This window comes from Cohnella thailandensis, from assembly GCF_014212135.1.
In the GTDB taxonomy this organism is placed as follows: domain Bacteria; phylum Bacillota; class Bacilli; order Paenibacillales; family Paenibacillaceae; genus Cohnella; species Cohnella thailandensis.
Map to the genome: position 1 here is coordinate 1 of NZ_JACJVQ010000018.1, position 54,365 is coordinate 54,365.

The following is a 54,365-nucleotide window of genomic DNA, read 5'->3' on the forward strand; positions in this document are numbered from 1 at the left end:
CTTCTTAAGTAGCAAGCTACTTAAGAAGATCCGCTCGACTTGCATGTATTAGGCACGCCGCCAGCGTTCGTCCTGAGCCAGGATCAAACTCTCCATAAAGGGTAAACCTTTAGAAGAACCTTGAAGGCTCGTTCTGTACTGCTGGTTTGTCTCGCAAGAACCGAAGCTCTTGCTCGACTTTATTTCATTACGCTCGATGTTCAGTTTTCAAGGAACAAGTTTGTTTCGTTTCTTGTCGTTCGCTTTTCAGCGGCGACTTTTATAATATACCACAGTGCGTTAGGCGTTTGCAACAGGTAATTTCTACCTCGTCGCTATCGCCTCATTGGCGACTCGCTTTACGCTTGCTCCCTCTCGGAGGGGCGGAAATTAATTTACCACATAGGCACAAGCATAGTCAAGGCTTTATTTTATTTTTCTCGGCGCTTTCCGGCAAGACGGCGGCAACCCTGAATTATACGCAGCGAAAAGCATCAAAAAAAGCGCTCTTCCCGCTTCCGTGCAAGCGAGTCGAGCGCCTTAAACAAATTCATTCGACTTTAACGGGTCTTCTTAAGGCCCAATGAATACCTGGACAGCTCACGCGGCGGCGCGATGCGGGCATACATCCGAAAAATCGTCTTATACCGTTTAGAGATCGCTTCTTTGACGGGACCGTCCAAACGGCGATCGCTCATATCCAGCAGCATCTCATCCATCTCTTTGCGAAGCAGGTAGTCGAATTCCTTGCATTCTTTATCGGTAAACATCATCCCCAGCATAGCCATATGCTGCCGACCTCCATTCGATTCAGAGCATAACCGGCGACGAATGGAACGCTTGCGCCGGATGTGTCTACTGTTATGCTCATAATCTGTCAGCTTTATGACGCCCGGAAGAGACTTTTCCGCTTTAAGCGGAAACTAACCAATAAGTAAGGGTGCTTTCGATCGCAGCCGCTCCCAACAGAAGAACGACGATCAACAAAACCGCCGGTATAACGCCGCGAATGGACACTTTGAATTTGCCCCACGGGTCCGTCCTGCCGATCAGGGAACCGAAAATCCCCCTTAGAAGGGTGATGCCCAGCTGCACTCCGTATGCGCAAGCAATGAGAATCGCGGGAATCTCCAGAACGCCATGCGGCAGAATCCCTTTTACGATGGAAGGCCAGATGTTGACACCTTGATCCGCCACGTTGCCGAACAGATACCCCATGATCATCCCGTTCAACACAAGGGTAGCTATTGGCATAATCCCGGCCATTAACCCCATGAACATAGACATCAGCGAGGCGTAAATATTATTCGACAGGATGGTCGTGAACATGGTCTGCTGCGGGTTGCTCGATTCGCTGGCCTCCCTGGCCATATCCTGCAATTGAAGCAACTGCTTATCCAACCAGTCGACCGGGGCTTGAGCCGCCGCTCCGACGATAATGCTGGCGAAGAAAATCATCGTCGCAAAAATCACGTAAGGCTTTACTTGTCTCCAATTCTGCTTCAAGCCTTGCTTGGTGAACATTATTTTCGAATACCCCCGTTCTTCAGGTGTCGCGAATATCGGGCCTATGGTCAAGCATACATTGTATGGACCAAGCCTGGATCTTGTCCGGCTATGTTCGTCTAAACCTGAACCGAATGATGAAAGGGGCGGATTTCACCCATGAACCACTTCTTCGTATTCAATGGCAAGCGCATTAAGAGATTCTTCTTCCTCTTGCTGGCGACGGCGTTCTCCGCGGGAGTGATCTGGGCCGAGAAAGACAATATCAGCGTCTTCGCCCCGCATCCTCCCGCAGCCATCTACAGCGTTCCGACGGATCGCAAGGTTATCGCCCTCACCTTCGACATCAGCTGGGGGGACAAGCGTACCGAGCCTATTCTAGAGATTCTTAAGAACAAAGGCGTGGCCAATGCCACCTTCTTTCTCTCCTCCCCCTGGAGCAAGACGCATCCGGAGATCGTAAAGAAGATCGTCGACGGAGGCTTCGAAATCGGCAGCCACGGTCACAAGCACGACAATTACAGCCAACTCAGCGACGAAGAGATTCGCAAGCAAATTACCGCCGCCCATGGCATTTTATCCGAGATGACGGGCCGTACCCCGAACCTGATCCGCATGCCGAACGGCGACTTCGATAAGCGCGTGCTGCGGATCGCGGAAGAGTTGAATTATAAAGTCATTCAATGGGATACGGATTCCATGGATTGGACGAATCCCGGAGTCGACACGATCGTCAACCGCGTGGTAACCAAAGCCCATCCGGGAGACATCGTCCTCCTCCACGCCAGCGACTCCTGCAAGGAGACCCACGAAGCCCTGCCGGCCATTATCGACCAATTGCGCTCTCAAGGGTACGAGTTCGTGACGGTGTCCCAGCTGATCTCTCAGACGAATAACAGCGGCAAGACGGTCGAGGATCCCTCCGTCTGGAATCGGTTCGCCTAAGTTAATACGTTCAATGAGCCTCTGCGGTTACCGCGGGGGCGTCTTTTTTCTTATTCCTGGAGCTGTCTAGAATGTGATGGAGGCGAAGAATGTGATAAGCGTTGCATACGAACAAAGGTACGATGGTAAAAACGAGCGAGGACGCATTGCCCGACTGGAAGCCCGGAAGAGCTTCGATGGCGGTGCCAGCGATCATGAAGAACAAGGTTGGAATCCAGGCTCCCGACGAAGTTTCGAACGATTTGCGCCACGCCACCGCCGCTGAAGCAACCGCCAGGACAAGGGGAACCGACCAGAAGATGTGCCCCTGAAACTCGCTATCGTAGGTCCAGTAGGCAATCTCGATCAAGACGAATACGGCAAGGAAGCCTTGAAGCGCTACCCATAAATAAGGACGTTTGAAAATGCTTCTAGCGATATAGTTCACCATCATATAAGCGAAGAACCCCATGTGGGCGAATGCCCCCAAGCTGAGTCCCGCCATGAACATCATGACGATATTAAATAGCCAATCTCCCGTCTTGACCACGCGGAACGACGAATCCCCAAGAAGCATGATCAAACCCGTCGCAAGGGATACCGCTCCCCCAAGAAGTATGGACACCCCGAATAGTGTCATCCATTTGCGCAAATTCAACTCGAATTCCTCCTCTGTCAGATAACACTTATTTTACCACGATCCTTACAAAAAGCCATTTAAGACCCGTTATATTCGTTCCTCCCCTGTCGCATACTAACCCCACAAAGCCCCATGAAGGGAGTAGGTCGGTATGCGTCAACGCGCGCCGTGGATATTGGCCTTGTTCGGAATTGTCATCAGCCTGAGCGGCTGCGGTCCGGAGACCAGCAGCGGCGGCGGCGAGCAGATGAGCTATAAGGACGTCAAGTCCATGGTCATCGATATTCTTGGTTCCAGCGAGGCCCAAGAAGCCTTGCAGAAAGCCTCGACCGCCAAGTACGGCGCCAGCGGTCTTCACATGCAGTCGCTGACTCCCCAGGATCAGGAGGAGGTTCGCACGGCCGTTAAAGATGTTCTCACCTCCCCCGAATACGACAAAATTCTTCAAGGCATTATGACGGACACGAAATTCGCGGGAGAATTCGCCAAGGCGGTTAGCAAGGATAACAAGCAGTTGCAGAAGGACCTGTTGAAGGATCCTGCTTACCAGAAGGAACTCACTAACATCCTTAAAGGCAAGGAAATGCAGACGGTCATGTTCGAAGCGATGAAGTCGACGGAATACCGCACTCAGATGATGAGCGCCGTTCAGGAAGCGGTGCAGAATCCGATTTTTAAGCTTGAGTTGATGAAGATCCTTCAGGACGTCGTTAAACAGGAGCTGAATCCGCAGACCAAGGACCAAGCCAAGAAAGGCGGGGACAGCGGCGGAGAAGGCGGCGGCGATAGCGGCGGCGGAGGCGAAGGCGGCGAAGGCGGCGAGGGCGGCGGTTAACAAAAAAGAAGAGGCTGAACGCGGGGCGTAAATGCCAGCGTTCAGCCTCTTTTTTCATAGCGCTAATGTTCAATGGAATTAAGCTTCCGTACGGCGAATCACTTGGGCAGCCAGTTCCAGATACTCCCGTCCCGTAGGCGACTCCGCTTTATAGACGGAAGGCGAGAAATCGGGCTCCGACGGATGATTATCCGGAGCGCCCAGAGGGAATTGGGCGAGAAGATCGGTATGCAGCGTCTCCGCCAGCATGCCGCCGCCTCCTCTCCCGAAGACGTAATCGCGCTTCCCGCAGGAGCTGCATTCGTAATAGGACATGTTCTCTACGACGCCAATGATCTCATGATTCGTCTTGATCGCCATCGATCCCGCCCGCGCGGCGACGAAAGCCGCCGTCGCGTGCGGGGTCGTCACGATAATTTCCCTGCTATGCGGAATAATCTGGTGGACGTCCAGCGCGACGTCGCCCGTGCCCGGCGGCAGATCCAGCAGGACATAATCCAAATCGCCCCAGTCGATCTCCGCGAAGAAGTTGCGGAGCATCCGGCCCAGCATAGGGCCGCGCCAGACGACCGGGCTGTTGTCCTCGACGAAGAAGCCCATCGAAATCACTTTGACACCGAATCGTTCGACCGGCATGATTTTGTTGCCCACCTGCTGCGGCCTTTCCTCGATTCCCATCATGTCCGGAACGCTGAAGCCGTAAATATCGCAGTCCATGAGTCCTACTCGCTTGCCGCTGCGGGCCAGCGCAACCGCCAAATTAACGGTTACGGTCGATTTGCCTACGCCGCCCTTGCCGCTGGCGATGGCGATGAACTGTACCTTGCTGTCGGGACTTAGCAGCGGGCTCGATTCGAGTCCGGTACCGTGGCCCTTAACCGGAGCCGCGCCTTTATCGGCGGAGCCTGCGGCAGCGGTTGGGGCTGCCTGCTCGGACGAAGCTTGCCTTCCTTCCGCGGCATTGGCGCTTGCTTTATGGCTCGCATCGGCTTGCTCATGTTCGGTCATGACCCGCACGCGGAATTTAGCCAGCTCCGCGCCCAGCTTCACGATCGCCGCGCGTACTTCCAACTCTAATTTGGCCGATTGTTCTACGCTGTTCGGGTGAAGCACCGCCGTCAGCGATACTTTCCCTTCCTTAACGACGATATCCCGGACCAGGTTAAGCTCGATCAGGGATACGTGAAGCGTAGGCTCGTCAATCGACTTCAATGTTTCCAATATCGATTCTCTTGTAATCATCTTTCGCGCCCTCGCTTCTTTTTTTGCACAATTGCCCTTATTATAGCACATTCGAATCGCCTGATGCCTAAGGCTTCACGGCGCCGTCCTCTCCGGAGGCATACCGCAGAACGCCGCGATAGAGGGCAGCCGCGACCTTCTTCTGATATTCTTCGTCCGCCAGCAGCCTTGCTTCGCGCGGATGGGACAGAAAGCCGATCTCGATAAGCGCCGTCGGCATCGTCAGAGTCTTGAGGAGATACACTTTGTCGTTCTTGATGGCGGTGCGGTTCGTGTTGCCCAGCGACTCTCGGATCTCCCTCTGGATGACGGCCGCGAGCCGGATGCTCTCTTCCCTGCCGGAGAAATAGAAGGATTGAGCGCCGGACCAGTTCGGCGACGGCACGCTGTTCATGTGAATGCTAAGCGCAAGGTCCGCCTTGCGGCTTTGGATCAATTCCACCCGGGAGATTAAATCCTCCGTCTTGCGCTTGGAATAACCCTTCACGTCCTTGCCGGCCAGGTCGTAGTCTCCTTCCCTTGTCAGGATGACAAGCGCTCCGGCCTGCTGCAGATAGTCCCTCAAGTATTGCACGATCGCCATATTGATATCCTTCTCGATAATGCCGCTGCGACTCTCCGCCCCGCCGTCCGCCCCGCCATGGCCGGCATCCAAGGCGATGATCTTGCCGGTAAGCGGAGTTGTCCAGAACGTCCATGTCTTGGTGGACGGGATCTCGGCAAAGAGGACCGTCATGGCAAGAACGAGAAGACCCGCCACCGCCGCAAGCCTCAGCCAGCCTCGCTTGGTTACCCAGACGACGAATCGAGGCAGGGCGATCCGGTATCTCCTGCTGCCGTTCGGATTGTTCGATTGCTTGGACATAACAAAACCACCTCGTCCCAACGATGTAACGGTACATCTTATGGGACAAGGCGGTTATTTATTCTTATTATGATCAATGCCATGATCGATGCCATGATGAATGCAGCTTTGGGATCTACTAGGCCCCGCCCGCCTGCGCCATGCCCTCGATCAAGATCTTGGCGACTTCCGGACGGGAGAATTCCGGAGGAGGGGAGGTGCCCTCGCGCAGCAAAGCGCGAACCTTCGTTCCGGACAGCGTCAGGTGGTCTTCCTTGCCGTGCGGGCAAGTCTTGCTGGAAGCCATATTGCCGCACCTCGTGCAGTAGAAGCTATGCTCGAAGAATAGCGGCGTGATGCCCAGTTCTTCCGCATCGAACGTGCGGAGCAGGTCCTGAGCCTCATACGTGCCGTAATAATCGCCAACGCCCGCGTGATCTCGGCCGACGATAAAATGCGTACAGCCGTAATTCCTTCGAACCAAGGCATGGAAGATGGCTTCGCGCGGGCCCGCATAACGCATCGCGGCCGGGAAAACGCCGAGGAACACGCGATCCTTCGGGTAATAGTTCTCCAACAGCGCAAGGTAACTCTTCATTCGGACGTTCGCCGGCACGTCGTCCGACTTCGTCTCGCCGACAAGAGGGTTCAGGAAGAGGCCGTCGACGATCTCCATCGCGGACTTCTGAATGTACTCGTGAGCGCGGTGGACCGGGTTGCGGGTCTGGAAGCCGACGATCGTTCTCCAGCCCTTCTCCGCGAAGATGCGGCGCGTCTCGGCCGGATCGTAATAGTACTCGTTGAACTTCTTCGGCTTCGGACGGTTCAACACGCGAATCGCCCCGCCGACATAGGTATCGGGACGATCGAACAGCTTCGCGACGCCCGGGTGTTCCAAGTCGTCCGTCTTGAACACTTGAACGGCTTCATGCTTCTTATCGGCCTTGTAGATACTTTCTACGTCGATGACGCCATAAACCGCGCCGTCTTGCTCTCCGACAAGCGCGGCACGTTCGCCGACCTTAAGCGTTGCCGCCCGATCGCTCGTAACGGCCAGCGTAATCGGAAGGCTCCAAACGATGCCGTTCGCCAATCTCATCGTGTTCACGACGGACAGATAATCTTCTTCGTTCATAAAGCCGGTAAGAGGGCTGAACGCTCCGACGCCGATAAGATCGAGGTCGGAGATCGTCCAAGCGTTTACGGGAATGGAGGCCAGCTTCGCCGTCGCGTCGAGCAATTCTTGTCGCTCATGTCCTTCAACAATACGATTGATCAAGGTATCGCGATGAGGCAAACTTGCAGTCATTCGCATTCCTCTCTTCGCTCGTCTTATTTGTGCAGGCCGCACTCCGTCTTCTCGGAACCGGACCAACGTCCGGCGCGAGGATCTTCGCCCGGCATGACCGGACGAGTGCAATGCTCGCAGCCGATGCTCGGATAATTCCGATCGTGCAGAGGGTTATATATAATGTTATTCTCGCGGATATAGTTCCATACGTCTTCGGAGGTCCACGCCGCAAGCGGGTTGAATTTGACTAGACCGAACTTCGTATCGTATTCGACCTTCTTCGCGTTGGCGCGAGTCGGAGCCTGATCTCGGCGAATTCCGGTGATCCACGCCTCGTATTGTCCGAGAATGCGGGTCAGCGGCTCAACCTTGCGGATGTTGCAGCAGCCGTTCGGATCGCTTTTCCACAGCTCTGCGCCATGCTCGGCGGCTTGCTCTTCGGGAGTCAACTTCGGCTTGACTTGGATAAACTTCAAACCGTACTTCTCCGCCATGCGGTCGCGCGTCTCATACGTCTCCTTGAAGTGAAAGTCCGTGTCCAGATAGAAGATGTCCGTAGAGGGACTGATCTTCTGAAGCATATCGACAAGCACGACGTCCTCCGCGCCGAAGCTGCATGCAAACGTGATCTTCGGGAATGTCTCGACCGCGAACTTAATGACGGCTTCAGGCGATGCGTTCTCGAACTCTTCCGCCTTCTCGCGAATTAGAGCTTCTTTCTCCAACAGGTTCATCCGTATATCCCCCCGTACACAAGTAGGCTTACTTTATTACCTGAATTATACGTTATCTGATCGGATTATACAATGAATCGCAAGCACTTTCTTTCGTTTTGGTAAAAAGTTTTCGATGTCAGGATATGCAAAAAAGCCCTCTCGGCTGCCATAAACAGCGAGAAGGCTTTGAGGGATCGATTAGCGCTTCGAGAATTGAGGAGCGCGACGAGCCGCTTTGAGGCCGTACTTCTTACGTTCCTTCATACGAGGATCGCGAGTCAGGAATCCGGCTCTCTTCAGAGTGGAGCGCAGCTCCGGATCTGCCTTCAGCAGAGCGCGGGAGATGCCGTGACGGATAGCGCCCGCTTGGCCGGACATGCCGCCGCCGTTAGCAAGAACGATGATGTCGTACTTGCCGTTGGTTTCGGTCAGAACGAGCGGTTGCTTAACGATCAGCTTCAGCGTCTCCAGACCGAAATATTCGTCGATGTTGCGCTTGTTGATAATGATTTGGCCTTCACCCGGTACGAGACGAACGCGCGCAACCGAATGCTTCCGGCGGCCTGTTCCAATATAATTCGCTTGAGCCATTGGTAGGTCCTCCCTTTCGATTAACCGCGAAGTTCGTAAACTTCAGGTTGTTGGGCTTGGTGCGGATGCTCCGAACCAGCGTATACTTTGAGCTTCGTTTGCAGTTGGTGACCCAGCTTGTTCTTAGGAAGCATGCCGTATACGGCAAGCTCGACGATGCGAGCAGGCTTCTTGGCGATCATTTCCGCAGCCGTCGTCGTCTTAAGACCGCCCGGATAGTGCGAGTGGGTGTAGTACTTCTTTTGTTGCAGCTTCTTGCCCGTCAGGACAATCTTCTCGGCGTTGATGATGACGACGAAGTCGCCCGTATCAACATGAGGAGTAAATTCTGGTTTGTGCTTGCCGCGGATCAGGGAAGCCGCTTCGGTAGCCAGACGGCCGAGGGTCTTGCCTGCGGCGTCGATGACATACCATTTGCGCTCGACTTCGTTCGGCTTCGCGATATAAGTGGTACGCATTGGAGTTCCTCCTTCTGGATTAGCTAGGTTACGCGTTTGTATGTCTAAAGACACGTTCATTCATCATTGTTGGTTAGAAGAAAAATGACGGCCAATATTCTAGAACCGACGGTATCTTCGGGAAACCGCGATTTATTGGGCGTTATTTTCAGAAGCGCGATCTTCATCGGGGGCCGTGGGTAGCCATGAAGAACACACAATGATTATTGTACATCATTATGCCTACTATCGCAAGAACAATATTATCTATTAGTGCCTGCGATTGATGGCTTCCCGCCAATCGATTCCCCATTCGGGTCCGTATTCGACGCTCATGAGCGTCAAGCCGTGCGGCACCGCCGTAGGACCGGCTTTGGAGCGATCCTTGGCCGCCAGAATGATCCCCATATCCTCCGGCTTGCGCTTGCCCACGCCGACTTGCAACAGCGTGCCCGCGATGATTCTCACCATGTTATAGAGGAATCCGTTGCCGGATACGATCAAGCTTGCCTTGGCTCTCCCCTGTTCGATCTCTCCGTCGCCTCCCGGCTCCACCAACAGCTTCGCTTCGTACAAAGTACGAACATGATGAGGCTTCGTCGAGAGCGGAGACGTAAAGGACGAGAAGTCGTGCTCTCCCAGAAGGTAAGCGAGCCCTTCCTGCATGGCCGAGAAGCGCAGAGGCGCGGGGTGGTGAAAAACATACTTCCGGTCGAAGACGTCCGGGAAGCGGCAGCTCGTGATCGCGTACTTGTACGTTTTGCGTATGGCCGACCTTCTCGAATGGAATTCGAGCGGCACCTCGACGGCCGCGCGCACGACGATATCGTCGGGAAGTCTGGTGTTCAGGGCAAGAGCCCAACGCTCCGCCGGGATCTTCGATTCCGTGTGGAAGTGTACCACTTGCCCTAACGCATGAACGCCGGCGTCCGTACGGCCGGAACCATGGATCTTGAGCTTCTCGCCGGTTAACGCCTTTATGGCCTCCTCGAGATGATCCTGGACGGTGTTGCCGCCCGGCTGACTCTGATACCCGTAATATCCGGTACCGTCGTAGCTGACGAGCATGCAAATGTTGCGCAAATACTTCACCTCCGCAATAGATCCCCAAAGCGAAGCGACCAACAAAAAAAGGATGACCCGAAGACGAAGTTCGGCCCATCCTTTCTTGTTCCGGTCTTACGCGCGATCTACGAGCTCGAGGTATACCATCGGCGCGGAGTCTCCGCGACGAGGTCCAAGCTTCAAGATGCGAGTGTATCCGCCCGGACGTTCCGCATAGCGCGGCGCCAAATCGGAGAACAACTTCTGGATGGCGTCTTGATCGCCGTTCAGGGTTTCCCGACGTACGAATGCAGCTACTTGGCGACGAGCGTGCAGATCACCGCGCTTCGCGAGCGTGATCAGCTTCTCGGCGATCGAACGAACTTCCTTGGCCTTAGCCTCGGTCGTTTGGATGCGTTCGTACAGGAACAGGTCGGTTACCAGATCGCGGAAGAGAGCCTTCCGAGCGCTGGAATCGCGACTCAGTTTTTGGTAAGCCATCGTTTTCCCTCCTTGCTGTATATTCCATTGCGCTTATTCTTCAATACGTAATCCGAGTCCGAGCTCCTCGAGCTTCTCTTGAACTTCTTCCAAGGACTTGCGGCCCAGGTTGCGGACCTTCATCATGTCCTCTTCGGACTTCGTGATCAGCTCTTGCACGGTATTGATACCGGCGCGCTTGAGGCAGTTGTAGGAACGGACGGAGAGATCGAGCTCTTCGATGGTCATCTCGAGCACCTTCTCCTTCTTGTCCTCTTCCTTCTCCTTCATCGTCTCGGTGTCTTTGGCTTCGTCCGTTAGTCCGACGAACAACGACAAGTGATCCGTGAGGATCTTCGCGCCCAGACTGACCGCTTCTTCCGGTCGAATACTTCCGTCGGTCCACACTTCGAGCGTGAGCTTGTCATAGTTGGTAACTTGGCCGACGCGGGTGTTTTCGACTTTATAGTTGACGCGGGTAATAGGCGTGTAGATCGAGTCGACTGGAATGACGCCAATCGGCTGATCTTCCTTCTTGTTGCGATCCGCCGGGACATAACCGCGTCCCTGTCTGGCAAAAATGCGCATGTGAAGGCGCGCACCGGAAGCCAGAGTTGCGATGTGCAGATCCGGATTCAGGATCTCCACGTCGCTATCCGCCCTAATGTCGCCGGCCGTTACGATACCTTCGCCTTCGGCATCAATCTCGAGCACTTTCTCCTCGTCCGAATGAATCTTCAGCGAAAGCCGTTTCAGGTTGAGGATAATTTCCGTTACATCCTCAATAACGCCGGGAACGGTAGAGAATTCATGAAGAACACCGTCAATCTGAACCGAGATGACGGCGGCGCCCGGAAGGGACGACAGCAGAATACGACGGAGGGAATTACCCAGAGTCATGCCATAGCCGCGCTCCAGCGGCTCAACGACAAAACGACCGTACCTCTTATCTTCTTGAATCTCCACGGACTCGATTTTCGGCTTCTCGATCACAATCACAACCATAACCCTCCTTCAAAACGTCGCTTGCTGCGCTGACGTTGCCGATTGTTTACCCTGTAAAGCCGACGGTCCCAAGGTACCTTGTTAATCGATCTTACGGGTCGTGCCGCTAGGGTAAACCATGTAGTATGTCTAAGCAATACAACCATTATTCACAAGTTGCTGTTGTTTGATACCACACGGGCACGCGTTATACGCGGCGGCGCTTCGGAGGACGGCAGCCGTTGTGAGGGATCGGCGTAACGTCTTTGATCATGCTGACTTCAAGGCCTGCGGCTTGAAGGGAACGGATAGCCGCTTCACGGCCAGCGCCAGGACCCTTAACCATGACTTCAACGACGCGCATGCCGTGCTCCATCGCCGCGCGAGCCGCAGACTCGGCTGCCATCTGCGCTGCGAACGGAGTGCTCTTACGCGAGCCTTTGAACCCAAGGTTGCCGGAGCTCGCCCAGGAGATCGCGTTTCCGTGAGGATCCGTGATCGTGACGATCGTGTTGTTGAACGTCGAACGGATGTGTGCTACGCCCGAATCGATATTCTTCCGGTCACGACGCTTGGTGCGAACGACTTTCTTTCCTTTTGGTGCCATGCTTGTTATCCCCCCTTATTACTTCTTCTTGTTAGCTACCGTACGGCGCGGACCTTTGCGCGTGCGGGCATTCGTTTTCGTACGTTGACCGCGAACCGGGAGGCCGCGACGGTGACGGACACCGCGATAGCAGCCGATTTCGATCAGACGCTTGATGTTCAGAGCGATATCGCGACGCAGGTCGCCTTCAACCTTAAGGGACTTGTCGATACCTTCGCGGATGCGAGCGAGCTCGTCTTCCGTCAGGTCGCGAACGCGAGTGTTAGGGTTGATTTCAGCCGTTGCGAGCAGCTTCTGGGAAGTGGTTTTGCCGATCCCGAAGATGTACGTCAGGGCGATTTCCACGCGCTTGTCGCGCGGAAGGTCAACACCAGCAATACGTGCCATGCTTTAAAGCACCTCCTCTTAGCCTTGTTTTTGTTTGTGTTTCGGATTCTCGCAGATAACCATCACGTTGCCTTTGCGGCGAATGACTTTGCATTTCTCGCAAATCGGCTTGACCGAAGGTCTCACCTTCATGATAATAACCTCCTTCATGTGCCATCGTAGTAGTGTGCGCCCGCGGCGCCGCGTTCGATCGGCACGAATGGTACGGCAGATCGGACGAACTATTTGCGGTAGGTAATCCGGCCTCGCGTCAAATCGTAAGGCGACAATTGGATAACCACTTTATCTCCCGTCAGAATACGGATGAAATGCATCCGCAGCTTGCCGGAGACGTGAGCCAGAATTTGGTGTCCATTCTCGAGTTCCACGCGGAACATCGCGTTCGGCAGCGGTTCGATGACCGTTCCTTCCACCTCAATGACGTCCTCTTTGGCCACGGTCATTCTCCTTTCTCTTCAGCATGCGCTTCGATCGATCTTCGGGCATTCGCGATTGCGAACCGGAGCTTGCCGTTGGTGACGCGTCCGGTTTCTTGAAGACTTCTTACGACTTCTTCGCTTGCCACCCCGATCGGTTCGAGATGCAGCACATTTTTGCGTTTGGGCCGATCGAAGCGACGTTTGTCGCCGTCGGCCACGAGCGCGAATCGCTCGTCTTCGAGAGCGATGACGACCGACCACTCGCCCTCGTCTTTACCACGCCGGATTCTCACGATATCTCCGGGCGACAACCTTGCTTGTTCCGTCACTTCGAATCACCTAAGCTTCCGTACGGGTAAGGATCTCGTACCCGGACTCCGTAACGGCAACCGTATGTTCGAAGTGAGCGCATAGAGAGCCGTCCACCGTCACGACCGTCCAGTTATCGGAGAGGGTCCGGACATAGCGTTCGCCGATGTTCACCATCGGCTCGATCGCAAGCACCATTCCCGGCTTAAGCCGTGGTCCGCGGTCGGGTACGCCATAATTCGGAATTTGCGGTTCCTCGTGCAGCTCGGTTCCAACGCCGTGACCGACGTATTCGCGAACGACCGAGAAGCCTGCCTCTTCGATGACTTTCTGGATGGCGTGAGAGATCGTGAACAAGCGAACGTCAGGCCGAACGAGCTCCAAGCCGGCATACAGCGACGCTTCTGTCACGTCGAGCAGCCTCTGCGCTTCTTCGCTTATCGTCCCGACGCCATAGGTCCACGCGGAATCGCCGTGATAACCCTTGTACTGAGCGCCGATGTCGATACTGATGATATCGCCCTCTACGAGCTTCCGCTTGCCGGGGAACCCATGGACGAGTTCTTCGTTCACGGAAGCGCATATGCTGGAGGGGAACCCGTTGTAGCCTTTGAAGGAAGGGGTTGCGCCTTGGCTACGAATGTAGTCCTCGGCGATCCGATCCAACTCCCCCGTCGTTATGCCGGGAACGACCGCCTGCTTCATCAGGCGATGCGTCTCGGCTACGATTCGGCCGGCTTCTCGCATCAAGATCAATTCCGATTCGGATTTGCACACGATCATGGCTGGTTACCCTCTAAGGAGAGAACCGATTTCGGCCGTAACCGCGTCGATATCCTTCTCCCCGTCCACTTCCCGGAGCAAGCCTTTGTTGCCGTAGTACTCGAGCAGCGGTGCTGTTTTGCTTGTATACTCGTCAAGCCTGGTTCCGACCTTCTCTTCCGTATCGTCGGAGCGCTGGTACAGCTCTCCTCCGCACTTGTCGCAAATCCCTTCTTGCTTCGGCGGGTTGAACAACACGTGATAAGTCGATCCGCAGGATTTGCAGATCCGTCTGCCCGTCAGGCGAGCCAGCAGCAAGCTGCGGTCCACCTTCAGGTTGATAACGTGATCGATCTTGCGTCCCATATCGGCGAGCATCTGATCGAGGGCTTCGGCTTGAGCAAGCGTGCGGGGGAATCCGTCGAGCAGGAACCCTTGCTTGCAGTCGTCCAAAGTCAGACGATCACGAACGATTCCATTCGTAACTTCGTCCGGAACGAGAAGGCCTTGGTCGATATACCCCTTGGCTTCAAGTCCGATCGGAGTGCCTTCTTTCATCGCCAAGCGGAAAGCGTCGCCGGTCGAGATGTGCGGCACGCCGAACTCTTCGACGATTCGTTCGGCCTGCGTGCCTTTCCCGGCGCCAGGAGGCCCCATAAACAGGATGTTCATTGCGATTCCTCCTAAGGCATGTTACTTATTGATGAACCCTTTGTAATGTCTCTTGATCAGTTGGCTCTCGATTTGCTTCATCGTCTCAAGGGCGACGCCCACGAGGATGAGCAGCGAGGTACCGCCCAATTGCACCGTTCTCGGAAGGCCGAAGGCCGAACCGAAGATAACCGGCAGAATCGAGATCACTGCAAGGAACACTGCGCCTGCCAAGGTGATGCGGGTAATGACCTTCATCAGGTAGCCGGAGGTCGGCTTGCCCGGGCGAATGCCTGGGATGTAACCGCCGTTCTTCTTCATGTTGTCGGCCAACTGTTGAGGGTTGAACTGAACGAACGTGTAGAAGAACGTAAATCCGACGATCAGCAGGATGTACAGGACCATACCGAGCGGTTTGTCATAGTACAGGTGGTTGATGATCCAGTTCGCCCAGTCATGACCTGCCCAGAACTGAGCGATCGTGATCGGGAACATCAGCAGCGAGGAAGCGAAGATGACCGGGATAACGCCGGCGCCATTCACCTTGAGAGGAATGTGCGTCGATTGTCCGCCGTACATCTTCTGTCCGACAACGCGCTTCGCGTATTGAACCGGAATCTTGCGAACCCCTTGCTGAATGAAGATGACGCCAACGATGATGAAGAGAACGATGACCGCGATGATCACGACTTTGATGATCGCCCAGAAGAGCTCTCCGTCGTTGTTCGCGAACTGGTCTCTGTAGATGTCCTGCGCGTATTGCGGAACTCGCGATACGATGGCGGCGAACATCAGGATCGAGATCCCGTTGCCAATCCCCTTCTCGTTGATCTGCTCACCTAGCCACATCAGGAATGAGGTACCTGCCGTCAACACGATCGCAATCATGATATAGGTAGCCCAAGACGGATCGAGGACCATATCGTTATTGTAGATTCGGTTGAATCCGATCGCTGTTGCGAAAGCCTGGATAAGACCCAGGATGACCGTCCCGTAGCGTGTGACCTGCGCCAGCTTGCGCTTGCCGTTCTCGCCTTCTTTTGCCCACTCCGCGAACTTAGGAATGACGTCCATCGACAGAAGCTGAACGATGATCGACGCCGTGATGTAAGGCATGATCCCCAGGGCGAAGATAGAGAATTGGAACAGGGCGCCGCCGGAGAACGTGTTGAGGAGGCCGAAGAGTTCGTTGCCTTGCTCGTTGGCTGCCTCAAGCACGCTTTTGTCGATGTTCGGAACCGGGATGAAAGAACCTACGCGATAGACAAGCAGGATGAAAAGGGTAAACAGGATCCTCTTGCGAAGGTCCTCTACTTTCCAAATGTTGGAGACGGTCGCGAACATTAGATCACCTCGGTTTTACCGCCGGCGGCCTGAATTTTAGCTACTGCGGTCTGAGAGAACTTATGAGCCTTAACGGTCAGTTGTACAGACAGCTCGCCGTTGCCCAGAATCTTGATTCCGTCTTTCGGGTTCTTCAAGATCCCTTGAGAGAGCAGAAGCTCAGGCGTTACTTCAGTTCCAGCAGCGAATGCGTTCAGTTGTTCCAGGTTAACGATCGCAAACTCGGTAGCAAAACGATCATTGTTAAAGCCGCGCTTCGGCAAGCGACGGTACAGAGGGTTCTGGCCGCCTTCGAATCCGGGACGAACACCGCCGCCGGAACGGGCGTTTTGACCTTTGTGACCGCGTGTGGACGTTTTGCCCATACCGCTGCCGATGCCGCGACCGACGCGCTTGCGGGAGAACTTGGATCCTTCAGCAGGAGAAAGTTCATGCAATTTCATCGTTCGTCGCACCTCCTTGAGTGATTTGCCCTTACAGGAATTTCTTGGACTTCTTAAACTTCTTTGACTTCTACCAGGTGGCTGACGGCGTTAACCATGCCGCGGATGGCCACATTATCTTCTTTAACGACAGTGGAGTTCACTTTGCGAAGCCCCAGCGCTTGAACCGTCGAGCGTTGCGTCTCGGGACGGCCAATCAGACTGCGTTTGAGGGTGATTTGCAGTTTTGCCATTTCGTACCCCTCCTTAACCCAACAGCTCTTCCACGGATTTGCCGCGGAGTTTCGCTACGTCTTCAGCGCGCTTCAGTCGGGAAAGTCCCTCCAACGTCGCGTTAACCATGTTAATCGAGTTGGAAGAGCCGAGCGATTTCGTCAAAATGTCGCCGACTCCGGCGAGTTCGAGCACGGCGCGGACAGGGCCGCCCGCGATAACTCCCGTACCTTCCGATGCCGGTTTCAGCAGCACTTTGCCGGCGCCGAAGTGTCCCGTAACGGCGTGCGGAATGGTCGTGCCGACCAGCGGAACGTAAATCAGATTCTTCTTGGCATCTTCGATGCCCTTGCGAATCGCATCAGGAACTTCGCCTGCTTTGCCGATTCCTGCGCCAACCCAACCTTTGCCGTCGCCGACAACGACGAGTGCGCTAAAGCTGAAACGGCGACCGCCCTTGACGACTTTAGCAACGCGGTTGATCTGGACCATTTTTTCAGTCAGTTCCAATGTGTTTGGATCTACACGCAAGTCGTTTACCCTCCTTGTGTCTAAATTTTATTTTAGAACTTCAGACCAGCTTCGCGAGCTGCGTCTGCCAGTGCTTGAATACGTCCATGGTACAGGTAGCCGCCGCGGTCGAACACGACGTTCTCGTACCCTTTGGCAATAGCGCGCTTAGCGATCAATTCGCCAACCTTGCCAGCCGACTCGACGTTGCCGCCGTTGCCGATCGATGCCGCAAGCTCCTTGTCAACCGTCGAAGCGGAAGCCAGGGTTACGCCCTTGACGTCGTCGATCAGCTGAGCGTAGATGTGCTTCGAGGAACGGAATACGGACAGGCGCGGACGCTCGTTCGTGCCGGTGATCTTCTTGCGCACGCGAAGGTGACGCTTCAGACGGGCTTTGTTCTTATCGCCTTTGGTAATCATTAAGAACTCTCCTTAACGGTTGCATCTGGGCAGCCCCTGATTCATTTCTTAAGCCACCCGCAACTTCGTTTTATTATTTCTTCTTACCGGCTTTACCTTCTTTGCGAATAATACGCTCGCCTTCGTACTTGATGCCTTTGCCTTTGTAAGGCTCTGGCGGACGTACGTCGCGAACTTTCGCAGCGATGGAGCCGACGGCTTCCTTGTCGATGCCCTTGATAATGATCTTGTTCTGAGCCGGAACTTCGAACTCGATGCCTTTCTCAGGGACGAACTCGACCGGATGAGAGTAACCAACGTTCAGAACGAGCTTCTCGCCCGACTTACTAGCGCGGTAACCTACGCCCACCAGCTCAAGGCTCTTCGCGAATCCTTCCGTTACGCCGCTAACCATGTTAGCGACGACGCTGCGCGTCGTGCCGTGCAGGGAGCGATGAAGCTTCTGATCGGAAGGTCTTTCGACGTTGATAACGTTCGATTCGACCGTTACCTTCATATCTTTGTGCAATTCACGGGACAAAGTTCCTTTCGGTCCTTTAACCGTAATCGTGTTGTTGTCCAGGTTCACGTCCACGCCGTTAGGCACCTGGATCGGTTTACGTCCGATACGGGACATGGGTACACCTCCTATCTTGTACGGGTTCTATTACCAAACGTAGCAGAGCACTTCGCCGCCGGACTTCCCTTGACGGGCTTCCTTGTCGGTTACGATGCCTTGGGATGTAGAAATGATCGCGATGCCGAGGCCGCCCAGTACGCGAGGCACTTCGTTCGACTTCGTGTATACGCGCAGGCCAGGCTTGCTAATGCGCTTCAGGCCCGTAATGACACGCTCGTTGTTGGCTCCGTACTTCAAGAAGATACGGATCAACCCTTGCTTGTTGTCCTCGACGTATTCGGCATCACGGATGAAGCCTTCGCGTTTGAGGATTTCTGCGATTTGCTTTTTCACTTTGGACGCAGGCAGTTCTACCGTCTCGTGACGCACAAGATTCGCGTTGCGAATGCGCGTAAGCATATCTGCAATGGGATCAGACATAACCATGGGGTAAACCTCCTTCCCGAACTAGGCTGATTACCAGCTCGCTTTTTTGACGCCAGGAATCTGGCCTTTATATGCCAACTCACGGAAACAAATCCGGCAAATCTTGAACTTTTGCAATACGGAGTGCGGACGTCCGCAACGTTCGCACCGCGTGTAAGCACGGACTTTGAACTTCGGCGGGCGTTGTTGCTTGATTTTCATCGACGTTTTTGCCACTTGCTTTACACCTCCCAATGGGTCCCTTGGCTCTTAGGCCAGGTGGGCGACGTCACTTCGTGAACGGCATGCCCAGTTGGGTCAGCAGTTCACGCGCTTCTTCGTCCGATTGTGCAGTCGTTACGATAACAATGTCCATCCCGCGAATCTTGTCGACTTTGTCGTACTCGATTTCAGGGAAGATCAGCTGTTCTTTCAATCCGAGCGTGTAGTTGCCGCGTCCGTCGAACGCCTTGCTCGATACGCCGCGGAAGTCGCGTACGCGCGGAAGAGAGATGTTGAACAGCTTGTCGAGGAAGTAGTACATGCGGTCGCCGCGCAGCGTGACCTTCGCACCGATCGGCGCGTTCTCACGGAGGCGGAAGCCTGCGATGGACTTCTTAGCGCGGGTGATGACCGGCTTTTGGCCAGCGATCTTTTGCAGATCTTCGACGGCTGCGTCCAGAACCTTGGAGTTTTGAACCGCGTCGCCTACGCCCATGTTAATGACAACCTTCTCGATCTTCGGCACTTGCATGACCGACTTGTAGCTGAACTTCTGCATCAAAGCAGGAGTAATTTCATTCTGGAAACGTTCTTTCATTCTTGCTGCCATTTGTCACAGTGACCTCCTTTCCGTCTTGACTGCGATTAGTCGATTTCTTGGCCGGAGCGCTTAGCGATCCGGACTTTCGTGCCATTCTCAAGCACTTTGTAGCCGATCCGAGTTGCTTTGCCGGTCTTCGGATCCACGTGCATGACGTTGGATGCATGAATCGGAGCTTCTTGCTCGATGATTCCGCCTTGCGGGTTGTTCGCGCTAGGACGGGTATGCTTCTTGACGAGGTTTACGCCTTCGATCAAGACGCGGTTCTCGCGAGGGTAAGCGGCGATAACGCGGCCCTTCTTGCCCTTATCTTTGCCGGAGATGACGATGACGTTATCGTCCTTCTTCACATGCAGCTTATTGTTATGCGATTCAAGCACTTTTTTCAAACGGGGCATGGGTACACCTCCTTGAGTGTTTCTCCATGAGCATCAGCCGGATTACAGAACTTCCGGAGCCAGGGAAATGATTTTCATGAAGTCGCGGTCGCGCAGTTCGCGAGCGACTGGTCCAAAGATACGCGTGCCGCGAGGGCTCTTGTCTTCTTTGACGATTACGGCTGCGTTCTCGTCGAACGCGATATAGGAACCATCTTTACGACGCACCGAACGCTTCGTACGGACGATTACGCACTTCACGACATCGCCTTTCTTGACAACGCCGCCTGGTGTTGCTTGTTTCACGGAAGCAACGATCAGATCGCCGATGTGTCCGACGCGACGTCCCGTACCGCCAAGCACGCGGATGCACATCAGTTCTTTCGCACCGGAGTTGTCGGCAACGGCCAATCTCGTAAACGGTTGAATCATCGCTAGGTCCTCCTTTCAGTTACGGGTGAGGTCGCGTTACAGAATAACGGCTTTCTCAGTGATTTCGACAAGGCGCCAGTTCTTGTCCTTCGACAGCGGGCGGGTCTCCATGATCTTCACGGTGTCGCCGATCTTCGCGTCGTTGTTCTCGTCGTGAGCCTTGAACTTCTTCGTGTACTTGATGCGCTTATGATAGAGGCTGTGCTTCTTGTACGTTTCGACAGCCACTACGATCGTTTTGTCCATCTTGTCGGAGACGACTTTGCCGATCTGCACCTTGCGGTTGTTGCGTTCGCTCATTGAAAATCCTCCTTCCCGTAAGCGTTTCGGGTTTTATATTCGGGGGTTAGCCGATGCCGAGTTCACGCTCGCGCAGAATTGTTTTGGCCCGGGCAATCTCTTTGCGCAGCTCGCTGATGCGGTGCGGGTTGTCCAGTTGGCCTGTTGCCAGTTGGAAACGGAGGTTAAACAGTTCTTCCTTGAAGCCGGCGACCTTTTGTTCGATCTCGACGGACGTCAGGTTGCGGAACTCACTGCCCTTCATTCGCTTCACCACCCAGTTCTTCACGTTTCACAAACTTCGTCTTGATAGGCAGCTTGTTAGCTGCAAGACGCATCGCTTCACGTGCGACTTCCTCGGATACGCCAGCAAGCTCGAACATGACTTTGCCCGGCTTAACGACGGCTACCCACTTCTCGACGTTACCTTTACCGCTACCCATCCGGACTTCAAGAGGCTTCTGGGTGATCGGCTTATCTGGGAATACCTTGATCCATACTTTACCGCCACGCTTGATGTAACGGGTCATGGCAATACGAGCGGCTTCGATTTGACGGTTCGTTACCCAAGAAGGCTCTTGGGCTTGAAGGCCGAATTCGCCGAAGCTTACCGTCGTGCCGCCTTTAGCACGGCCTTTCATCTTCCCGCGGTGCTGCTTGCGGTGTTTTACGCGTTTAGGGACCAACATGATCAGTTGCCTCCTTCCTGAGCTACTCTCTTCTTCTTAGCCGGAAGGACTTCGCCGCGATAGATCCAGACTTTAACGCCGATACGACCGTAAGTCGTGTGCGCTTCAGCCGTTCCGTAGTCGATGTCCGCGCGCAGGGTATGCAGCGGAACCGTTCCTTCGCTGTAGCCTTCCGTACGTGCGATTTCCGCGCCGCCCAGACGTCCGCTGACCGACGTTTTGATGCCCTTCGCGCCTTGGCGAAGCGTACGTTGGATCGCTTGCTTCATCGCGCGGCGGAACGAAGTACGACGTTCCAGCTGTTGAGCGATGCCCTCTGCTACGAGAATAGCGTCCAATTCCGGATTCTTGATCTCGGAGATGTTGATGTGTACCTTCTTGCCGCCCGTCAGCTTCGTCAGCTGACCGCGGATGACTTCCACTTCCGCGCCGCCCTTGCCGATAACCATGCCCGGCTTGGCGGTGTGGATCGTTACGTTAACGCGGTTAGCGGCGCGTTCGATTTCGAAGCGCGATACAGCCGCGTCTTTCAGTTTATTTTTGAGGAATTCGCGGATTTTGACATCCTCCATCAGAAGGGCGCCGAAATCTTTGTCAGCGTACCACTTGGATTCCCAATCGCGGATAACGCCGATGCGAAGACCGACCGGATTTACTTTTTGACCCACACGTTGTCCCTCCTTATTTTTCGGATACGACCAGCGTAATGTGACTGGTCCGCTTGAAGATGCTGAACGCGCGACCTTGCGAACGAGGCTGGAACCTTTTCAGGGTTGGGCCTTCATTGACATAAGCTTGGGAGATGACCAGCTTATTCACGTCCAGTTGGTAGTTATGCTCAGCGTTGGCCACGGCGGAGTTCAGCAACTTCTCCAGAACAGGAGATGCGGAACGCGGAGTGTGGCGCAGGATGGCGATCGCTTCGCCTACCTTCTTGCCGCGGATCAAGTCTACGACCAGTCTGACCTTGCGGGCCGGAATGCGAATGTAGCTCGCGACGGCTTTCGCTTCTTGAGACATCGATGTACCTCCTCTCTTGCGTTACGTGCACCGGTTACCCGGACTTAAGTTCTTAGCGCTTGCCAGTCTTCTTGTCGTCGTCGGTGTGTCCTTTGTACGTACGCGTTGGAGCGAACTCACCGAGCTTATGACCGACCATGTCTTCCGTCACATAGACAGGAACATGCTTGCGGCCGTCGTATACGGCGAACGTGTGACCGACGAACTGCGGGAAAATCGTCGAACGGCGGGACCACGTTTTGATTACGACTTTTTTGTTGCCTTCGTTAAGCACTTCTACCTTCTTGAAGAGGTAGTCGTCGACGAAAGGCCCTTTCTTCAAGCTGCGACCCATGGTAAAATCCTCCCTTCAACCCATTGTGAGGGTAGGCCGTTATCGCCACCCGGCGTACGGCCATTACTTGCGGCGACGTACGATATATTGGCTCGATGCTTTCTTCTTCTTGCGGGTTTTGTAACCGAGCGTCGGTTTGCCCCAAGGAGACATCGGGGATTTGCGGCCGATCGGAGCGCGGCCTTCGCCACCACCGTGCGGGTGATCCACCGGGTTCATGACGACGCCGCGAACGACTGGGCGCTTGCCCAAGTTGCGGGAACGTCCTGCTTTACCGATGTTGATCAGCTCGTGGTCTTGGTTGCCCACGGAACCGATCGTAGCGCGGCATTGCTTCAGGATCTTGCGGATTTCGCCGGAAGTCAGACGGATCGTTACATAAACGTCTTCCTTACCGAGCAATTGAGCTTCCGTACCCGCGGCGCGAACCAATTGTCCGCCCTTGCCAGGCTTCAGCTCGATGTTGTGGATAACCGTACCGACCGGAATGTTCTCCAGCGGAAGCGCGTTACCTACCTTGATGTCGGCGCTAGGGCCGGACACGATCTCGTCGCCAACCTTCAAGCCTTTAGGAGCGATGATGTAACGCTTCTCTCCGTCGAGGTAGTTGATCAGAGCGATGTAAGAAGTACGGTTAGGATCGTATTCGATCGACGCTACGCGGCCAGGAACTTCGTCCTTGTTGCGCTTGAAGTCGATAATCCGATATTTGCGCTTGTGACCGCCGCCTTGGTGACGAACCGTGATCTTGCCTTGGTGGTTGCGTCCGCCGCGCTTCGGCAGAGGCGCGAGAAGCGATTTCTCGGGTGTAGAAGTCGTTACTTCTTCAAAAGTAGACATCGTCATTTGACGACGGCTTGGCGATGTCGGCTTAAACTTTTTAACTGCCACTTGGTTTCCCTCCTTACTTTAGAGACTTGTTATACGGATGCTTCGAAGAATTCGAGCGGCTTGCTGCCTTCGGCCAGTTGCACGATCGCTTTCTTCCATTCCGAAGTGTATCCGGAGTGACGTCCATAGCGACGAGGCTTGGCAGGCATGCGGAGCGTATTTACGCTTGCGACCTTCACGCCGAAGATGGCTTCGATAGCAAGCTTGATTTCGGTCTTGTTGGCTTTGAGATCGACTTCGAACACGTATTTCAGTTGTTCGACGAACTCGCTCGTGCGCTCGGTAATGACCGGACGCTTGATAATATCGCGAGGGTTTTTCATTACGCGAACACCTCCTCGACTTTGGCGACCGCATCTTTGGTGATGATCAACTTGTCATGCACCATGATGTCAAGCACGTTGATTCCCGTAGCGGAGACGAACTTCACTCCAGGGATGTTGCGTGCGGACAGCGCCACATTGTCCTCGTAGTCGGCCGTTACGACCAGAGCCTTGCGCTCGACTTTGAGGTTGTTCAGGATTTGCGCGAACTCCTTCGTTTTCGGAGCCGCCAGGCTCAGTTGATCCAGAACGATGATTTCGCCCCCGATTACCTTGCTGGACAGTGCCGACTTGATCGCCAGACGACGAACCTTACGAGGAAGTTTGAAGCCGTAGCTGCGCGGAGTCGGTCCGAAGACGATACCGCCGCCTTTCCATTGCGGGGAACGGATCGAGCCTTGACGAGCGCGTCCGGTGCCCTTTTGTTTCCATGGTTTACGACCGCCGCCGCGAACTTCGGAACGGCCTTTCGTTTTGTGCGTACCTTGACGTACGGCTGCTTGCTGCAGAACGACTGCGCTGTGAAGAACATGAGTATTCGGGTTAACGCCGAAAATGTTCTCTGCCAGCTCGAGCTCGCCTACTTGGCTGCCGCTTACGTTATATACAGACACTTTTGGCATGAGAGTGGTCCTCCTTTCTTAAGCAGTTCTTATTTCTTCACCGCTGCGCGGATTTTGAGGTAGCTGTTGCGAGCTCCCGGTACGGATCCCTTGATCAGAAGCACGTTGCGTTCAACGTCGACCTTAACGATCTCGAGGTTCTGAACCGTGATCGTCTCGCTGCCGAGACGGCCGTGCATCTTCTTGCCCTTCGGTACGCGGTTAGCGTCGCGGATCGTTGCGAGCGAACCGTTACCGCGGTGGTACTTGGAACCGTGCGTCATCTTGCCGCGTTGGAAGCCCCAACGCTTGATGGCGCCTGCCGTTCCTTTACCCTTAGAAACACCCGTTACGTCAACAAACTCTCCCTCAGCAAATACGTCAACTTTGACTTCCGCACCGACCTCGAGGCCTTGCGAACCGCTGATTTCGCGAATGAAGCGCTTGGGGCCAGTGTTGGCTTTCTTAGCATGACCGATAGCAGGCTTGTTCGAGAGCTTCTCGCGCTTGTCTGCGAAACCAAGCTGAACCGCTTCGTATGCATCGTTCTCCGCAGTCTTAACCTGCAGAACGACGTTCGGAGTCGCTTCGACTACGGTTACCGGCACGACGCTTCCGTCTGCGGCGAACACCTGAGTCATTCCGATCTTACGTCCCAAGATTCCTTTCATGTTGACACCTCTTTTCCTTCTTCAAATAATCTGTTGATAACTATTAAAGCTTGATTTCGATATCCACGCCGGACGGCAGGTCAAGGCGCATCAGCGCGTCTACCGTTTGCGGCGTCGGATTGACGATGTCAATCAAGCGCTTGTGCGTGCGCATTTCGAATTGCTCACGCGAATCCTTGTACTTGTGGACCGCGCGCAAGATCGTAATGACTTGCTTCTCGGTCGGCAGCGGGATCGGACCGGATACGCCGGCACCCGTGCGCTTAGCCGTTTCAACGATCTTCTCCGCGGATTGATCCAGGATGCGATGATCGTAAGCTTTCAAACGGATACGGATTTTTTGCTTTGCCATAGAAGTTCCCTCCTTCATTCGCCCAATTTTGGAATCGGACATACTCCGCGAGAATAACCCGACAAGCTCCCTCTGGCCACCCTATGGCAAAGGGGCCGGGTGTGTCGGCAACCTCTCGCATCATCGCACAGTCACAGACCAACATTCACTATTATAGCGATCTGCCCAGTCAATTGCAACAAAATTTTAATGTTTTCAATAGACGGTTACCTAATACGTTCCGATCGTTCAGGACATGCTAATCCTAACACATATATATAGAAGAAACACGTTCAAAACGTTTCCTGCGCCGCCGTTCCGAGCAATGGATATTGCAGCGCATCTTATGCTATGATTCAGGTTGAACAAGCATAAGGAGGCATTCCATACTCATGAAATCCAACTCGCGCAAGCCGCTCCTGCTATTGCTGGCAGGAATCGCCCTAATATCCGTTCTTCTATCGGGCTGCGGCAAGAACAACGACAAACCCGCCGCTTTCACCGGTTCCGTCGATCCGAACGCCAGCCATCCGATCGTGACGATCGAGATGGACAGCGGCAAGATCATCAAGGCCGAACTATACCCCGAAGTCGCTCCTATTACGGTCAACAACTTCATCTCTTTGGCGAAAAGCGGATTCTATGACGGCCTCACTTTCCACCGAATCATTAAAGGCTTCATGATTCAAGGCGGCGATCCCGAAGGCAATGGATCCGGCGGCCCCGGGTATTCGATCAAAGGAGAATTCGCTAACAACGGCGTAACCAATAAACTGCTGCACGAGAAAGGCGTCCTCTCCATGGCAAGGTCGGAATCCGCCGATTCCGCCGGTTCCCAGTTCTTTATCATGGACGGAACGGCCGACTATCTGGATGGCCTCTATGCTGGATTCGGCAAGTTAACGGATGGATTCGACGTCCTCGAGGAGATCGTCAATCTCGAGACCGTCGAAGGCCCCGATGGAGCGCTATCCAAACCGGTCACCCCTCCCGTTATGAAGAAAGTAACCGTCGACACTCTGGGTGTCGAATACCCGGAACCGGAGAAAATGAAATAATCCCGCGAAAAACCCGCGAACGGCCGTCGATCCCCTGATCGCCAGTCGTTCGCGGGCTCTTTTTTTACTCATAGCATTAAATGACACGCTGACTCAACGGAAGGAATCCTTCGATTCTGCAGTCCGCCCGATCTCCCGATCGGATGACGACAGCCCCCGGCGTTCCGGTCATCAGGATATCCCCCGGAAGAAGCGTCATAAAGCGCGAGTGGAAGGCAACGGCATACCACGGCCTATACCTCATGTTAACCACGCGGTTTCGATGCACCGTAACCCCATTGAGCACTGTCGACACCTCTAATTCAAGAATGTCAGGTATCTCGTCCGGAGAGACCAGCTCCGGCCCGAAACCGAAGAAGGTGTCATAGCTCTTCGCCCGGGTTAGAAATCTCGGGTTTCTCGAATGGATATCCGCAGCCGTCACGTCCAATACGGCCGCGAAGCCGGCTACGCAGCTGGGCGCCTCCGCCTCGCCGACATTGCGGCATTTGCGGCCTATCACGATAGCGAGCTCGGCCTCGGCGGTAATCGTCCCCGCCTCCTCCGGCAACTTGATCGCTTCCTGCATGCCGCAAAGCGCCGTCGTCGGCTTCATGAAGCCGACAGGCTCCTCGTCGGGACTTAAAGAATTCGCCAACGGAGGCTTATCCCCGTAATTCATTCCAATCCCCCAGATCTTGCTTGGATTCCTATACAAGGGAGCGTATTCCGCTGCGTCTTCGGGCAACGCCGTCAACCCTTCGACAAAGCTTCTCCCCCCGCCTTCTTCATACCAATCCCTCAAGTCATCGTATCGTCCCTCCGACAATATCGTCGCCAGATGATCCGGCCAATCCCCGCCCCCATGCATACGGATATCCCTCAAGGTTACATATCCCCCGGCGGTTCGAATCGCCGAGACCTCTTCGCCCGACTTCGCCAGCGTTACTATTCTCATGTCGCACTCTCCGTTCTGGAATGGGCGACCAATTCGACCGCCCGGCTCTCGACCAATTGACGAACCCAAGCGAGCAGCTTCCGATCCTGCCCTCTTCCGGCGATCGCGGATATTCCAATCGGAGCTTCATGATGCGAATCAAGCGGAATTTGAATCTGAGGCAATCCGGTCAAGCCTGCGATACAAGTGAGCTGAAGCACGCCCGACCGCCAGCCTTCCAATCGTTCCGCCGGCAGTTGAAGCGCAGGTGCCGAACCGGGAGCCGTCGGAATCAGAAGCAAGCCGTCGTCTCCGAGAATAGATTCCACTTTCTCTCGAATAACCTGCCGGCGCCGTTTCGCATCTTCAATGTCCTTCGCGCTCTGAATCTTGGCTCCCTCGAAGCGCCCCGCTATGTCCGGAGCGAAGTTCGGCTTCGTTTCTTCTATCCATCGCCCATGCCTTCTCCAGATTTCATGCCCCTGCAGCTCCCGGAACGTGCTCGACCACTCGCTCAACCCTTCCGGAGCAAGCTCGATCCATTCGCATTCCATCCCCAACTCGGCAAGCCCCGCAAGCCATCCTTCGGGAAGTCCTTCGAACCGCGGATTGGCGAGCGCCCAAGCCTCCTTGACGAATCGGATTCGACGCAGGCCCCCGGCCTCCTCCTGAAGCCCGCCTCCGAGAAGCGCCGCGCCGGCCTTTTCCAGAACCGACGGTTCAGCTGCCAGAACGCCCACCGTATCGAAGGATTCGGCCAACGGGATGACTCCTTCGACGGAGATCGCCCCATGAGAGGGTCGGAACCCATAAATCCCGCAATAAGAAGCCGGAATCCTCACCGACCCCCCAGTATCCGTACCGAGCGCGAAGTCAGCCGATCCGGAAGCTACCGCTACGGCCGAACCGCTGGACGAGCCTCCGGGAATGCAGCCTCTTGCCCTAGGATTAATGGGAGTCCCATAGTGAGCGTTCTCCCCATTCAAGCTGAACATAAGCTTATCCGTATGGGTAACCCCCTCCATCTTCGCCCCTTCGGCCAGCAAGGCCAATATGGAAGGCGCCGTCCGGCCGGCAGGCGGATGAGTCCGCAGCCAATCCGGATTCCCCGCGCTCGAGACATGCCCTTCGATATCGAATACATCCTTAACCGCAAAGGTCAGTCCGGTTAAACTACCCCTTCCGGTTGAAGCAAGCTTCAAGCTTCTGATCATATAGGCGCCGAATTCATTCATAGCCAAGCGCTCCTTCTCGCAATGGGGTAAACGCCCGAGGAGCCTTCGCATGAGCGATTAACTCTCGCGCAGTCCCGTTGTCGTATCGATAGCGAATCTCAAGTTTATCCGTTTTCGCCGCCGATTCGGCATGGGCCGGTTCCTGAAGCAGAAGGCCCACGAGGTATTCCGATTCTTCCGGCTCGTAGAACCGTTGAACGTAGGCTAGCAACTGGGCGTAATGCAGCATATTGCCGCTTCCGTACGGATTAAAGAAATCTCCGATGTTATCGCTTCCGAGACCGACCCTCACCCCCGCCTTCCTCAGCTTCTTCACCGGAGCCAACGCTCGGGTAGCAATCGCGGTCGGACATACCGTAACATGAAGCCCGCTTCTAGAGACGAGTTCGATTGCTTCTTCGGCCTCCTTCTCGGTTACGTTGGCAAGGGAATTGCAATGTATCGCATAGCATCTGCCTCCCCAGCCCCGCTTCTCCGCCGCCGTTGCCAAATAAGGGAGCAGAAAATGCTCGGGTCGGCCGCTCTCGTCGGTATGGAACTCCGCCCATTCCGCTCCGCCCGCTTCCGCAATCGAGAGAACGCGGTCGATATGCGCCTCCCCATCGCCATCGGCAAGAGTGTGGCCTCCGACCCCCATTTTCCCCATTCGAAGCGCCTCCAGAAGCAACGCCTCGCTCTGCGGGAACCGATCGAACCCTTCCTGAGCGAACGCCGTCAGATCGATCACGATCCGATCCTCATATCGCTCCTTCAATTCAAGCAGCGCTTCGACACCTTTCAAGCCGACCAAAGGATCTACATCCACATGCGTTCGAACATATCTCGTTCCGTAGGCAAGCATTGTCTGCAAGGCCTTCTCCGCCCTATCGTATATATCTTGCTTCGTAAAGGCCGCCTTCGCTTGTCTCGTCCATTCCGCACGAATCGGAACCGGCTCGTCTTTATAAGGAAGGAACGTATACAACATCCCCTTGTCCAAGTGCGCATGCTCGTTGGAGAACCCGCGCGTCATCCATTCCTTCATTCAATCTGCTCCTCTCCTTGTGCTCCCCTGGGCCCCTGGCCATTATCTAATCTCTTATAACCAGAGCAACCAAGTTCGAGCCCTGCGGACCTTGATGCTCCGAACCGGCCGAACATAAGATCGAAGCGTCGCCGACGAAGCTGCCGACTACGGCGTTCGCCACCGCCTTGGCCACGATTCCCGCATGCATGCTAAGCGCATCCGAGTGGATCGTATGCCGTTGTCCTCGTATATGAGGCAAAGCATCGCAACCAGCATTGACGAACGCTTGAACGATACGAGCCTGATCGACGTTCGCAAGAACGGGAGAGGCCTCCATTCCGACGGATCGGAATGTACGGATCAGGCCTTCCAGGTCGAACGCATCCTTCATGACGCCGGAACCGATCCTCAGCGGGCTGGGAGAGCCTTTGGAATTCCCCATGACGATAACTCGCACCGCCGTCTGCTCCCCCCCGGCCGAAACCGACGTTTTCTCCGAATACAAGGAGTGATCTTCATTGATGCTTCGCTCGACCACACTCTCTCTGTCGATCTCGCCAAGCGCAACCGCGGAGCCCAGCGCCGAAGACGCCTTCGACCGCGCTCCTCCGATGCCCCAAGGACATTTGATCTCGACGCAATGAACGTCGTCCGCCGAAGTCAGGCCCGCATCCAGCATCGCACGCTTCACCGTCACCGCCGTGAGATCCACCTGAACCGTCGTGCCGATCTCCTCCGGCGCAAGCTTGCGGCTAGAAGCCACTCCGAACACGAACTTTTTCTCATCCGAATCCTTAACATCCGTTTCTTCGCATGCCCGCTTCAGGAATAACGTATAGTGAGGACTCATCAACCCTCCGGTTTTGCCGATCATCATCATGGGAATGCGGTCGAACACCTCTTCCGCCGTCCATCCGAGGTAAGGGGACAGCAGCGTCTGAAAGGCCAGCGTCGCGTAGCCTCGAGCATAACCGTCGCCTTCCGTCTGGGCGATAATCCCCTTGATTTCCTCCGCGCGGATTTTCCCATCCGCCAGCAGCTCCGCCAAGCGGCTTACGTCGCCCGGGTGTTCCATCGTAAGCTTCAACAGGTCACAGTACTCCATTCTTAGCTGTCTCCTTCCAGCACTTCCGCACATCTTCCGATTGAGCCACGATGCCGAAGTGCCTGTGTATATTCGTTAAACTAGGTTCAAAAGCGTCTTCGAATTGGCAAGCCGTCGCATCTCTAACCACCACGACATGGAAGCCTAGCAGATGCGCTTCGCGTGCCGTCGATTCCACGCAAGTATTCGTGTTTAGACCGACTAGAACCAAGGTTCGTATCCCTTGAGTTTGAAGCCGTTCTTGGAGATCCGTCCCCGTAAACGCGCTATAACGATGCTTCCAGAACACCTGATCCTCTTGCTCCGGTTCTACCCCTTCGTAGAATCGTTGCCCCCATGTGCCCGTTCGGCAAGTGTTCGGATGTCCCCGTCCGCGTCGTCTCATTGTCCAGGCATCGTCGCCATCGTTCTCTTCGTTATGGGACATCCCTATGAGCCAAATCGGAATGGAAGCCTCCCTGGCGGCCCCCCTCAGCATCCTAACGGTCGGAACAAGCCTCTGATAATGTTTCACCCGATTGCCCGCTAACGCGACGGCTCCTCGATCATGAACGAAATCGTTCTGCATATCGACAACCAGGAGCGCAGCCCCTTCCTCCAGCACGCTTTCAAGCGTATAACCGTTCATCGCCTTAAACCTCCTTCAAGACGCCCTCTGCCTTGAATACATCCCGAATCTCCTGCACATGCTTCTGAAAAGCAGGATTCGCGCGAGTATCGATGGTCCGAGGACGCTCCAATTGGATCGGAATATCGCGAACGACGGCTCCGGGCCTCGGGGACATGACCACAACGCGGTCGGAGAGGAACACGGCCTCTTCGATACTATGGGTGATGAACAGAACCGTAAATTTGTATTTATCGAAAATCTTGAGCAAATCGTACATCATCTGCTCCCGAGTGAGCGCATCCAGCGCCCCGAACGGTTCATCCATCATGAGCAACGTCGGATTCTGAATGAGCGCCCGGCAAATAGATACGCGCTGCCTCATTCCGCCTGACAGTTCAAAGGGATACTTGTCGGCGAAAGCGGCAAGCCCCACCATCTCCAGCAATTCCATCGCCAGCTCCCGGTTCGTTCGTTTGCTTCTGCGGTCGAACCAAGTAATATGATGAAGCTCGAACGGAAGCAAGACGTTGTCCAAGACCGATCTCCATTCCAAGAGCACGTCTTTCTGGAACACGATCGCATTGCCCTCTTGAGGTTTCCGGCTCGATTGCCCCGCTAGTCTGATCTCCCCGCCCGAGGTCGGCTCCAGGCCGGCGATCATGTTCATCAACGTGCTCTTGCCGCATCCGCTCGGCCCTACTATCGACACGAAGGAAGACTCCTCTATCGCAAGCCGAATGGGTCGAAGCGCTTGTACCGGCCCGCTTCTCGCCTTGAACGTTTTCTCCGCGTCCAGCAATTCTATTCTTTTGCCCAACATGTCAGTCCGCCTCCTTGCGAGTCGCGTGATACCAAGGCATGCTCAGCCGCTCGATCCATCCCACCAGGTTAAACAAACCGATTCCGATAATGCCAAGCGTGAAGATAACGGCGAACTCCATCGTAACGTCAAGCTGGGAATTCGCCATCAGCTGCAAGTAACCCAAACCCTTCTCGGATGCGACGAATTCGGCAACGATCGCCCCTACGATAGCGAGCGTAATCCCAACCTTCAGCCCTCCGAAGATGCTCGGCAACGCCTTTGGAAGCCGGAAGTAGAGGAACGTCTGCGCCGAGCTGGCGCGGAGCGACTTGGCGAGATTGAGCATTTCCTTCTCCATCGATCGCAAGCCGACCGTCGTATTGATCACGATCGGGAAGAATGAGATCAGGAAAGCAATGAGAACCTTGGTCAGCAGCCCAAAGCCGAACCAGATGATAAGCAGCGGCGCCAACGACACCATCGGCACGCAGTGAATACCGACGATAATCGGGAAGAACGATTGCGAGATGTAGCGGGAATACACCAGGAGAATCGCAAGCGGAATGCCGATGACTACAGCCATGGCGAACCCAAGAAATACCTCCCACAAAGTAATGAGGCTATGACGGTATAATGAATCCGCATCTTCGATCATCCTCAGCAAGATGTCCGAAGGAGGAGGCAGAATGTATTCGGGTATCGAACCCGCCCAACAGATGATTTGCCACAACGCCATCAACCCGATAATCGTCAGGGCTACGCTTAATGCCCTCATGGATCTGCCCAAGCGCATATCGTTCCCCTCCTCTCTTGTAGTCCTTCTCGTCTTTTATTGGAAAAACCCGTTCGTGTAATAGTCCGAAGGATTCGGCGCTTCCTTCAGCATGCCGCTGTTCGCGAGAACTTCGGCTGTCTTCTTCAGATTATCCTCATCCAACCATCCGATCGGCTTATCTCCGAAGATGGCCAACTCCGCCGTCCTCTTGATTTGTTCGGCCGTCAGCTTCTCGTCTACCGTATCGGGGAAGATTCCCTTAGCGATCCGAGCGGCTTCTTCCGGGTGGTCGAACGTATACCGGAAGCCTTCCGCCAGCGCCGCAAGCAGCCGCTTCGTCGCGTTCGGGTTGTCCTGCAGGAATTTATCGCTCGCCACCAGCGTCAGACCGGCGATGTCGAAGCCGAAATCGGCCATATACAACGGAGTCAGCTTCTGCCCAAGCTTCTCTTCGAACATCGGATACTCATTCGTCGAGAAGACCGCGACTCCGTCTACTTCTTTATTGAGGAAGAGCGTGTTCCGCGCTCCCGTCTCCACTTTAACCAGCTTGACCTTGCTTGCATCGACGCCGTTAACGGAGAGGAATTGATCGTAGACGTTCGTGAACGTCGAGGAGATGGACGTCGCCAGCGTCTTGCCTTCCAGATCCTTCGGGGTATTAATAGGGTTGTCGGAGAAGGATAGAATCTGAATCGGAGAGCGGGACATATAAGAAGCGATGATCTTCACTCCCATGCCCTTTTCGACTCCTTGCAACGGCTCAACGGTCGACGTAACGCCGATATCGTCTTTGTTCTGGGAAACTACCTGCAGAGTCTGCACAGAACTGGTTCCTTCGAGCACATCGACATCCAATCCGTATTTCTCGAATATGCCCTTGGACTTCGTCACGAAAAACGGAGCGAACTCGCCTTTGAATTTCCAATTCAAGCGAAGCGTCAACTTGCTCTTCTCGGGCGGAGGCAGCTCTCCGGTCGATGCCGTTGCCGATTCGGACGACGGCGAGGCGCTAGGTGCTTGCGACGTTTCCGAACGAGATGTTTCCTTTGTCTCTCCATTGCCGCATCCGACGAAGACCAAGACCAACGACAGTAGCACGACAAGCGAGCAGAATGCTTTTCTCACGCTAAATCCCCCTTGATTCATTTGGTTAACTCCTGATTTAATGTTATATTTTTTATCATTGATATACCATATACAGAGTGCACACTCCTTATTTGAGTCGATTATGCAATTTAAACAAGGATAATTTGCAAATTTGTGTTATATTATTTAACACATAATAATCATTTTGAAAGTTGGGAATGAGATGGCTGCAACCATGTATAGTGTCATGCAATTGCCGATCCTTAGTTCTACCCGACTTGCCGGCGGTTCCTTAGGCATGGATCGAGAGCTCGCCAGCGCGAACATTACCGATTCTCCAGATATCGCGAATTGGGTTCGCCCGAACCAGCTATTGCTTACGACAGCCTATCATTTCAAGGACAATCCGGAGGGGCTGATCCCCCTGCTTTATCAATTAAACGATCATCATTGCGCCGGGCTCGCCATCAAAACGAAGCGGTATGTCGAAACCCTTCCGCCGGGCTTGATCGAAGCGGCCGATACTCTTCGATTTCCGCTTATCGAATTGCCCAACAACATGCTTCTCGGCGACGTTCTAAATCAAATATTGGAGCATGTTTTAAATGATCGGCAATTCGAGCTTCAACGTACCTTCGACGTTCACCGCCGCTTCTCGGACCTCTTTTTGCGAGGGGCTAGCATGTCGGACATCTCCCAGACGTTGGCTTCCCTCGTGAAACGACCCGTGCTCATCTTGAACGCTCAGCGGAGGTCTGCCGGCTGCTCCGATTCTCTGAGAAGAAGAATGGAAACGACGGAGCTGGCCGGCCAAGTGCGAAGCCTCGTCGACTCTCTGCCGTTCGCGGACTCCGGCCCTGCTTCAGCTCCTCTGAATGACGAAGAGACCCTTATCGTCTATCCTGTAGACGTTGCGGGTCTTCGAAAAGGGTATATCTGCGTACTGAATCCTGCCTCTTGGGTCGCTAAAGATCTCAATATGATGCCTTTGGAACAAGCTTCCTACATTGTCGCTTGCGAACACATGCGGCAGGAGGCCTTAAAGGAAGGCGAGAAACGATTGCGAAGGCAATTCTTTGCCGACTGGCTTGACGGAAGGCTCAGTCAAGCGGAAGCTCTCCGCCGCTGCGAGGCGTATGGCATCGTGTCGGAATGCCCGTATCTTCTCGCCGTCGGCACCTCGGATCCCTCTCGTGAAGTCAAACTCTCCGCTTCGGATTCCGAGCTCACCCAACAAAGCGAACTGTGGCTCGATCAGTTCGCAAAGCTTACGGAAGGACTCGCGCCACCGATTGTCGCGGAGTGGAACTCTAAATATATTGTGCTTTTAATACAGCTTCCGGCTGCGGAAGCATTGCCCTTCGACGAATCCGAATACGTTAATCTTCTTAGAACGCTTCAACAACAATTAAAGGATTATTTCCCTGAACAACGTTTTTCCTTCGGATTAAGCAATAGGGTCCTCCAGTTTAGTAAATTCCCCAATGCCTACCAAGAAGCCAGGCAGGCGTTGGAGAGCGGTTATTCGTTCCACAAGAGCAATTTCGTCCAGACCTACCGGACCCAACAGGTGGCGGAACTGCTTGGCTCCATTCCGGAGAAAAAATTGATGGACTTTTATCACTCTTCCCTGCTTGCCTATATTCAGCCCGATCTACCGGAACACCTAGAGCTGTTAAAAACGCTAGACGTCTATTTGAACTGCGAGTGCTCCATAGCGGAAACGGCCAAGTTGATGTATTTGCATCGAAACACCGTTCAGAATCGAATCCATCGCTGCGAATCCTTGCTGCAATTCTCCACACGGGATCCAATCGATGCCCTTCGAATGAGAATCGCCCTTCTCATTTACCGAGATAAGCTCGGAGGAACTTAATGCAACGCATAAAAAAGACCGCCCGGACGAGTACGGAACAGCACCGTTTGATCCTCGGCTTCAACACAGAACCCGCGTCTAGGAGATCGCTTGATCTTCGTTGACGCGGGTTCTTTTTACAGGGTTATTTCCCATCCGTTAACAAGCTAACGATAAACGGCTTCAAATCGACGATTCGTAAATACCGCGGCTTACGGTCGGTCCCATACAGAATCAGAGGCACGAGAGACTCCTGACGCCCCAGCGATCCGTGCCCGCCCCCGCCCTCGTGCGTCGGCGAGCTTCGGTCCGCGAGCTCGTACCCCGGCTTAGCCGTCAAGATCAAGAAGTCGCCCTCATGCGAGTTCAAGGCTCCGCACAGTCGCATCAAGGCATCCGGGTATCGGCCGTATTCCAGCTTCCTCCCCTTCTCATCCGTCGCAAGATCGAGCACCGACAATTCCCCTTGCGTCGTCCACTTCTGCTCATAGCGATCGCGCATCTCTCCGCCCGGCTTATACGCCAACTCCCGATTGGTTTGATCCCGGAGGACCCGAATCCATTCTCCTTCTTTCCATGCAACGAAATCGACCCGCGAATCGGCCGTCAGTTTATGCGCGATGCTCTCTAGCTTCTCGTTCGGATTCAACTTGTAGAGATAAGCCATCGTTTCGTTCACCGCGAGTACGATATCCGTCTCTTCGGTTACCTCTTCGCCTGGTTTCAGAATCCGATAATCCTTCAGCAATTCGGGCAGCCGAACGACCGAATTCCGATCCGCAGGCAGCAGATCTGTCATTCCGCTGTCCCCTATGATCATCAGGACAACCTCATCCGAGCCTTTATTTCGAGAACCGAGTCGGGTCAGAACGGAATCCAACTGCTCGTCGACTTTCTTGATCCCGTCAAGATCGTTCGTTCCTTTCTTATGAATCTTCTGATCCAGATCGGGAAGATAAACCAGCAGAAAGTCCGGAAGCTTGCCGTTCTCGATTAAGTAATTCAGCGCGCTTATCGAATACGCGTTGCTCAAACCGAATCGGTCGGAGATCTCATCCGGCAGGGAAGCGATGCCTTCCAACGGATTCGCCAAAGTGCCCAACGCCAGAAAATCCGGCCCTTTTACCTCGACTTCCTTGGGAAGAGACGCGGTCCCGCGAAGCCATCCGGGTATGTCGAGACGGTGAGAGGTCAACCCCCGATAGAGAAGCCCATTGATCGAGCCGGTCGTCTGCCCCCTCCTCGCCAGATCTTCATATAATGTTGCAAGCTTAGGATTTAGATGGCTGCCGTTTAAGCGCATGATTCCGTTAATCAACGTCGAACGGACTCCCTGCCTGGCGACCTCCATCGGACCGGTTCCGTAATTGACTACCTCCCCATCCTTCCAGGAGTACCAAATAAGACCCGGAACGCGGTGCTCATTCGGATAAGTCCCGGTAATGAGGGCGCTGTCGATGGAGACGGACATGGTCGGAAAAGAGCTGACCATATTCTTATAGTATTGTCCATGCTCAATGAGGTATCGAAAAGCCGGGAGCTCCCGCCGTCGAACGCCTTCGTCGATCTGCTTCGGCATGAGGGAATCGACAACGAGGAGGATAATTTTCTTCGAATGCTTGCCCGCGGTTTCCGATTGAATGCGTACGAGGTCCTGAGCTTCGGGTTCGGCATTCTGCTTCCGGCAACCCATAACGGTTAGAATTAGTAGAACGACGAGAACAAGACGGGCTGCCCATCGGCTCATAAGATCGATTCCTCCTTGTCGGCATGGCAACACTCCTTCATTTTTCCAACGATTCACTGGTCTTATGTATTGGGAGTACAAAAAAAAAGAAGACCGCCCGGACGAATCCGGAACGGTCTTCTATATCGCCAAAAGGCGATTACTTGGTGATCGTTGCAACAGCGCCAGCGCCAACCGTACGGCCGCCTTCGCGGATGGAGAAGCGAGTTCCTTCTTCAACGGCGATCGGAGCGATCAGTTCGACGGTAACGGTAACGTTATCGCCAGGCATAACCATCTCAGTGCCTTCCGGCAGGTTGATGATGCCCGTAACGTCCGTCGTACGGAAGTAGAACTGCGGACGGTAGCCCGTGAAGAAAGGCTTATGACGGCCGCCTTCTTCTTTGGTCAGGACGTAGATGGAAGCCGTGAAGTTCGTGTGCGGCTTAACGGAAGCCGGCTTAGCCAGTACTTGGCCGCGCTCGATTTCCTTACGGTCAACGCCGCGAAGCAGTGCGCCGATGTTGTCGCCGGCTTGAGCGGAGTCAAGCAGCTTGCGGAACATTTCAACGCCCGTAACAACGGACTTCTTGGTTTCTTCGTGCAGACCGATGATTTCGATTTCTTCGCCGACCTTGATCGTACCACGTTCTACGCGGCCCGTAGCAACCGTACCGCGACCCGTGATCGTGAACACGTCCTCGACTGGCATAAGGAAAGGCTTAGCCGTGTCGCGCTCAGGAGTCGGGATGTAGCTGTCGATCGCTTCGAACAGCTCGATGATCTTCTCAGCCCAAGGGCCGTCCGGGTTTTGCAGAGCTTCGCGAGCAGCGCCGCGGATGATCGGAGTGTCGTCGCCCGGGAATTCATACTCGGTCAGAAGGTCGCGAACTTCCATCTCAACCAGTTCAAGCAGCTCTTCGTCTTCAACCATGTCGCACTTGTTCAGGAATACGACGATGTAAGGAACGCCTACTTGGCGGGAGAGCAGGATGTGCTCGCGCGTTTGCGGCATTGGGCCGTCAGCAGCGGATACAACCAGGATAGCTCCGTCCATTTGAGCAGCGCCGGTGATCATGTTTTTAACATAGTCGGCGTGTCCAGGGCAGTCAACGTGTGCATAGTGACGGTTAGGAGTTTCGTACTCAACGTGAGCCGTCGAGATCGTGATCCCGCGCTCGCGCTCTTCCGGAGCCTTGTCGATTTGGTCGAATGCTACGGCAGCACCGCCATAACGCTTGGACAGTACAGTCGTGATAGCAGCCGTCGTCGTCGTTTTGCCATGGTCAACGTGACCGATCGTGCCGATGTTAACGTGCGGTTTCGTACGTTCGAATTTAGCCTTTGCCATTGAAAGTTCTCCTCCTTATAAGTAAAGGAAATGTATTGGGTGGCGGGCAGGGATATGCCGGAGCATTCCCTAGCCCGTCCGATTCCATAAAGGATTAAGCGCCTTTGTTCTTGGAGATGATCTCTTCGGAGATCGATCTCGGCACTTCTTCGTAGTGCGACAGTTCCATGGAGAACACGCCGCGGCCTTGCGTACCGGAACGAAGAACCGTGGAGTAGCCGAACATTTCAGCCAGCGGCACTTTCGCTCTGACGATCAGCGCACCGTGACGGGTATCGCTGCCTTCGATGCGTCCGCGACGGGAGCTGAGCATGCCCATGACATCGCCCATGTACTCTTCGGGAACGGTAACTTCGACTTTCATGATCGGCTCAAGCAGGACAGGAGCGCATTTGTCCTTAGCTGCTTTAAGCGCCATGGAGCCGGCGATCTTAAACGCCATTTCGTTGGAGTCGACGTCGTGGTACGAACCGTCGAAGATGGTGGCTTTGATGTCCACGAGCGGGAAGCCCGCCAGGACGCCGTTCTTCATCGCTTCTTCGATACCAGCTTGTACCGGCGCGATGTATTCGCGCGGTACGGCGCCGCCGACAACCTTGTTCTCGAAGACGAAGCCTTGGCCGGCCTCGAGAGGTTCGAATTCAACCCAGCAATGGCCGTATTGACCGCGACCGCCGGACTGACGTACGAACTTGCCTTCGACCTTCGCGGCTTGACGGAACGTCTCGCGATAAGCAACTTGAGGCTTACCGACGTTCGTCTCTACCTTGAATTCGCGAAGCATGCGGTCGACGAGGATTTCAAGGTGAAGCTCGCCCATGCCCGCGATGATCGTTTGGCCGGTTTCTTCGTCGGTATGCGCGCGGAAGGTCGGATCTTCTTCGGCCAGCTTCTGCAGAGCGATACCCATCTTGTCTTGGTCGGCCTTGGTCTTAGGCTCGACGGCAAGCTGGATAACCGGCTCTGGGAAGTTCATGGACTCGAGGATAACCGGGTTCTTCTCGTCGCACAGCGTGTCGCCCGTCGTCGTGTCCTTAAGGCCGACGGCAGCGGCGATGTCGCCGGAGTAAACTTCGCTGATTTCTTGACGGCTGTTCGCATGCATCTGCAGGATACGGCCGATACGCTCGCGCTTGTTCTTCGTAGCGTTGATGACGTACGAGCCGGAGTTCAGAACGCCGGAGTACACGCGGAAGAACGTCAGCTTACCGACGTAAGGGTCGGTCATGATCTTGAACGCAAGCGCCGAGAACGGTTGATCGTCCGCGGATTTGCGCGTCGTTTCCGTGCCGTCTTCCAGATGTCCCTTGATGTCCGGAACGTCGATAGGAGCAGGCAGGTAGTCGACGACAGCATCCAGCATCGGCTGAACGCCCTTATTGCGGTAGGAAGATCCGCAGACAACCGGGAAGATCTTAACATCCACGACGCCCTTGCGGAGGGCTTTCTTGATTTCGTCCACCGTCAGCTCTTCGCCTTCGAGGTACTTCATCATCAGCTCTTCGTCAAGCTCGGCAACCTTCTCTACCAGTTCCATGCGAAGCTCTTCGACCTTGTCGGCCAGATCCGCAGGAATTTCGGCTTTTACCGGTTCTTTGCCCAGATCGTCTTGGTAGACATAAGCGACTCTCTCAACGAGGTCGATCATGCCCTTGAAGTCGTTCTCGGCGCCGATCGGCAATTGGATGGCGACGGCATTGGCTTGCAGACGGTCGCGCATGTCTTGAACGACACGCAGGAAGTCTGCGCCGATGATGTCCATCTTGTTAACATAAGCGATACGCGGTACTCCGTAGCGGTCGGCTTGACGCCATACCGTCTCGGATTGCGGTTCTACGCCTTCCTTGGCGCTGAATACGCCAACGGCTCCATCCAATACGCGCAGGGAACGTTCAACTTCAACGGTAAAGTCAACGTGTCCCGGAGTGTCGATAATATTGATGCGGTGACCCTTCCACTGAGCGGTCGTTGCGGCAGACGTAATCGTGATGCCGCGTTCTTGTTCTTGTTCCATCCAGTCCATCGTAGCGGCGCCTTCGTGCACTTCGCCGATCTTATGAACGCGTCCGGTGTAGAACAGAATCCGTTCCGTGGTCGTCGTCTTACCCGCGTCAATATGCGCCATGATCCCGATATTGCGCGTATTCTGTAAGGAGAACTCTCTTGCCATTCTTTTGTCTCCTTTCGCTTCCGTGACTCCCCTGGATTACCAGCGGTAGTGGGCGAATGCTTTGTTGGCCTCAGCCATTTTGTGCGTGTCTTCGCGCTTCTTCACGGCTGCGCCGGTGTTGTTGGCGGCATCCATGATTTCAGCGGCAAGACGTTCTTCCATCGTCTTCTCGCCGCGGTTGCGGGAGTAGTTGACGAGCCAACGAAGTCCGAGGGACGTACGGCGCTCCGGCTTAACTTCAATCGGAACTTGGTAGTTTGCACCACCTACGCGACGAGCCTTAACTTCGAGTACCGGCATGATGTTCTTGATTGCCGCTTCGAAGACTTCCATTGGGTCCTTGCCGGAACGCTCTTGAATCAGGTTGAAAGCATTGTACAACAGTTGTTGCGCAACGCCCTTCTTCCCGTCGATCATGATCCGGTTTACGAGACGAGTAACCAGCTTGCTATTGTATACCGGATCCGGGAGAACGTCCCGCTTCGGTACTGGTCCTTTGCGTGGCATCGAGTAATTCCTCCTTTCTCATTCTTCTTGAGCGGAGCCCATTTTAAACCTGGGCGCTCAAATCTTATTTCTTAGCCTTAGCGCGCTTCGTGCCGTACTTGGAACGAGCTTGCTTGCGGTTGTTCACGCCTGCCGTATCGAGAGCGCCGCGAACGATGTGGTAACGGACACCCGGAAGGTCCTTTACGCGACCGCCGCGAATCAGAACGACGCTGTGCTCCTGCAGGTTGTGTCCGATACCCGGGATGTAAGCCGTGACTTCTACGCGGTTCGTCAGACGAACGCGGGCATACTTACGAAGGGCCGAGTTCGGCTTCTTCGGAGTCATCGTGCCTACGCGGGTGCAAACGCCGCGCTTCTGAGGAGCGCTCAGGTCGGTTTCAACGCGCTTGAGAGCGTTGAAGCCCTTCTGCAGAGCAGGGGATTTCGACTTGACGACCTTAGGTTCGCGGCCTTTACGTACGAGCTGGTTGATTGTTGGCATGGTATTGCCACCCCCTTCCCATAATGTTAGAGAACAATAAATAACGGCATCCGGCCCTAGCGGAGCGAAGTCCACAGATCCAGGCGGTTCATTTTGAGAAATGCGAAAGGGTTCGACCGTTTCTCTCCTCGCCATAACGACAATTCCAGAACGGCTAAACCCGCAATTCCTATTCCTCAACGACGACGGCGGCTGCCGTGCCGATCTCAATTCCGCATGTTTTGCCTAAGTTGCGCATCGTATCGACATACACGACCTTAACGGAGTGCTGCTTGCATAACTGCACGATACGAGTCGTTAGGCGCGAATCTGCATCCTGCGCTACATAGACCAAGGAGGCTTTGTGTTGTTCGACCATCTTGATCGTCTGCTTGGTGCCTACCTTAATGGTTCCCGGTTCCAAACGTCCCTCGAATTCCATGGACATTCGACCTCCAGTTGCATAAGTATCAGCACGTCGGGCACACACTAGAACATATTATCATCCGATTTCGCCCATGTCAAGAATTCCGCCGGCCGCGCGAAGTATTAATTTTGTAAACGCGAAGCTGTCCGGAATCGCCTTCAGAACAGCTTGATTCGGTTTACGCGGATGAATGCCAGAAGCAATATTCCCGAATAAAAAGCGGCCAACAGCAGGACGGAAGCCGTCCACGCATGCGATATTTCATCGTAGCGAAAGAGGATTTCCGTTACCCGGCTAACGGGAGGAATCAGCCACAGGACTCCTCGTACTCCCTCCGGAAGCTGCTCGCCGAGCCCTTTGCCGCCGCAGGACACCGCCAGAACGAGCATCAACCCGAAGAACGCGGTCGTTCGGCTGGCCATCATTTTCTCCGAGAACCACAGCGCGCAGGTGATCCCCAGCGAAGCAAGGACGAGGTGCGCCAGCGCGGCCGCGGCGGACTCCCCCAACGAAGGCAACCGGTCGAACTTATCGAATGCGACCGGATAAGCCACCGCCAGAATGCCCAAAGAGGCACCGATCCCGAGCATGACCAGGTACTTCGCGCCATAATAGCGAGCCGCGCTTCCCGAGCGCCCCGCCGTAACGAATCTCTGAGACTCGTGCTCCAGGTCGACGAAGCCGTAGGAGATCCAAGCGGACACAAGGAACAGCAGCATCGCGGACAGGGCATAGCTGTCCATCACCGGATTCGGCACCATCGAATAGACGAACAGGATAAATCCCACGTAAGCGCATACCGGAAAAAGATACCGGTAAGACCGAAGATAATAGGCCAGAAAATAACTCATCAGAGGTCTCACGGAAGGTCTCCCTTCTCTTGAACGCTTATAATGGAAGCGCCTTTCTCGAGAAGCTGACGGAGAAGCCGATCCGATTGCGCCGAATCGACCGTATACCGGGCTCGCCGACCGTTCGCCTCGAACCGTACCACGCCGTCCATTCGTCCCTCCTCGTCCCCGCCTCCCTCCGCCGGAAGCAGACATTCGACGATTTTGTTTTTGTTCGGCAGCCTTGTCCCAGGCATGGACTTTCGATCCGACCGGATCTTCCCGCCGCCCAAGGCGACGATTCGATCGGCTACCTCCGAAACCCAGGCTCTCTCATGGCTGGCCACGATCACCGCCCCGTTCCTCTGCTTCGCCGCGTTCAGCCAATCCGCCAACAGCCTAGCCGCCTCCTCATCGAGCCCGCCGAACGGCTCGTCCAACACCAACAGCTGCGGATCGCGCAGAAACGCCTGAATGAGGTTGATTTTCTGGAGCATCCCTTTGGAGAAGTCCTTCATCTGCAGCTTCCCCGTGCCGGCCATGCCGAACCGTTCCAGGTACCATTCGATTTTCTCCGCGCTCTCCGCAGGCCCGATCGAAGACCCGAGGCGATCCATGTTCGTCATATGGCGCAAATACTCTCTAGGAGTAAATCTCAGCTTCGGAAGCCTATCCGGCGCGTATGCGATCACCGGCTGGCCGTCTAACGTCCTCTCTCCCCCGCTCGGCGCCGTCAGACCGGCAACGACCCGCAGCAGCGTGCTTTTGCCGGAGCCGTTCGCTCCGACGATCGCCGTAATCTCCCCTCGCCGGATGGATAGGGTGATGTCCCGCAGCACGTACTCGTTCGAGTAACGTTTGTGGATATGGTCAAGCTCGACTATCGCCATTTCGCCCCTCCTCCGCAAATCGGTAATTAATACCATGAAATGAGGAAAAAGTTTCGTTCGTCCGGCCAACGAATCCGAACGAGCCTGCGTTAATCACATGTGGGCAACTTTTTGTTCTTGGGATTCGAATTCGGTGCTGCGAGGCGATGGCGCTGTCCACATGTGGATATTAGGAGAGTTCGAATCGTATCCACAAGATTTGTTTATGTTAGGTCGGGATGGATCGAGCGAATGGCAAGCTATCAACAGCTGGGAGGTGTACAACTCGGGAATATGTGCATAAGGAGGCTAATCGTTAATGCGGTTATTGGTCTCGCGGATAGTTAATCACATGTGGATAATGGGCGTTCGTCAAAACGAAAGGAAATTCTTCACGTCGTTAAAAGTTAAGCACATGGGGGTAGCTATTTTAATTATGAAAAGGAAAGCGGCCCCCGAAGGGGCCGCTGGAGGGCTGCTCTTACTCGACCGTAACCGCCTCAAGATCGGCTTGCTCGTCCTCTGGCTCATCCAGCGGAGAGACGACCTTGATGTTGCGGTAACGGGACATCCCGGTACCTGCCGGAATGAGCTTCCCGATAATAACGTTCTCCTTAAGACCGAGCAGGCGGTCGACCTTGCCCTTGATGGCAGCGTCGGTCAATACGCGAGTCGTCTCTTGGAAGGAGGCTGCCGAGAGGAAGGAATCCGTCTCGAGCGAAGCCTTGGTGATACCGAGAAGGACTGGGCGGGCAACGGCAGGCTCTTGGTCCGCCATGATCGCTTCGCGGTTCGCCGCTTCATATTCGTGCACGTCGACGAAGGAGCCCGGCAGCAGCTTCGTGTCGCCCGGATCGACGATCCGGATCTTGCGAAGCATCTGCTTGATCATGACTTCGACGTGCTTGTCGTTGATTTCTACGCCTTGGTTCCGGTATACGCGCTGAACTTCCTGCAGAATGTAGTTCTGCACGCCGCGCACGCCCTTGATGCGAAGGATTTCCTTCGGATCGATGGAACCGTCGGTCAGCTCGTCGCCGGCTTCGATGTGCAGGCCTTCGTAGACGCGAATACGCGAGCCGTAAGTGACCGCATAGACCTTCGTCTCCGCATCGCCTTGCACTTCGATTTCGCGGCGATCCTTCGTCTCGCGAATCTCCTTGACGACGCCGTCGATCTCGGAGATGACCGCTTGACCCTTAGGATTGCGGGCTTCGAAGAGCTCTTGGATACGCGGAAGACCTTGCGTGATGTCGTCTCCGGCAACGCCGCCGGTGTGGAACGTACGCATCGTCAGCTGGGTTCCCGGTTCGCCGATCGATTGGGCCGCGATGATGCCGACCGCTTCGCCGATCTCGACCTTCTTGCCCGTTGCCAGGTTGCGTCCGTAACACATCTTGCACACGCCATGGCGAGCGCGGCAGCTCAGTACGGAACGGATCTGCAGCTTCTTAACGCCTGCGCCGACGATTTGCTCGGCCTTGCCGGCATCGATCAGATCGTTGCGTCCGACGATAATCTCGCCCGTCTCCGGATGGCGAACCGTCTCGAACGCGTAGCGGCCTTCGATACGGTCGTACAGGTCCTCGATGATTTCCTTGCCGTCCTCGATACGGGACACCACGATCCCCTTGTCGGTTCCGCAGTCTTCTTCGCGAACGATAACGTCTTGCGCAACGTCGACGAGACGACGGGTCAGATAACCCGAGTCCGCGGTACGAAGGGCGGTATCGGCCAGACCTTTACGCGCTCCGTGCGTGGAGATGAAGTACTCCAAGACCGTCAGGCCTTCGCGGAAGTTCGATTTGATCGGCAATTCGAAGATTCGACCGGACGGCGTCGCCATCAGTCCGCGCATCCCGCCCAGCTGGGTGATCTGCGATTTGTTGCCGCGCGCCTTGGAATCGACCATGAGCATGATGCTGTTGTAGCGGTCCATGGACTTCATCAGCACGTCGGTAATTTCGTCCTTCGTCTTCGACCAGATCTCGATGATGCGGTCGTAGCGCTCTTCGTCCGTGATCAAACCGCGGCGATACTGAGTCGTAATAAGCTTGACGGATTCATCCGACTTCTTCAGAATCTCGAACTTCTCTTCCGGAACGGTTACGTCCGCCACCGCGACGCTGATGCCCGCGCGGGTCGAATACGTGAAGCCGAGCTTCTTGATGTTATCGAGAATGATCGAGGTCTGCATCGTGTGATACAGGCTGAAGCATTCGCCGATGATTTGTCCGAGATATTCCTTCCCTACGGCTCCAGGAGTCGGAATCGATGCCATGATCTCATCCAGGTTGGCGCCCTTGTCGTAGATGAAGTACTTCTCCGGCGTTCCCTTAAGCAGATTTTCCTTCGTCGCTTCGTTGATGTACGGGAACGTATCCGGGAAAATCTCGTTGAAGATGATCTTGCCGATCGTCGTGACCAGCAGGGCATCTTGCTGCTTCTCCGTGAAGGACTTCTTGTTCAGAGCCTTAACCGGAATGACGACGCGAGCGTGAAGGTGGGCGGCTCCGCGTTGGTACGCGGAAACGGCTTCGTTCACCTCGGAGAGGCGCAGGCCGGCTCCCTTCGCTTCCTTGTTGTCCATCGTCAGGTAGTAGCAGCCGAGAACCATATCCTGGGACGGAGTGACGACAGGCTTGCCGTCCTTCGGGTTCAGGATGTTGCCCGACGCCAGCATGAGAAGGCGAGCTTCCGCTTGGGCTTCGGACGACAACGGAACGTGAACGGCCATCTGGTCGCCGTCGAAGTCGGCGTTGTACGCCGTACAGACAAGCGGGTGAAGCTTGATGGCGCGGCCTTCGACCAGGATCGGCTCGAACGCTTGGATACCGAGACGGTGAAGCGTCGGCGCGCGGTTCAGCAGAACCGGATGCTCCTTGATGACATCTTCGAGTACGTCCCAAACTTCGGCGCTTACGCGTTCTACCTTGCGCTTAGCGCTCTTGATATTATGGGCGAGGCCCTTCTGAACGAGCTCCTTCATGACGAACGGCTTGAAGAGCTCAAGCGCCATCTCCTTAGGAAGCCCGCATTGGTACATCTTCAGGTCCGGACCGACGACGATAACCGAACGGCCGGAGTAGTCGACGCGCTTGCCGAGCAGGTTCTGGCGGAAGCGGCCTTGCTTGCCCTTCAGCATATGGCTAAGGGACTTCAGCGGACGGTTGCCCGGGCCCGTTACCGGACGGCCGCGGCGGCCGTTATCGATCAGGGCGTCAACCGCTTCTTGCAGCATGCGCTTCTCGTTCTGAACGATAATGTCCGGAGCGCCCAGGTCGAGCAGTCTCTTCAGACGGTTGTTACGGTTGATGACGCGGCGATACAGGTCGTTCAAGTCGCTTGTCGCGAAGCGGCCGCCGTCCAGCTGCACCATCGGGCGCAGTTCCGGAGGAATGACCGGCAGCACGTCGAGAATCATCCAGTCCGGCAGGTTGCCGGAGTTGCGGAACGACTCGATGACTTCCAGACGCTTGATCGCGCGGTTGCGGCGTTGGCCTTGGGCCGTGCGAAGCTCTTCCTTCAGCACGTCGAGCTCGCGGTCGAGATCGATGTCCTGAAGCAGCTTCTTGACGGCTTCGGCGCCCATGCCGGCTTGGAACGCATACCCGTACTTCTCGCGGTAGCTGCGGTATTCCTTCTCGGAGAGAAGCTGTTTCTTCTCCAGAGGAGTATCGCCCGGATCCGTCACGACGTAGGATGCGAAGTAGATAATCTCTTCGAGCGAACGAGGAGACATATCCAGCGCCAGGCCCATGCGGCTAGGGATGCCTTTGAAATACCAGATATGGGAGACCGGAGCGGCCAATTCGATATGGCCCATCCGTTCGCGGCGAACCTTCGCGCGAGTGACTTCCACTCCGCAGCGGTCGCACACGACGCCCTTGTAGCGTACGCGCTTGTACTTGCCGCAATGACATTCCCAATCCTTCGTCGGTCCGAAGATCTTCTCGCAGAACAAGCCTTCCTTCTCCGGCTTGAGCGTACGGTAATTGATCGTCTCCGGCTTCTTGACTTCGCCTCTCGACCACGAACGGATTTTGTCCGGGGAGGCCAAACCTATCTTCATAAACTCAAAATTGTTGACGTCTAACAAGGAGCAAACCCTCCTTCATCGTTGCTGCGGATTTCGGAACGGGAACGACTAGGCCGACTAGAACGAGATAGCGATGGCGATCGGCGGCGCGGGGCGCCGCCGGCTCCCCTGCTATTAGGACTCGGCGCCGATCTCGGCACCTTCCAGGTTCAGGTTCAGCTTGTCGCCAGTGGCATCATCTTCATCGTCGGATTCTTTCATCTCGATCTCCCGCTCGTCTCCGGCCAGAATCTTGACGTCCATACCGAGACTTTGCAGCTCTTTGATCAAGACCTTGAACGATTCCGGAACGCCTGGCTCCGGCACGTTCTCGCCCTTGACGATCGATTCGTAAGTCTTGACGCGGCCGACGACGTCGTCGGACTTCACCGTCAAGATTTCTTGCAGGGTATAAGCGGCGCCATATGCCTCGAGCGCCCACACTTCCATCTCCCCGAAGCGCTGGCCGCCGAACTGGGCTTTACCGCCCAGAGGCTGCTGCGTAACGAGCGAGTACGGACCCGTCGAACGGGCGTGGATCTTGTCGTCGACCATGTGCGCGAGCTTGATCATGTACATGACGCCGACCGTGATCTCGCGTTCGAACATCTCGCCCGTGCGGCCGTCGTACAGCTTCGTCTTGCCGTTGCGCTGCATGCCGGCTTCTTCCATCGTATCGAACACGTCGTACTCGCTTGCTCCGTCGAATACCGGAGTAGCGGCGCGAATGCCGAGGTAACGGCAAGCCATGCCCAAGTGGACTTCGAGCACCTGGCCGATGTTCATCCGCGACGGTACGCCCAGCGGGTTCAGTACGACCTGAACCGGCGTGCCGTCCGGCAGGAACGGCATGTCTTCTTCCGGCAGGATACGGGCGACGACACCCTTGTTGCCGTGACGTCCTGCCATCTTATCGCCTTCGGAGATTTTACGCTTCTGAGCGATATAAACGCGAACGAGCTGATTCACGCCGGGAGGCAGCTCGTCGCCATTCTCGCGGGTGAACACCTTGACGTCGACGACGATTCCGTCCGTACCGTGAGGCACGCGCAGGGACGTATCGCGCACTTCGCGCGCCTTCTCGCCGAAGATCGCATGCAGCAGCCGCTCTTCCGCCGTCAGTTCGGTAACGCCCTTAGGGGTTACTTTGCCGACGAGGATGTCGCCTGCTCCGATCTCGGCGCCGACGCGGATGATTCCGCGCTCGTCGAGATTGCGCAGCGCGTCTTCCCCTACGTTCGGGATATCGCGGGTAATCTCTTCCGGTCCGAGCTTCGTATCGCGCGCTTCCGACTCGTATTCTTCGATATGGATCGAAGTATAGACGTCCTCGCGAACGAGCTTCTCGGACAGAAGGATCGCATCCTCGTAGTTGTAGCCTTCCCAAGTCATGAACGCGACGACGACGTTGCGTCCCAGCGCCAATTCTCCCGTATCCGTCGAAGGACCGTCGGCCAGGATATCGCCTTTCTTGACGATGTCTCCCTTGCGGCTAAGAGGACGTTGGTTGATGCACGTGCCTTGGTTAGAGCGCATAAACTTCTGCAGCTTATACTTGACGATATCGCCCTTTACTTCCTTGCCGTCGATGACTTCCGTGCGGCGGAGCTGAATTTCGTTAGCCGTTACGCGCTCGATAATTCCGTCGTATTTGGACACGATACATACTCCGGAATCCTTCGCGGCTTTGTGCTCCATGCCGGTGCCGACGAACGGAGCGTCCGGAACGAGCAGAGGCACCGCCTGGCGCTGCATGTTCGATCCCATCAGAGCGCGGTTGGAGTCGTCGTTCTCTAGGAACGGGATCATCGCGGTAGCGACGGACACGACCTGCTTCGGCGAGACGTCCATGAAGTCGACGCGATTGGACGGCATCGTAACGATGTTGTCGGCTTGCTTATTGTAACGAACGATAACCATATCTTCCGCGAACGAATTGTCCTCGTTCAGTTGCACGTTCGCCTGGGCGATGATGTAGTTATCTTCTTCGTCGGCCGTCATATAGACGACTTCGTCGGTAACCTTGCCGGTCGTGTGATCGATCTTCCGGTATGGCGCCTCGATGAAGCCGTACTCGTTGATCCGCGCGAACGTGGACAGCGAGTTGATCAAGCCGATGTTCGGACCTTCCGGCGTCTCGATCGGACACATCCGGCCGTAGTGGGACGGATGAACGTCGCGGACTTCCATGCCCGCGCGTTCGCGGGTCAGACCGCCTGGACCGAGGGCGGACAGACGGCGCTTGTGCGTAAGCTCCGCAAGCGGGTTCGTCTGGTCCATGAACTGCGACAGCTGCGAGGAACCGAAGAACTCTTTGATCGCCGCGATGACCGGGCGAATGTTGATCAGAGCCTGCGGCGTAATCGCGTTCTGGTCTTGGATCGACATGCGCTCGCGCACGACGCGTTCCATACGGGACAAGCCGATGCGGAACTGGTTCTGCAGCAGCTCGCCTACGGAGCGAAGACGACGGTTGCCCAAGTGGTCGATGTCGTCGGTGCTGCCGATCTCGTGCAGCAGGTTCATGAAGTAGTTTATCGCCGCGATAATATCGGCTGGCGTAATATGCTTAACGGACTTGTCAATCAGGCCGTTCGAGATGACCTTCACGACCTTGCCGTCTTCCACCGGCGAATATACGCTGATGGTTTGCAGAGGAATGTCTTCCGCTTCGTTGACGCCGCCGGTTACGCGGTACGTCTTGAAGCCGACATTGTTCTCCAGCATAGGCAGGATCTGATCCAGAAGCCTGCGATCGATCATTTGGCCGGCTTCGGCGATGATTTCTCCCGTCGAAGGATCGACCAGCGTCTCGGCCAGACGTTGATTGAACAAGCGATTCTTGATATGAAGCTTTTTGTTGATCTTGTAGCGGCCTACGTTGGCCAGATCGTAACGCTTCGGATCGAAGAAGCGGGCAATCAAGAGACTGCGCGCGTTCTCGAGAGTCGGCGGCTCGCCCGGGCGAAGGCGCTCGTAAATCTCGATGAGGGCTTTCTCCGTGGAATCCGTGTTGTCCTTCTCCAAAGTGTTGCGAATGAACTCGTCGTGACCGAGCAGATCGAGAATCTCCGCGTCGGTGCCGAAGCCAAGCGAACGAAGCAGAACCGTTACCGGAATCTTGCGGGTCCGGTCGATCCGCACGTATACGATGTCCTTGGCGTCCGTCTCGAGCTCGAGCCATGCGCCGCGGTTCGGAATGACGGTAGCGGTGAACGTCTTCTTCCCGTTCTTGTCGACCTTCGTGCTGTAGTAAACGCTCGGAGAGCGAACCAGCTGGCTGACAATAACCCGTTCCGCGCCATTGATAATGAAGGTGCCGGTCTCGGTCATAAGCGGGAAATCGCCCATGAACACTTCCTGCTCCTTCACTTCGCCCGTCTCTTTATTGAGCAGGCGTACCTTTACGCGAAGCGGAGCTGCGAACGTAACGTCCCGTTCCTTCGATTCGTCGACGGAATACTTGGGTTCGCCCAGGCTGTAATCGATGAACTCGAGTACGAGATTGCCCGTGAAGTCGGTGATTGGCGAAATGTCCTGGAAAATCTCGCGCAGACCCTCGTCCAGAAACTTCTGGTACGATTGCTGCTGGATTTCGATCAGGTTGGGAATTTCCAATACTTCGTTGATACGGGCGTAGCTGCGCCGCGTTCGGCGGCCATACTGAACAAGATGTCCTGCCAAGTTAACCTCACCCCTTCAGTCTACTTCAACACAAGCGAGAACGAGATCCTCTCTCCAGCAGTAGCAGAGGCAGCCGTTCCGCGGGCGTACGCGCAAAAGCAAGCTAAATCGCGGATCAAATAACCGGATAGGGTAAACTAAGAAAAGCCCTTATGCGCCGGTAGGCGGCACAATGGCAATCATTATCCAGTCATTTGCCCAAAACAAACCCATTATACGCCTTGCGGCAATAAACTATTCCTGAAATCGCAAAAGGGCTTGACATTTTAGCGAGCTAAAGACAATAAGCCCATCTTAATACTGACATTTTTCAATAGTATCACATCGTACCAGTAAAGTCAAACCAATTTTGCCCGATAGATCCGATAGCCTTTATCCTTGCCGATCTCCTCGACCTGTTCCTCGCCGAACACTTCCTCCAGCTTGGCTCTCGCGGACGGAGCGCCCTGCTTGTTCTGGATGACGATCCACAGCGAGCCGCCCGGATTCAAATGCTCCGCGGCTTCCGTCAAAATCCGATGAACGACGACTTTGCCGGCGCGAATCGGAGGATTGGACAAAATGACATCGAATCGCCGTCCTTCCACGGCGGCGTAAATATCGCTCTGCATGGCGCTGATATTCGCGATTCCGTTCCTCTTCGCGTTCTCGGCGGCGAGCGAAACCGCTCGTTCGTTGATATCCACCATCGTGACATGTCCTCGCGGCGCAAGGCGGGCTGCGGTAAGACCGATGGGACCGTAGCCGCAACCCAGATCCAATACGCTAGCATCGGCCGGAATGTCCATATGTTCGATAAGAACCCGGCTTCCGTAGTCCACCCCGTCCCGCGAGAACACGCCGGCATCGGAGGTGAGCTGCAGCTTGAAGCCCCTTAGCTCGGCGGTCAACGACTTGCGATCGCTGGCCGTCTGCGGCTCCCGGGTATAATAATGCTCGCTCATTTGCCGTCTCCTCCTTCTCTCGCTTCAAGAACAAACCCCTCGAAGATGAGAATCTTCAAGGGGTTCGATTCTTATTCGAAGGTTAAGCGAATTACTTAACTTCGACTTTAGCGCCAGCTTCTTCAAGCTTAGCCTTAACAGCTTCAGCTTCTTCCTTGGCAACCTTCTCTTTGATAGCCTTAGGAGCGTTGTCGACAACGTCCTTAGCTTCCTTCAGGCCGAGGCCCGTGATTTCGCGAACAACCTTGATAACGTTGATCTTGGACGCGCCAGCGTCAACCAGTACAACGTCGAATTCGGATTGCTCGGCAACTTCTGCAGCAGCGCCGCCAGCTACGACTGCAACCGGTGCAGCGGCCGTTACGCCGAATTCTTCTTCGATTGCTTTAACGAGATCGTTCAGTTCCAGAACGCTCATGCCCTTAATGGCTTCCAAGATTTGCTCTTTGCTCATGGAAATAGAACCTCCAATATAGTTTTTTTAAAGTTTGTTGGTTGTGCCTGTGACGGCGATTGGTGCTACGCGCTAGACTTACGCGCTTGCTTCGTTCTTCTCCGCGACCGCCTTGACTGCGAGCGCGAAGTTGCGGATCGGAGCTTGAAGGACGCTGAGCAACATGGACAGCAAGCCTTCGCGGGAAGGCAGGTCGGCCAGCGCCTTGACTTGCGCCGCGTCGACGTAACGGCCTTCGACAACGCCGCCCTTCAGCTTGAGGGCTTCGTTCTTCTTCGCGAAGTCGTTCAGGATCTTCGCTGCGGCGACGGCATCCGTCTTGCTGAATGCTACTGCCGTAGGACCCGTAAGAACGGCATCCAGCTCGGACAGTTCGACGCTAGCGGCTGCGCGGCTTACCAGGGAGTTCTTCAGAACTTGGAACTCGACGCCGGCTTCGCGAAGCTGCTTGCGAAGCTCAGTCACTTGAGCGACGTTCAGTCCGCGATAGTCGGCCACGACGGTGCTTGCGCTCTCGCGCAGCTTCGTTGCGATCTCGTTCACTTCCTGTTGCTTCGCTTCGATGATTTTCGCATTTGCCATTTCGTACACCTCCTGGTTCTTGATTCAACCGTATCGGAATCGCGCAGAATCCACGGGGCATAAGAAATGCCTCCGCAGATTCTACGGAGGCATGACGTGTTCGATCTATCCATCCGCTTCGCGGGAAGCGGCTAAGATTCTATACACACACCTCGGTAGGAAATTAAGCCTCGCGGCACCTACGGTCTACGGTATCGATATTCAACTTTGACAGATTAACACGATCGTACAAAGCTTGTCAATCGGCAGGTTATTCCTTCGACCGATTAACGGTAAGAAGCAGCGTTCAGACGAGCGCCGGGTCCCATCGTCGAAGAGATCGAGATGTTCTTCAGGTACACGCCCTTGGCAGCCGCCGGCTTAGCGCGGTTCAATGCGTCGATCAGAGCCTTCAGGTTGTCGTTCAGCTTCTCAGCGTCGAACGATACCTTGCCGATCGGAGCATGGATTTGA

67 protein-coding genes, 1 rRNA gene, 1 pseudogene and 1 other annotated feature (1 of these 70 running past the window's edge) are annotated in these 54,365 nt (G+C 55.1%); of the genes and pseudogenes, 5 read left to right on the forward strand and 64 right to left on the reverse strand.

Features of this window, described 5'->3' with window-relative positions; all coding sequences use genetic code 11:
• From H7B67_RS20210 to H7B67_RS20220, 3 genes are all read right to left on the reverse strand, one after another.
• Positions 1-99 (reverse strand): 16S ribosomal RNA (locus tag H7B67_RS20210); the annotation flags it as partial.
• A gap of 440 nt (positions 100-539) precedes the next feature.
• Entirely contained in the window at positions 540-761 is a 222-nt protein-coding gene (locus tag H7B67_RS20215) for a hypothetical protein (RefSeq protein WP_185121770.1), read from the reverse strand.
• Positions 762-891: 130 nt separating this feature from the next.
• The gene (locus tag H7B67_RS20220) at positions 892-1,503 is read right to left on the reverse strand and encodes a stage II sporulation protein M (protein WP_185121687.1); all 612 of its coding nucleotides are present in this window, start codon (positions 1,501-1,503) and stop codon (positions 892-894) included.
• 141 nt (positions 1,504-1,644) lie between these two features.
• On the opposite strand from H7B67_RS20220, the gene pdaB reads away from it, so the two are divergent.
• Positions 1,645-2,430: a polysaccharide deacetylase family sporulation protein PdaB gene (gene pdaB / locus H7B67_RS20225; RefSeq protein ID WP_185121688.1), complete on the forward strand. Its 786-nt coding sequence runs from the start codon at positions 1,645-1,647 to the stop codon at positions 2,428-2,430.
• A 10-nt stretch (positions 2,431-2,440) separates the two neighbouring features.
• On the opposite strand, the gene H7B67_RS20230 is transcribed toward pdaB, so the two are convergent.
• Complete coding sequence (locus H7B67_RS20230; protein ID WP_185121689.1) at positions 2,441-3,067, reverse strand: KinB-signaling pathway activation protein; 627 nt, start codon at positions 3,065-3,067, stop codon at positions 2,441-2,443.
• 133 nt (positions 3,068-3,200) lie between these two features.
• Between H7B67_RS20230 and gerD the strand changes: the two genes are divergently transcribed.
• Positions 3,201-3,884 (forward strand): spore germination lipoprotein GerD, encoded by a 684-nt coding sequence (gene gerD / locus H7B67_RS20235; protein WP_185121690.1) that lies wholly within the window; start codon positions 3,201-3,203, stop codon positions 3,882-3,884.
• 78 nt (positions 3,885-3,962) lie between these two features.
• Here gerD and H7B67_RS20240 read toward each other — a convergent pair whose 3' ends face one another.
• The 38 genes from H7B67_RS20240 to rpsJ form a co-directional block, all read right to left on the reverse strand.
• Complete coding sequence (locus H7B67_RS20240) at positions 3,963-5,126, reverse strand: Mrp/NBP35 family ATP-binding protein (RefSeq protein WP_185121691.1); 1,164 nt, start codon at positions 5,124-5,126, stop codon at positions 3,963-3,965.
• 67 nt (positions 5,127-5,193) lie between these two features.
• On the reverse strand, positions 5,194-5,991 hold the full coding sequence (gene cwlD, locus H7B67_RS20245) for an N-acetylmuramoyl-L-alanine amidase CwlD (protein ID WP_185121692.1): 798 nt from the start codon (positions 5,989-5,991) through the stop codon (positions 5,194-5,196).
• Between the two features lie 118 nt (positions 5,992-6,109).
• On the reverse strand, positions 6,110-7,279 hold the full coding sequence (gene sat, locus H7B67_RS20250; protein ID WP_185121693.1) for a sulfate adenylyltransferase: 1,170 nt from the start codon (positions 7,277-7,279) through the stop codon (positions 6,110-6,112).
• A 23-nt stretch (positions 7,280-7,302) separates the two neighbouring features.
• Entirely contained in the window at positions 7,303-7,995 is a 693-nt protein-coding gene (locus H7B67_RS20255; protein ID WP_185121694.1) for a phosphoadenylyl-sulfate reductase, read from the reverse strand.
• Between the two features lie 180 nt (positions 7,996-8,175).
• Positions 8,176-8,568: a 30S ribosomal protein S9 gene (gene rpsI / locus H7B67_RS20260; RefSeq protein ID WP_185121695.1), complete on the reverse strand. Its 393-nt coding sequence runs from the start codon at positions 8,566-8,568 to the stop codon at positions 8,176-8,178.
• Between the two features lie 20 nt (positions 8,569-8,588).
• On the reverse strand, positions 8,589-9,026 hold the full coding sequence (rplM, locus tag H7B67_RS20265) for a 50S ribosomal protein L13 (protein ID WP_185121696.1): 438 nt from the start codon (positions 9,024-9,026) through the stop codon (positions 8,589-8,591).
• 249 nt (positions 9,027-9,275) lie between these two features.
• Complete coding sequence (gene truA / locus H7B67_RS20270; RefSeq protein WP_185121697.1) at positions 9,276-10,088, reverse strand: tRNA pseudouridine(38-40) synthase TruA; 813 nt, start codon at positions 10,086-10,088, stop codon at positions 9,276-9,278.
• Positions 10,089-10,184: 96 nt separating this feature from the next.
• The gene (gene rplQ, locus H7B67_RS20275) at positions 10,185-10,550 is read right to left on the reverse strand and encodes a 50S ribosomal protein L17 (protein WP_126961609.1); all 366 of its coding nucleotides are present in this window, start codon (positions 10,548-10,550) and stop codon (positions 10,185-10,187) included.
• A gap of 33 nt (positions 10,551-10,583) precedes the next feature.
• Positions 10,584-11,528: a DNA-directed RNA polymerase subunit alpha gene (locus H7B67_RS20280; RefSeq protein ID WP_185121698.1), complete on the reverse strand. Its 945-nt coding sequence runs from the start codon at positions 11,526-11,528 to the stop codon at positions 10,584-10,586.
• Between the two features lie 193 nt (positions 11,529-11,721).
• Complete coding sequence (rpsK, locus tag H7B67_RS20285; protein ID WP_126961605.1) at positions 11,722-12,120, reverse strand: 30S ribosomal protein S11; 399 nt, start codon at positions 12,118-12,120, stop codon at positions 11,722-11,724.
• 18 nt (positions 12,121-12,138) lie between these two features.
• Positions 12,139-12,507: a 30S ribosomal protein S13 gene (gene rpsM / locus H7B67_RS20290; RefSeq protein WP_185121699.1), complete on the reverse strand. Its 369-nt coding sequence runs from the start codon at positions 12,505-12,507 to the stop codon at positions 12,139-12,141.
• 18 nt (positions 12,508-12,525) lie between these two features.
• Positions 12,526-12,639 carry a 50S ribosomal protein L36 gene (rpmJ, locus tag H7B67_RS20295; RefSeq protein ID WP_003333770.1) on the reverse strand — a complete coding sequence of 38 codons (114 nt, stop codon included), beginning with the start codon at positions 12,637-12,639 and terminating at the stop codon, positions 12,526-12,528.
• A gap of 89 nt (positions 12,640-12,728) precedes the next feature.
• Positions 12,729-12,944, reverse strand: a complete 216-nt coding sequence (gene infA / locus H7B67_RS20300; RefSeq protein ID WP_015253312.1) for a translation initiation factor IF-1 — start codon at positions 12,942-12,944, stop codon at positions 12,729-12,731.
• A gap of 2 nt (positions 12,945-12,946) precedes the next feature.
• The gene (locus tag H7B67_RS20305; protein WP_185121700.1) at positions 12,947-13,255 is read right to left on the reverse strand and encodes a KOW domain-containing RNA-binding protein; all 309 of its coding nucleotides are present in this window, start codon (positions 13,253-13,255) and stop codon (positions 12,947-12,949) included.
• A gap of 10 nt (positions 13,256-13,265) precedes the next feature.
• Positions 13,266-14,018: a type I methionyl aminopeptidase gene (map, locus tag H7B67_RS20310; protein WP_185121701.1), complete on the reverse strand. Its 753-nt coding sequence runs from the start codon at positions 14,016-14,018 to the stop codon at positions 13,266-13,268.
• 6 nt (positions 14,019-14,024) lie between these two features.
• The gene (locus H7B67_RS20315; protein ID WP_185121702.1) at positions 14,025-14,669 is read right to left on the reverse strand and encodes an adenylate kinase; all 645 of its coding nucleotides are present in this window, start codon (positions 14,667-14,669) and stop codon (positions 14,025-14,027) included.
• A 21-nt stretch (positions 14,670-14,690) separates the two neighbouring features.
• Positions 14,691-15,992 carry a preprotein translocase subunit SecY gene (gene secY / locus H7B67_RS20320; protein ID WP_185121703.1) on the reverse strand — a complete coding sequence of 434 codons (1,302 nt, stop codon included), beginning with the start codon at positions 15,990-15,992 and terminating at the stop codon, positions 14,691-14,693.
• A complete protein-coding gene (rplO, locus tag H7B67_RS20325; RefSeq protein ID WP_185121704.1) occupies positions 15,992-16,435 on the reverse strand; it encodes a 50S ribosomal protein L15 in 444 nt (147 codons plus the stop codon). Before rplO ends, secY begins: the two co-directional genes overlap by 1 nt.
• A gap of 53 nt (positions 16,436-16,488) precedes the next feature.
• On the reverse strand, positions 16,489-16,668 hold the full coding sequence (gene rpmD / locus H7B67_RS20330; protein ID WP_185121705.1) for a 50S ribosomal protein L30: 180 nt from the start codon (positions 16,666-16,668) through the stop codon (positions 16,489-16,491).
• A 13-nt stretch (positions 16,669-16,681) separates the two neighbouring features.
• The gene (rpsE, locus tag H7B67_RS20335; RefSeq protein ID WP_185121706.1) at positions 16,682-17,179 is read right to left on the reverse strand and encodes a 30S ribosomal protein S5; all 498 of its coding nucleotides are present in this window, start codon (positions 17,177-17,179) and stop codon (positions 16,682-16,684) included.
• 32 nt (positions 17,180-17,211) lie between these two features.
• Positions 17,212-17,580, reverse strand: coding sequence for a 50S ribosomal protein L18 (gene rplR, locus H7B67_RS20340; protein WP_185121707.1), 369 nt, complete (start codon positions 17,578-17,580; stop codon positions 17,212-17,214).
• 73 nt (positions 17,581-17,653) lie between these two features.
• Entirely contained in the window at positions 17,654-18,196 is a 543-nt protein-coding gene (rplF, locus tag H7B67_RS20345; protein ID WP_185121708.1) for a 50S ribosomal protein L6, read from the reverse strand.
• Between the two features lie 30 nt (positions 18,197-18,226).
• Positions 18,227-18,625, reverse strand: coding sequence for a 30S ribosomal protein S8 (gene rpsH, locus H7B67_RS20350; protein ID WP_185121709.1), 399 nt, complete (start codon positions 18,623-18,625; stop codon positions 18,227-18,229).
• A 30-nt stretch (positions 18,626-18,655) separates the two neighbouring features.
• Entirely contained in the window at positions 18,656-18,841 is a 186-nt protein-coding gene (locus H7B67_RS20355) for a type Z 30S ribosomal protein S14 (RefSeq protein ID WP_185121710.1), read from the reverse strand.
• A 52-nt stretch (positions 18,842-18,893) separates the two neighbouring features.
• Entirely contained in the window at positions 18,894-19,436 is a 543-nt protein-coding gene (rplE, locus tag H7B67_RS20360; protein WP_185121711.1) for a 50S ribosomal protein L5, read from the reverse strand.
• Positions 19,437-19,471: 35 nt separating this feature from the next.
• Positions 19,472-19,825 (reverse strand): 50S ribosomal protein L24, encoded by a 354-nt coding sequence (gene rplX / locus H7B67_RS20365; protein ID WP_209649244.1) that lies wholly within the window; start codon positions 19,823-19,825, stop codon positions 19,472-19,474.
• Positions 19,826-19,867: 42 nt separating this feature from the next.
• Positions 19,868-20,236 (reverse strand): 50S ribosomal protein L14, encoded by a 369-nt coding sequence (rplN, locus tag H7B67_RS20370; protein ID WP_126961580.1) that lies wholly within the window; start codon positions 20,234-20,236, stop codon positions 19,868-19,870.
• A 36-nt stretch (positions 20,237-20,272) separates the two neighbouring features.
• Positions 20,273-20,536: a 30S ribosomal protein S17 gene (gene rpsQ / locus H7B67_RS20375; RefSeq protein WP_136370259.1), complete on the reverse strand. Its 264-nt coding sequence runs from the start codon at positions 20,534-20,536 to the stop codon at positions 20,273-20,275.
• Between the two features lie 46 nt (positions 20,537-20,582).
• Positions 20,583-20,780 carry a 50S ribosomal protein L29 gene (rpmC, locus tag H7B67_RS20380; protein ID WP_126961576.1) on the reverse strand — a complete coding sequence of 66 codons (198 nt, stop codon included), beginning with the start codon at positions 20,778-20,780 and terminating at the stop codon, positions 20,583-20,585.
• Positions 20,767-21,204, reverse strand: a complete 438-nt coding sequence (gene rplP / locus H7B67_RS20385; RefSeq protein WP_185121712.1) for a 50S ribosomal protein L16 — start codon at positions 21,202-21,204, stop codon at positions 20,767-20,769. The genes rpmC and rplP overlap by 14 nt, the downstream gene beginning before the upstream one ends.
• 2 nt (positions 21,205-21,206) lie before the next feature.
• The gene (gene rpsC / locus H7B67_RS20390) at positions 21,207-21,872 is read right to left on the reverse strand and encodes a 30S ribosomal protein S3 (protein ID WP_185121713.1); all 666 of its coding nucleotides are present in this window, start codon (positions 21,870-21,872) and stop codon (positions 21,207-21,209) included.
• A gap of 13 nt (positions 21,873-21,885) precedes the next feature.
• Entirely contained in the window at positions 21,886-22,224 is a 339-nt protein-coding gene (rplV, locus tag H7B67_RS20395) for a 50S ribosomal protein L22 (protein ID WP_185121714.1), read from the reverse strand.
• Between the two features lie 52 nt (positions 22,225-22,276).
• On the reverse strand, positions 22,277-22,558 hold the full coding sequence (rpsS, locus tag H7B67_RS20400) for a 30S ribosomal protein S19 (protein ID WP_185121715.1): 282 nt from the start codon (positions 22,556-22,558) through the stop codon (positions 22,277-22,279).
• Positions 22,559-22,621: 63 nt separating this feature from the next.
• Positions 22,622-23,449 carry a 50S ribosomal protein L2 gene (gene rplB, locus H7B67_RS20405; protein ID WP_185121716.1) on the reverse strand — a complete coding sequence of 276 codons (828 nt, stop codon included), beginning with the start codon at positions 23,447-23,449 and terminating at the stop codon, positions 22,622-22,624.
• A gap of 29 nt (positions 23,450-23,478) precedes the next feature.
• On the reverse strand, positions 23,479-23,772 hold the full coding sequence (gene rplW / locus H7B67_RS20410; RefSeq protein WP_185121717.1) for a 50S ribosomal protein L23: 294 nt from the start codon (positions 23,770-23,772) through the stop codon (positions 23,479-23,481).
• Positions 23,772-24,395, reverse strand: coding sequence for a 50S ribosomal protein L4 (rplD, locus tag H7B67_RS20415; RefSeq protein WP_185121718.1), 624 nt, complete (start codon positions 24,393-24,395; stop codon positions 23,772-23,774). The genes rplW and rplD overlap by 1 nt, the downstream gene beginning before the upstream one ends.
• Positions 24,396-24,424: 29 nt before the next feature.
• A complete protein-coding gene (gene rplC, locus H7B67_RS20420; protein ID WP_185121719.1) occupies positions 24,425-25,045 on the reverse strand; it encodes a 50S ribosomal protein L3 in 621 nt (206 codons plus the stop codon).
• A gap of 43 nt (positions 25,046-25,088) precedes the next feature.
• Positions 25,089-25,397: a 30S ribosomal protein S10 gene (rpsJ, locus tag H7B67_RS20425; protein WP_027092000.1), complete on the reverse strand. Its 309-nt coding sequence runs from the start codon at positions 25,395-25,397 to the stop codon at positions 25,089-25,091.
• A 371-nt stretch (positions 25,398-25,768) separates the two neighbouring features.
• On the opposite strand from rpsJ, the gene H7B67_RS20430 reads away from it, so the two are divergent.
• Positions 25,769-26,434, forward strand: a complete 666-nt coding sequence (locus H7B67_RS20430; protein WP_185121720.1) for a peptidylprolyl isomerase — start codon at positions 25,769-25,771, stop codon at positions 26,432-26,434.
• 76 nt (positions 26,435-26,510) lie between these two features.
• Here the strand turns inward: H7B67_RS20430 and H7B67_RS20435 are convergent, their stop codons facing one another.
• From H7B67_RS20435 to H7B67_RS20470, 8 genes are read right to left on the reverse strand one after another with little or no spacing between them, the layout of a single operon-like run.
• Entirely contained in the window at positions 26,511-27,371 is an 861-nt protein-coding gene (locus H7B67_RS20435; RefSeq protein ID WP_185121721.1) for a fumarylacetoacetate hydrolase family protein, read from the reverse strand.
• A complete protein-coding gene (locus H7B67_RS20440) occupies positions 27,368-28,585 on the reverse strand; it encodes an amidase (protein WP_185121722.1) in 1,218 nt (405 codons plus the stop codon). The genes H7B67_RS20435 and H7B67_RS20440 overlap by 4 nt, the downstream gene beginning before the upstream one ends.
• Positions 28,578-29,609: an amidohydrolase family protein gene (locus tag H7B67_RS20445; protein ID WP_185121723.1), complete on the reverse strand. Its 1,032-nt coding sequence runs from the start codon at positions 29,607-29,609 to the stop codon at positions 28,578-28,580. Before H7B67_RS20445 ends, H7B67_RS20440 begins: the two co-directional genes overlap by 8 nt.
• A gap of 46 nt (positions 29,610-29,655) precedes the next feature.
• Entirely contained in the window at positions 29,656-30,696 is a 1,041-nt protein-coding gene (locus H7B67_RS20450) for a ring-opening amidohydrolase (protein WP_185121724.1), read from the reverse strand.
• Positions 30,683-31,324 (reverse strand): cysteine hydrolase family protein, encoded by a 642-nt coding sequence (locus tag H7B67_RS20455; protein ID WP_185121725.1) that lies wholly within the window; start codon positions 31,322-31,324, stop codon positions 30,683-30,685. Before H7B67_RS20455 ends, H7B67_RS20450 begins: the two co-directional genes overlap by 14 nt.
• 4 nt (positions 31,325-31,328) lie before the next feature.
• Complete coding sequence (locus H7B67_RS20460) at positions 31,329-32,126, reverse strand: ABC transporter ATP-binding protein (protein ID WP_185121726.1); 798 nt, start codon at positions 32,124-32,126, stop codon at positions 31,329-31,331.
• A 1-nt stretch (position 32,127) separates the two neighbouring features.
• Positions 32,128-32,901, reverse strand: coding sequence for an ABC transporter permease (locus tag H7B67_RS20465; protein WP_185121727.1), 774 nt, complete (start codon positions 32,899-32,901; stop codon positions 32,128-32,130).
• Between the two features lie 36 nt (positions 32,902-32,937).
• On the reverse strand, positions 32,938-34,011 hold the full coding sequence (locus H7B67_RS20470; protein WP_342592640.1) for an ABC transporter substrate-binding protein: 1,074 nt from the start codon (positions 34,009-34,011) through the stop codon (positions 32,938-32,940).
• A gap of 208 nt (positions 34,012-34,219) precedes the next feature.
• On the opposite strand from H7B67_RS20470, the pseudogene H7B67_RS31505 reads away from it, so the two are divergent.
• Together H7B67_RS31505 and H7B67_RS20475 are read left to right on the forward strand one after the other, a co-directional pair.
• Positions 34,220-34,558: pseudogene (locus H7B67_RS31505) on the forward strand (PucR family transcriptional regulator ligand-binding domain-containing protein); the annotation flags it as partial.
• 201 nt (positions 34,559-34,759) lie between these two features.
• Complete coding sequence (locus tag H7B67_RS20475) at positions 34,760-35,848, forward strand: PucR family transcriptional regulator (protein ID WP_245364113.1); 1,089 nt, start codon at positions 34,760-34,762, stop codon at positions 35,846-35,848.
• A gap of 124 nt (positions 35,849-35,972) precedes the next feature.
• Here the strand turns inward: H7B67_RS20475 and H7B67_RS20480 are convergent, their stop codons facing one another.
• The 14 genes from H7B67_RS20480 to rplA all read right to left on the reverse strand — a co-directional run.
• Positions 35,973-37,574: an alkaline phosphatase family protein gene (locus H7B67_RS20480; RefSeq protein WP_185121730.1), complete on the reverse strand. Its 1,602-nt coding sequence runs from the start codon at positions 37,572-37,574 to the stop codon at positions 35,973-35,975.
• Between the two features lie 139 nt (positions 37,575-37,713).
• Positions 37,714-38,904 (reverse strand): elongation factor Tu, encoded by a 1,191-nt coding sequence (gene tuf, locus H7B67_RS20485; RefSeq protein ID WP_185121731.1) that lies wholly within the window; start codon positions 38,902-38,904, stop codon positions 37,714-37,716.
• Between the two features lie 94 nt (positions 38,905-38,998).
• The gene (gene fusA / locus H7B67_RS20490) at positions 38,999-41,074 is read right to left on the reverse strand and encodes an elongation factor G (RefSeq protein WP_185121732.1); all 2,076 of its coding nucleotides are present in this window, start codon (positions 41,072-41,074) and stop codon (positions 38,999-39,001) included.
• A gap of 36 nt (positions 41,075-41,110) precedes the next feature.
• Positions 41,111-41,581 (reverse strand): 30S ribosomal protein S7, encoded by a 471-nt coding sequence (gene rpsG, locus H7B67_RS20495; RefSeq protein WP_126961551.1) that lies wholly within the window; start codon positions 41,579-41,581, stop codon positions 41,111-41,113.
• Between the two features lie 64 nt (positions 41,582-41,645).
• A complete protein-coding gene (gene rpsL / locus H7B67_RS20500; protein ID WP_136370199.1) occupies positions 41,646-42,065 on the reverse strand; it encodes a 30S ribosomal protein S12 in 420 nt (139 codons plus the stop codon).
• 169 nt (positions 42,066-42,234) lie between these two features.
• Positions 42,235-42,486: a ribosomal L7Ae/L30e/S12e/Gadd45 family protein gene (locus H7B67_RS20505; protein ID WP_185121733.1), complete on the reverse strand. Its 252-nt coding sequence runs from the start codon at positions 42,484-42,486 to the stop codon at positions 42,235-42,237.
• Between the two features lie 143 nt (positions 42,487-42,629).
• Complete coding sequence (locus H7B67_RS20510; protein ID WP_185121734.1) at positions 42,630-43,334, reverse strand: hypothetical protein; 705 nt, start codon at positions 43,332-43,334, stop codon at positions 42,630-42,632.
• Positions 43,331-44,191, reverse strand: a complete 861-nt coding sequence (locus H7B67_RS20515; RefSeq protein WP_185121735.1) for an ABC transporter ATP-binding protein — start codon at positions 44,189-44,191, stop codon at positions 43,331-43,333. The genes H7B67_RS20510 and H7B67_RS20515 overlap by 4 nt, the downstream gene beginning before the upstream one ends.
• 460 nt (positions 44,192-44,651) lie before the next feature.
• Positions 44,652-48,242, reverse strand: a complete 3,591-nt coding sequence (rpoC, locus tag H7B67_RS20520) for a DNA-directed RNA polymerase subunit beta' (RefSeq protein ID WP_185121772.1) — start codon at positions 48,240-48,242, stop codon at positions 44,652-44,654.
• A gap of 141 nt (positions 48,243-48,383) precedes the next feature.
• Positions 48,384-51,932, reverse strand: a complete 3,549-nt coding sequence (gene rpoB, locus H7B67_RS20525; RefSeq protein ID WP_185121736.1) for a DNA-directed RNA polymerase subunit beta — start codon at positions 51,930-51,932, stop codon at positions 48,384-48,386.
• Between the two features lie 338 nt (positions 51,933-52,270).
• Positions 52,271-52,876, reverse strand: a complete 606-nt coding sequence (locus H7B67_RS20530) for a class I SAM-dependent methyltransferase (protein ID WP_185121737.1) — start codon at positions 52,874-52,876, stop codon at positions 52,271-52,273.
• 91 nt (positions 52,877-52,967) lie between these two features.
• Complete coding sequence (rplL, locus tag H7B67_RS20535) at positions 52,968-53,330, reverse strand: 50S ribosomal protein L7/L12 (RefSeq protein ID WP_126961535.1); 363 nt, start codon at positions 53,328-53,330, stop codon at positions 52,968-52,970.
• 78 nt (positions 53,331-53,408) lie between these two features.
• On the reverse strand, positions 53,409-53,912 hold the full coding sequence (gene rplJ, locus H7B67_RS20540; RefSeq protein WP_185121738.1) for a 50S ribosomal protein L10: 504 nt from the start codon (positions 53,910-53,912) through the stop codon (positions 53,409-53,411).
• Between the two features lie 53 nt (positions 53,913-53,965).
• Positions 53,966-54,122, reverse strand: a sequence feature (ribosomal protein L10 leader region).
• Positions 54,123-54,178: 56 nt separating this feature from the next.
• Positions 54,179-54,365, reverse strand: partial view of a 50S ribosomal protein L1 gene (gene rplA, locus H7B67_RS20545; protein ID WP_185121739.1) — the final stretch only. Its footprint extends 506 nt past the window's final position; only the last 187 of its 693 coding nucleotides appear in the window; its start codon lies beyond the right edge, outside the window; the stop codon is at positions 54,179-54,181.

What these genes read in the sequence shown, in the direction of transcription:
- rplN (WP_126961580.1), bottom strand. Translation starts at nt 20,236, where the DNA reads ATGATTCAACCGTTTACGAGATTGGCCGTTGCCGACAACTCCGGTGCG.
- cwlD (WP_185121692.1), bottom strand. Translation starts at nt 5,991, where the DNA reads ATGTCCAAGCAATCGAACAATCCGAACGGCAGCAGGAGATACCGGATC.
- rplR (WP_185121707.1), bottom strand. Translation starts at nt 17,580, where the DNA reads ATGATTACCAAAGGCGATAAGAACAAAGCCCGTCTGAAGCGTCACCTT.
- rplX (WP_209649244.1), bottom strand. Translation starts at nt 19,825, where the DNA reads ATGCCCCGTTTGAAAAAAGTGCTTGAATCGCATAACAATAAGCTGCAT.
- tuf (WP_185121731.1), bottom strand. Translation starts at nt 38,904, where the DNA reads ATGGCAAAGGCTAAATTCGAACGTACGAAACCGCACGTTAACATCGGC.
- H7B67_RS20450 (WP_185121724.1), bottom strand. Translation starts at nt 30,696, where the DNA reads ATGGAGTACTGTGACCTGTTGAAGCTTACGATGGAACACCCGGGCGAC.
- H7B67_RS20445 (WP_185121723.1), bottom strand. Translation starts at nt 29,609, where the DNA reads ATGAAGGAATGGATGACGCGCGGGTTCTCCAACGAGCATGCGCACTTG.
- rpmC (WP_126961576.1), bottom strand. Translation starts at nt 20,780, where the DNA reads ATGAAGGGCAGTGAGTTCCGCAACCTGACGTCCGTCGAGATCGAACAA.
- H7B67_RS20315 (WP_185121702.1), bottom strand. Translation starts at nt 14,669, where the DNA reads ATGAACATCCTGTTTATGGGGCCTCCTGGCGCCGGGAAAGGCACGCAG.
- rpsM (WP_185121699.1), bottom strand. Translation starts at nt 12,507, where the DNA reads ATGGCACGTATTGCTGGTGTTGACCTTCCGCGCGACAAGCGCGTGGAA.
- rplL (WP_126961535.1), bottom strand. Translation starts at nt 53,330, where the DNA reads ATGAGCAAAGAGCAAATCTTGGAAGCCATTAAGGGCATGAGCGTTCTG.
- H7B67_RS20480 (WP_185121730.1), bottom strand. Translation starts at nt 37,574, where the DNA reads ATGAGCCGATGGGCAGCCCGTCTTGTTCTCGTCGTTCTACTAATTCTA.
- rpoC (WP_185121772.1), bottom strand. Translation starts at nt 48,242, where the DNA reads ATGAAGATAGGTTTGGCCTCCCCGGACAAAATCCGTTCGTGGTCGAGA.
- map (WP_185121701.1), bottom strand. Translation starts at nt 14,018, where the DNA reads ATGATCGTGTGCAAATCCGAATCGGAATTGATCTTGATGCGAGAAGCC.
- H7B67_RS20465 (WP_185121727.1), bottom strand. Translation starts at nt 32,901, where the DNA reads ATGCGCTTGGGCAGATCCATGAGGGCATTAAGCGTAGCCCTGACGATT.
- rplE (WP_185121711.1), bottom strand. Translation starts at nt 19,436, where the DNA reads ATGGCAGCAAGAATGAAAGAACGTTTCCAGAATGAAATTACTCCTGCT.
- rpsK (WP_126961605.1), bottom strand. Translation starts at nt 12,120, where the DNA reads ATGGCACCAAAAGGAAAGAAAGTCGTTCGCACCAAGCGTCGTGACCGG.
- H7B67_RS20215 (WP_185121770.1), bottom strand. Translation starts at nt 761, where the DNA reads ATGCTGGGGATGATGTTTACCGATAAAGAATGCAAGGAATTCGACTAC.
- rpsG (WP_126961551.1), bottom strand. Translation starts at nt 41,581, where the DNA reads ATGCCACGCAAAGGACCAGTACCGAAGCGGGACGTTCTCCCGGATCCG.
- H7B67_RS20220 (WP_185121687.1), bottom strand. Translation starts at nt 1,503, where the DNA reads ATGTTCACCAAGCAAGGCTTGAAGCAGAATTGGAGACAAGTAAAGCCT.
- rpsJ (WP_027092000.1), bottom strand. Translation starts at nt 25,397, where the DNA reads ATGGCAAAGCAAAAAATCCGTATCCGTTTGAAAGCTTACGATCATCGC.
- H7B67_RS20505 (WP_185121733.1), bottom strand. Translation starts at nt 42,486, where the DNA reads ATGGAATTCGAGGGACGTTTGGAACCGGGAACCATTAAGGTAGGCACC.
- H7B67_RS20240 (WP_185121691.1), bottom strand. Translation starts at nt 5,126, where the DNA reads ATGATTACAAGAGAATCGATATTGGAAACATTGAAGTCGATTGACGAG.
- sat (WP_185121693.1), bottom strand. Translation starts at nt 7,279, where the DNA reads ATGACTGCAAGTTTGCCTCATCGCGATACCTTGATCAATCGTATTGTT.
- H7B67_RS20475 (WP_245364113.1), top strand. Translation starts at nt 34,760, where the DNA reads ATGGAAACGACGGAGCTGGCCGGCCAAGTGCGAAGCCTCGTCGACTCT.
- secY (WP_185121703.1), bottom strand. Translation starts at nt 15,992, where the DNA reads ATGTTCGCGACCGTCTCCAACATTTGGAAAGTAGAGGACCTTCGCAAG.
- rpsQ (WP_136370259.1), bottom strand. Translation starts at nt 20,536, where the DNA reads ATGAGCGAACGCAACAACCGCAAGGTGCAGATCGGCAAAGTCGTCTCC.
- rplD (WP_185121718.1), bottom strand. Translation starts at nt 24,395, where the DNA reads ATGCCAAAAGTGTCTGTATATAACGTAAGCGGCAGCCAAGTAGGCGAG.
- H7B67_RS20515 (WP_185121735.1), bottom strand. Translation starts at nt 44,191, where the DNA reads ATGGCGATAGTCGAGCTTGACCATATCCACAAACGTTACTCGAACGAG.
- rplP (WP_185121712.1), bottom strand. Translation starts at nt 21,204, where the DNA reads ATGTTGGTCCCTAAACGCGTAAAACACCGCAAGCAGCACCGCGGGAAG.
- H7B67_RS20255 (WP_185121694.1), bottom strand. Translation starts at nt 7,995, where the DNA reads ATGAACCTGTTGGAGAAAGAAGCTCTAATTCGCGAGAAGGCGGAAGAG.
- pdaB (WP_185121688.1), top strand. Translation starts at nt 1,645, where the DNA reads ATGAACCACTTCTTCGTATTCAATGGCAAGCGCATTAAGAGATTCTTC.
- H7B67_RS20530 (WP_185121737.1), bottom strand. Translation starts at nt 52,876, where the DNA reads ATGAGCGAGCATTATTATACCCGGGAGCCGCAGACGGCCAGCGATCGC.
- rpmD (WP_185121705.1), bottom strand. Translation starts at nt 16,668, where the DNA reads ATGGCAAAACTGCAAATCACCCTCAAACGCAGTCTGATTGGCCGTCCC.
- gerD (WP_185121690.1), top strand. Translation starts at nt 3,201, where the DNA reads ATGCGTCAACGCGCGCCGTGGATATTGGCCTTGTTCGGAATTGTCATC.
- rplO (WP_185121704.1), bottom strand. Translation starts at nt 16,435, where the DNA reads ATGAAATTGCATGAACTTTCTCCTGCTGAAGGATCCAAGTTCTCCCGC.
- H7B67_RS20455 (WP_185121725.1), bottom strand. Translation starts at nt 31,324, where the DNA reads ATGAACGGTTATACGCTTGAAAGCGTGCTGGAGGAAGGGGCTGCGCTC.
- H7B67_RS20460 (WP_185121726.1), bottom strand. Translation starts at nt 32,126, where the DNA reads ATGTTGGGCAAAAGAATAGAATTGCTGGACGCGGAGAAAACGTTCAAG.
- rplM (WP_185121696.1), bottom strand. Translation starts at nt 9,026, where the DNA reads ATGCGTACCACTTATATCGCGAAGCCGAACGAAGTCGAGCGCAAATGG.
- rplF (WP_185121708.1), bottom strand. Translation starts at nt 18,196, where the DNA reads ATGTCCCGTATCGGACGTAAACCGATCCAGGTGCCTAACGGCGTGGAC.
- rpmJ (WP_003333770.1), bottom strand. Translation starts at nt 12,639, where the DNA reads ATGAAGGTGAGACCTTCGGTCAAGCCGATTTGCGAGAAATGCAAAGTC.
- rplJ (WP_185121738.1), bottom strand. Translation starts at nt 53,912, where the DNA reads ATGGCAAATGCGAAAATCATCGAAGCGAAGCAACAGGAAGTGAACGAG.
- rpsI (WP_185121695.1), bottom strand. Translation starts at nt 8,568, where the DNA reads ATGGCTCAAGCGAATTATATTGGAACAGGCCGCCGGAAGCATTCGGTT.
- H7B67_RS20435 (WP_185121721.1), bottom strand. Translation starts at nt 27,371, where the DNA reads ATGAGAATAGTAACGCTGGCGAAGTCGGGCGAAGAGGTCTCGGCGATT.
- rplQ (WP_126961609.1), bottom strand. Translation starts at nt 10,550, where the DNA reads ATGGCTTACCAAAAACTGAGTCGCGATTCCAGCGCTCGGAAGGCTCTC.
- fusA (WP_185121732.1), bottom strand. Translation starts at nt 41,074, where the DNA reads ATGGCAAGAGAGTTCTCCTTACAGAATACGCGCAATATCGGGATCATG.
- H7B67_RS20440 (WP_185121722.1), bottom strand. Translation starts at nt 28,585, where the DNA reads ATGAATGAATTCGGCGCCTATATGATCAGAAGCTTGAAGCTTGCTTCA.
- rplC (WP_185121719.1), bottom strand. Translation starts at nt 25,045, where the DNA reads ATGAAAGGAATCTTGGGACGTAAGATCGGAATGACTCAGGTGTTCGCC.
- H7B67_RS20430 (WP_185121720.1), top strand. Translation starts at nt 25,769, where the DNA reads ATGAAATCCAACTCGCGCAAGCCGCTCCTGCTATTGCTGGCAGGAATC.
- rpsL (WP_136370199.1), bottom strand. Translation starts at nt 42,065, where the DNA reads ATGCCAACAATCAACCAGCTCGTACGTAAAGGCCGCGAACCTAAGGTC.
- rpsH (WP_185121709.1), bottom strand. Translation starts at nt 18,625, where the DNA reads ATGGTTATGTCTGATCCCATTGCAGATATGCTTACGCGCATTCGCAAC.
- rpsS (WP_185121715.1), bottom strand. Translation starts at nt 22,558, where the DNA reads ATGGGTCGCAGCTTGAAGAAAGGGCCTTTCGTCGACGACTACCTCTTC.
- rplV (WP_185121714.1), bottom strand. Translation starts at nt 22,224, where the DNA reads ATGTCTCAAGAAGCGAAAGCCGTCGCGAGCTACATTCGCATTCCGGCC.
- rplW (WP_185121717.1), bottom strand. Translation starts at nt 23,772, where the DNA reads ATGAAAAACCCTCGCGATATTATCAAGCGTCCGGTCATTACCGAGCGC.